We start from the raw sequence: 57,671 nt of genomic DNA, 5'->3' as shown, positions 1-57,671 counted from the left end.
GATGTGCTAAAAAGGTTTCGTTTCCTACATATTGTTATTTATACATTACTAGCATTTGTGATGTACATAGCCATGTTTAGTAATGTTAAACCAGAAAAACTCAATATAGAATTATTTGCTGTAGCTGATACTACAATCCGATCACCTATAACAATTGAAGATAAACTTAGTACTGAGAAGAAGCAGAAAAAGGCTGCTGATGAAGAAGAAGATGTTTATACACTCAAAAAAGAGTACGCTCAAAACCGAGTAGATCTCGTTAGATCGATTTTTGACTCTGTTGAAGAAGTGAATGAAGAACTAGCAGAAGAGTATGATAAAAGAAATAGAGAAATTGAAAATGAAATAGAGTCTGCAAAGGATGAAGGTCAAGCAAACTCAGAAACTCAAAAACAGGCACCGCTTGAACCTTCAATATCAGAAAAGCTATCTAGGTTAAAATCTAAACTTCCATCAGATCTCTCAAAAGAGCTTTCTGACACGGTCTTTACACCATTACTAGAAGCAAGCCCTGATCAATTGGAACGTGCAAAGGATTCCACAGTAACAGCAGTAAATAACGTAATGAACAATTCAATTCCTGCAAGTGAAGTGGAAAAAGCTAAAGGTAAAATAGAAAATGAAATTCGTTACGCGAGTTTGGATAGTTCAGTTAAAAATGCGATAGTAGAACTAGGTAAATATGCTGTAATTCAAAATGTATATTATGACCCAGCTGCAACTGAAGAAAAAAGGCAGCAAGCAATAGATGCTGTTGAACCAGTTAAAATTTTACAAGGCCAAATTATTGTAGAAGAAGGTCAGTTGATAAGTAGAGAGATTTACAAGCAGCTTGAATTTGTTGGTTTACTAGATACTGATAAATCAATTCAGCCGTTTATTGGTTTAGCATTAATGATTGCATTAATTATGGCGATTATCATTTATTATTTTTTAGATGGTATCCCAACCAGTCGTAAACGAAACACATATTTGTTAATCTACGGTATTATTTTCACTATTACTATTTTATTTATGAAAATGGTAAGTTTATTCCAACAAATTGATTATTCAGATATTGGATATATTGTTCCTGTTGCAATGGGACCACTTTTAGTAAAATTACTAATCAATGAACGAATTGCGATAGTCAGTAGTATGATATTTGCTATTTGTGGAAGTATTATTTTTAATGAAGGTGTAACAGGAACCCTAAATTTCACAATTGGATTATATTATTTGTTTGCCGGACTTGCGGGCGTTTTATTTTTGAGCCAACATAACCGAAGAGCAAAAATATTGCAAGCAGGATTGTTTATTTCATTTATAAACTTTGCTTTACTTACATCAATACTTCTACTGAAAAATAGTAACTACTCAAGTATAGAAGTTGGTTCTTATATTGTTATGGCAATTGTATCTGGGATTGTTGCAGCTGTTATGACAATTGGATTGTTACCATTTTTTGAAGCAGGATTTGGTATACTATCTACAATGAGGTTAATAGAATTGTCTAATCCTAATCACCCATTGCTTAGAAAAATTTTAACTGAAACTCCTGGTACATACCATCATAGTGTAATGGTTGCTAATTTAGCGGAAGCTGCTTGTGAAGCAATTGGGGCAAATGGATTGTTGGCAAGGGTTGCGTCTTATTATCATGATATTGGAAAAACAAGGCGTCCGCATTTCTTTATTGAAAATCAGCTGAATATTGAGAACCCACATGATAAGATTGCACCGCAGCTTAGTAAGAGTATTATAATCGCCCATGCATCAGACGGAGCGGAATACCTGAAAAATAACAAAATGCCTAAGGAGTTTGTGGATATTGCCTTGGAACATCATGGGACAACATTATTGAAATATTTTTATCATCAGGCTAAACAGAAGGATGATGATATTGAAGAGGCTGATTTTAGATATCCTGGTCCTAAGGCACAAACGAAAGAATCAGCTATAATAGGTATTGCTGATAGTGTTGAGGCTGCAGTTCGATCACTTACAAATCCAACACCTGAAAAGATTGAATCATTAGCAAAAAGCATCATGTCTGACAGGTTACAGGATGGTCAATTCAATGAATGCGATTTAACCTTAAAAGAACTAGATATTGTTTTACATTCATTTTGTGAAACATTACATGGAATATTCCATTCCCGAATCGAATACCCCGAGCCTAATAGACAGAAGGTGAAGCAAGCATGATATTAGAGATCGATTTTTCAGACGAAACAAATGAAGTCACCGAAGAACAAATAAAGACCTTGCAAGGGCTTTTAGATGTTGCGGCAATCTCTGAGGGTGTACAGAATGGGACAGAACTATCGGTTACCTTTGTTGACAATGAACGAATCCAAGAAATTAACCGAGATTATCGGGATAAAGATAGGTCTACTGATGTTATCTCGTTCGCTTTGGAAGAAATAGGTGAAGGCGAGATCGAAATCCTAGGCGGTGACATGCCAAGAGTATTAGGAGATATTATTATATCCATTCCTAAAACGAAGGAACAAGCTAAAGAGTATGGACATTCATTTACTAGGGAACTTGGATTCCTTACTGTTCATGGATTCTTACACTTAATAGGCTATGACCATGAAGAAGAAGCAGATGAGGTAATTATGTTTTCTAAGCAAAGGGATATTTTAGAGGCCTATGGACTTAAAAGGTAAGCATAAAAACGAGTTAGCGCGATTACTAAAAAGTTTTTCATATGCAGCAAATGGCCTAATGCATGCAATCTATAAGGAACATAATTTACGAATACACCTAGTCCTTTCCGTAATTGTAATTAGTCTAGGTTTTTATTTTAATATCTCTAGAATGGAATGGAGTGTCATTATTATTTTGATTGGTGGAATGCTTAGTTTAGAGCTAATGAACACGGCAGTAGAGCGTGTTGTAGATCTTGTCACTAAGGAATATCATCCGCTTGCCAAAATGGCTAAAGACATATCCGCAGCCGCTGTCTTACTTTTTGCCATTGCGTCAATTATTATAGGAATTATTATATTTTCAGGTTATCTGGACATTCTGTAATAAAGTTTGAATATTCTTACTTTTATGTTACAATTTCGATTTTTTAAGGAAATAATTAATTACATTGTGTAAAATAATATGTATACTTCTCATAAAGTGAATCCTCAATTAGTGGGTGCTTACTTCTTACTAAGGTGGGATAAATTGTGAGAAGGAAAGGAAGAATAGTATGAACATTGAACAACTTATTGAAGAAGCAAAACAAGCTAAGAAAATGGCATATGTTCCTTACTCGAATTTTCAAGTAGGAGCAGCATTGTTAACGGATGACGGGAAGGTTTACCGTGGCTGTAACATTGAAAATGCTGCATATAGCATGACAAATTGTGCAGAGAGAACAGCCTTGTTTAAAGCAATTTCTGAAGGAGACAAAGTTTTTAAAGCAATCGCAGTTGTAGCAGATACCGACCGACCTGTACCGCCATGTGGAGCCTGTCGTCAAGTTATTTCTGAGTTATGTGACCAAGATATGAAGGTATATTTAACGAATTTAAAAGGTGATGTTCAAGAATTAACTGTTAAAGAACTTCTACCAGGAGCTTTTTCACCGGAGGATTTACATGACAAAAAATAGTTTTAAATCAGGATTTGTATCAATCATTGGTAGACCAAATGTTGGGAAATCAACTTTTCTAAACCATGTGATTGGTCAAAAGATTGCAATTATGAGTGATAAGCCACAAACAACAAGAAATAAGATTCAAGGTGTCTACACTGAAAATGAAGCGCAAGTAGTCTTTATTGATACACCTGGTATTCATAAGCCAAAGCATAAATTAGGTGACTTTATGATGAAGGTTGCCCAAAATACGTTAAAAGAAGTGGATATCGTTTTATTTATGATTAATGCTGAAGAAGGTTTTGGACGTGGTGATGAGTTTATCATTGAACGACTTCAGTCAACTTCTACACCTGTTTTTCTTGTGATAAATAAAATCGATCAAATCCATCCCGATCAATTACTTAAACTGATTGACCAATATAAAAACCTTTATGATTTTAAGGAAATTATTCCAATTTCAGCCCTACAAGGTAATAATGTTGATACATTATTAACTCAAATAAAAAAATACTTGCCTGTTGGCCCACAATATTATCCAGCTGATCAAGTCACAGATCACCCGGAAAGATTCATTGTCACAGAGCTTATACGTGAAAAAGTACTCCATCTAACTAGAGAAGAGATACCACACTCAGTTGCTGTTGTGATGGATTCAATGGAAAGACGCAAAAATGGGAACACAGTTTATCTGGGTGCTACGATAATTGTTGAGCGGGACTCGCAAAAAGGGATAATTATCGGCAAACAAGGAAGTATGCTAAAAGAAGTTGGGAAACGGGCAAGAGGTGATATCGAGGCGTTGCTAGGCTCAAAGGTTTTTTTAGAGCTATGGGTAAAAGTACAGAAAGACTGGAGAAATAAAATGACCCAGTTACGTGACTTTGGTTTTAACGAAGATGAATATTAAAAAAAGCGTTTTCACGTTTTAGTAAATTTTGTGTAACATGATTATAGGGAAAAAAGGTCATGATAAAGTTACGGAATTGGATTTATATTGCTAGTGTTTTAAATAACAGAAAGGTGGGGTTTTTATGTTAGATTTTACCTGGAAGGTGTTTAGCAGCACAGGTAACATTGATACGTATCTTCTTTTTAAACAACTAGAACAGGAGAAGGAAGACGGACCCGATTCACAAGAAGAAGAACTAGCAGAGATGGACTTTCCAATTTCATGACACATGCCTTTTAAAGTAAACACAAGTTTTTATGAACTTGTTGGATGGTGACATATTTGTTCCAAAAATGTGAAGGCATTGTCATTCGGACGACTGATTATGGCGAAAACAATAAAATAGTAACGCTTTTTACCCGAGAATGGGGTAAGGTTGGTGTAATGGCAAGAGGAGCAAAAAAGCCGAGTAGCCGGCTTGCTTCTATTACCCAACTGTTTACATATGGTTACTTTCTTGTTCAAAGAAGCACGGGACTAGGTGGTTTACAGCAAGGTGAAACGATAGCAACAATGAGAAGGATTAGAGAGGATATTTTTCTTACAGCCCATGCATCATATATTGTTGAGTTAACTGATAAGTCAACAGATGATAAAAAAACCAACCCATATTTATTCGAATTACTTCAGCAAACATTACATTATATGAACGAAGGTCTTGATTTAGACGTCCTTACCTCGATATATGAAATGAAAATGTTACAGGTGCTTGGTCTTTATCCAATATTAGATCGTTGTTCGGTTTGTGGGAATAGTGACGGCCAATTTGCTTTTTCAATTAGAGAAGGTGGTTTTCTCTGTCACCGTTGTTTATCAAAGGATCCGTATCACTTAAAGATTTCCCAAGCTACTGTAAAGTTACTTCGTCTTTTTTATTATTTTGATTTAAATCGACTAGGAAAGATAGATGTTAAACCGGAAACAAAGAACGAACTGAAGAAAGTCATTAACACATATTATGACGAGTACTCGGGTTTATCATTAAAAACAAAAAAGTTTTTAAATCAAATTGAAAATTTACGTGGTTCACTTTAAATAAAGTTGACAATACCGTGTGAAATCATTTACAATTCAAATTAAAAATACGACATGTTGAAGGAAAGTAGTACTTATTTTAATCTATAATAGCGAACCTAGGATAGTGAAAGCTAGGGGATAGACAAATGAGGAAGGCGTTCCGGAATGTTAACCAATAAAGCGGCTATAGGTTTCTGTAGCAAATAGGGTGGAACCGCGGGTAACTCTCGTCCCTATGTCTAATCTTAGACATAGGGGGCGAGAGTTTTTTATATGTTGAAAAAAGGTATTTAATGTTTTTTTAAAATTATTCCGGAGGTGCGTTATGAATATTCAAGAAATGATCTTAACTCTTCAAAAGCACTGGTCAGATCAAGGTTGTATCCTAATGCAAGCATACGATGTTGAAAAAGGTGCTGGGACTATGAGCCCTTATACATTTTTACGAAGTCTAGGGCCAGAGCCTTGGAATGTAGCTTATGTTGAACCTTCTCGCAGACCAGCAGATGGTCGATATGGTGAAAATCCAAATCGACTATATCAACACCATCAATTCCAAGTCATAATGAAGCCGTCACCTGATAATATTCAGGAGCTTTATTTAGAGTCATTAAAGAAGTTAGGTATTGACCCATTACAGCATGATATTCGTTTTGTTGAAGATAACTGGGAAGCACCAACTCTTGGAGCAGCAGGCCTTGGTTGGGAAGTATGGCTAGATGGTATGGAAGTGACTCAATTCACGTATTTTCAACAAGTAGGTGGGATAGAGTGTAAGCCTGTTTCGGTAGAAATAACTTATGGTGTTGAACGCTTAGCATCGTATATCCAAGATAAGGAGAATGTCTTTGATTTAGAATGGACAAACGGATTTACTGTACGTGATATTTTCCTTCAGCCAGAATATGAACATTCTAAATATACGTTTGAGACGTCAGATACAGAGATGTTGTTCAATTTATTTTCAATATATGAAAAAGAAGCACACCGCCAAATGGATGAAGGGCTTGTCCATCCAGCATATGATTATGTCTTAAAATGCTCACATACCTTTAATCAATTGGATGCAAAAGGAGCTATTTCTGTAACTGAGCGAACAGGGTATATAACAAGAGTAAGGAATCTTGCTCGAAAAGTTGCGAAAACTTTTTATGATGAGCGAGAGAAATTAGGATTTCCAATGTTAAAGGGAAAGGAGGAGAGTATAAATGAGTAAAAGAGACTTGCTTTTAGAAATTGGTTTAGAGGAGATGCCAGCAAGATTTGTTACAGATGCAAGTAACCAACTTTCCGCTAAACTAACAAACTGGCTACTTGAAAAAAATATATCCTTTGAACAAGTGAGTAGCTTCTCAACTCCTCGTAGATTAGCAGTCCTTGTTTCAAAAGTAGCTGAAAAACAAGAAGATATTGACATTGAGGCAAAGGGCCCTGCGAAAAAAATTGCAGTAGACGCTGATGGTAACTGGACTAAAGCGGCTACTGGTTTTGCCAGAGGTCAGGGAGCAACGGTAGAAGATATCTATTTTAAAGACATAAATGGTATTGAATATGTCCATGTAAAAAAATTTATTAAAGGCTTAGATACAAAAGAAACGCTGACTGAAATGGATCAACTAATAACAGGTATGAGTTTTCCTAAGAACATGAGATGGGGTAATGAAGAGTTAAGATTTGTACGTCCTATCAAATGGATAGTTGCTTTATTTGGTGAAGAAGTTATTCCAATAACGATAACAACAGTAACAAGTGAGCGTAAATCCTCGGGACATCGCTTCTTAGGAACAGAGGTTGAAATTTCAACTGCATCAGATTATGAAAAGCTAATGCTGTCTCAATATGTAATTGTCGATGCAACTGAGAGAAAAGAAGCGATTGTAAATCAAATACAAAGCTTAGAGCATGATAATAATTGGAGTGTCCCTATTGACGCTGATTTGCTGGAAGAAGTAACAAACCTAGTAGAATATCCTACGGCCTTATATGGTAAATTTGAAGAAGAATTTCTAGGATTACCAGAGGAAGTACTCATTACATCAATGAAAGAGCATCAACGATATTTTCCTGTAAAAGAAAAGACCGGGAAATTACTACCTTTCTTTATTACGATTCGAAATGGCGACCATAAATATATTGAAACAGTTGCAAAAGGGAATGAAAAAGTATTAAGAGCACGTTTGTCTGACGCTGACTTTTTCTTTAAAGAAGATCAAAAACTGAATATTAATGATTTGGTAAGTAAACTGGATTCAATTGTTTATCATGAGGAACTAGGATCTATTGGTGATAAAGTTCGAAGAGTTGTAAATATTTCTAAAGAACTTACAACCTTAGTAGGTGGAGATGAAGTTCTTTTACAAAAGGTTGAACGTTCAGCAGAAATATGTAAATTCGATCTTGTAACACATATGGTTTACGAGTTCCCTGAGCTGCAGGGCTTTATGGGAGAAAAGTATGCTAAGATAAGTGGGGAAGATGAAGAGGTGGCTCTTGCCGTCAATGAACATTATATGCCGCGCCATGCGGACGATTTGACTCCATCGACACAAACCGGAGCGATTATAAGTATTGCTGATAAGCTAGATACCATAATTGGATGTTTCTCTATAGGAATTATCCCAACTGGCTCACAGGACCCGTATGCGTTAAGAAGACAGGCTGCGGGAATTGTTCAAATACTTCTAACTAGCAACTGGAAGATATCCTTCGAATTGTTGCTCGAAAAAGTGTTAGAGTTATACGCATCAAAACAAACAATGAAGAGAGAAAAGGATGAAGTTTATTCTGATCTACTTCCTTTCTTTAAAATGCGAATTAAAAATGCGCTAACAGAAAAGAAGATTCGCTATGATATTATTGATGCAGTGCTGGGAGCTAAGATTGGCAATATTGATTACTTAGTAAAAAAAGCAGACGTATTGGATAAAGAAAAAGAAAAAGCTGAATTCAAGACCACGGTTGAATCGTTAAATCGTGTACTAAACATCGCTAAAAAGGGTGAAAAAATAGAGATAAACTCTTCACTATTTACTTCTAAAGTGGAATCGGAATTATATGAGAAGTATCAAGTGGTAGCGTCTGAAATGGTTACTATAACTGAAGCTGGCGATGCAAGAGGAGCTTTTGAGATATTAGCTTCTATGAAAGAGGTTATTGATATGTATTTCGATCACACGATGGTCATGGCTGATGATGAAGCGATTAAGAAAAATAGACTTTCGCAAATGGTACACCTTGCCGAAGTTATTTATCTCTTTGCAGATACAAATGCTATTCTTGTAAAGTAAGTGTCTAACTTGTTGTAAAGGTAAATGATGTGTTTTTGATAATCTGTGTATAGGAGCTTGTTTATCAGGCTCCTATTTCTCATATTTAATGATTTCGCTATTGATTTGTCTTGGTGAAAGGAGAAAAAATACTTTGCTAAAGCACAGAGATACGAAAATAGCTCTGTAAAAAGTAGTTAGTAGTGTTTAGTCCTTGGTTGCCCTGCTCTTTTCTAATTCGCTATATTCCAGAATGGTTAATTAGTATATAATATTTATATATAGTATAACCTTTTGACAAATAATTTCTATGGATTACTTATAAGTAGAGACGGTGGTGATTACAATAGAACTGAATAAGAGGCAGGAACGAATATTACAGATTGTTAAGGATGATGGGCCAATAACCGGAGAACATATCGCAGATAGACTGAATTTAACGAGAGCAACGCTAAGGCCAGACTTAGCGATTTTGACTATGTCCGGATATCTGGACGCTAGACCGAGAGTGGGTTATTTTTATACTGGGAAAACAGGCGCTCAATTATTGACGGATAAAATTAAAAAGCTTTTAGTAAAAGATTATAAATCAATTCCTGTTGTAGTAAATGAAAGCGTATCAGTTTATGACGCTATAGTTACTATGTTTTTAGAAGATGTGGGCACATTATTTGTAGTTGATGAAAAATCATTACTAGTTGGTGTATTATCACGAAAAGACTTGTTACGGGCAAGCATAGGTAAACAAGAGTTAACATCTATTCCAGTAAATATTATCATGACAAGAATGCCAAATGTTACAATGTGTGAACAGAATGATTTAATATTAGATGTTGCAGGAAAACTGATCGATAAACAAATAGATGCACTTCCAGTTATAAAAGAAACAGATAAGGGCTTTGAAGTCGTTGGAAGGATAACTAAAACGAATATTACAAAAGCATTTGTAGCTTTAGCGGGTGAAGAGCTACTTTAACTTTTATGTGAAATGGGGGAATGAGATGAACAGCAGAATGATTTATGTCGTATCTGATTCAGTAGGTGAAACAGCCGAACTAGTAGTAAAAGCAGCAATCAGCCAATTTATTAACTCTGCTACAGAAGTGAAACGAGTTCCGTACGTTGAGGACAAGGGAACATTATCAGAGGTTGTATCTTTAGCGAAAATGAATAATGCAATCATCGCTTTTACACTAGTTATTCCAGAGCTTAGGAGTTATCTAATCAATGAAGCTAAAAATGAGAATGTAATTGTGTTCGACATAATTGGCCCACTTATTGATAAAATGCAAGATTTATATGATCTAACCCCTCGTCATGAGCCTGGACTCGTTAGAAAACTTGATGAAGATTATTTTAAGAAGATTGAAGCGATTGAATTTGCAGTAAAATATGATGATGGAAGAGATCCACGGGGAATATTACGCGCTGATATTATATTGGTAGGAGTTTCTAGAACGTCAAAAACACCCTTATCACAATATCTTGCTCATAAACGGTTAAAAGTAGCAAATGTCCCGCTTGTACCTGAAGTAGAGCCTCCTGAAGAGTTATTTAAAGTAGCTGCTTCTAAATGTGTCGGTTTAAAAATTAGTCCAGAAAAATTAAACAACATTCGACGTGAGCGATTAAAATCCTTAGGTCTTGACGACCATGCTATTTACGCAAACATTAACCGAATCAAGGAAGAATTGGATCACTTTGATAAAATTGTTGAAAAAATTGGTTGTGAAGTTATTGACGTAACAAATAAGGCAGTTGAGGAAACGGCAAATATTATCCTGCATAGAATCAGTAAAAAAAGTAATTTTTAATGAATTAGATGAAAGACACATATCAAAAGATGTGTGTTTTTTTAAAGTTAAGAAAGTATAAAAGTTTGTGGGATTGATCTAAAGTTTAAGATTATAGTAAAAAGGGGATATCTCCTTATAAGGAGAAAAAAATTAAAAATATAGTTAAAAAACAATAGCGGAATAGAGAATTATATATTATAATAAAAAATTGTGATTAATTGTATATTTTAGGTTTAGACTTAGCATGTATCGAATAAACTATATATTGTAAGTTGTCAAGTTTAGTTTATAAAAAAATATGACACAACAAAAAGTTTACTTTATCCTGCATTAACAGGCAATAAAACTCCACTTAGGGTATTCGAGGGAATTTAAGTGGGTGAAAACTGCCCGTAAAAGAAGGATAAGGTCAACTAACCCACAGTGGGAGATGACAGAGGCCACGCTGTGGGAAGTTTACGTTATCAGAAAAAAAGCTTTTTTCTCCATTGTTGCTTTTGATGCGACTTATTTTAAAAGATAAGAAAGTATAAAAATTTGTACCAAGTTTTAGTGTCTAGCTCCGGGCGCCATCGACTCGAGGTCATAAGCCAATCCGTCCGGAAGGTAAAGAACAACCTTCCAGCCGGCTTGTCTTATGCTTGTCGCCGATAGGCGGGCGCCCTGCGCTTTTCTTAACATCAATATGCTTCCACCAGCGTCCGTTCTATCGTTTGACCAAATGGGAGATGTTCAATTGATCAAACAATAGGTAAAGGGGTTAAAATTATTTAGGTAAATCTTTTTCCGTGAAAAGAAGGAATCGTTGGAGTGATGTAGAATAGAGAAATATGACGAAAAAAAGCACAAAATTTTTGTCGATGCTGACGCATGTCCAGTAAAAGCAGAAATAATAAATCTTGCAAATACATATAAAGTGGAAGTAATATTTGTCGCTTCTTACGCTCACACACTCTCATACGATATTGGTGGTAAGTGGGTTTATGTAGATGCAACAAAAGAGGCTGTTGACCTATATATTATGAACCATGCAAAACCAAATGACATAGCTGTCACTCAAGATATTGGATTAGCGAGTGTGTTAGTTAATCGTAATATAGTGGTATTATCACCTAGAGGTAAGCAATACTTAGAAAAAGAAATGGATATGGTTCTACATCTTCGTTATCTTTCAGCAAAAGAACGTCGTAGCGGTAATTATTCAAAAGGACCAAGAGCGTTTACTGAAGAAGATAAAAATGATTTTATCATATCATTTGAAAAAAAATTGTCGAAACTTGCAGGAAATCACTAATTTAAATAGAATACTTTTATTTATCACGGAGATGTTGATATGGGAAATCGAATTCCCGAAGAAACAATCGAAAAAATACGTCATTCAGTAGACATCGTTGATGTAGTTAGTGAATATGTTCAATTGAAGAAACAAGGAAGGAATTATTTCGGGCTTTGCCCATTCCATGGTGAAAGTACTCCTTCTTTTTCAGTCTCATCAGACAAACAAATTTACCATTGTTTTGGATGCGGGGCAGGAGGTAACTCTTTATCCTTCTTAATGGACCTTGAAGGTCTATCCTTTACTGAAGCTGCAAAGAATTTAGCTGATCGTGTAAATATAGATCTACCTACCATTAATGTTTCAAGCGATCCACAAAAAATACATGAGTCTACCAAAATGATTGAAGCTCATGAATTATTAAAGAAATTCTACCATCATTTACTTATGAATACAAAAGAAGGGCAGCATGCACTTGATTATTTACTAAATCGTGGATTTTCGAAGGGCGAACTAGAAAAGTTTGAAATTGGTTATTCACTTGATTCTTGGGACTTTGTATCAAAGTACCTATTACAACGAGGATTTAAGCTCGAGCAAATGGAAAAAGCAGGTCTGGTTGTCAAAAAAGAATCGGATGGAAAATTTTTCGATCGATTTCGAAACAGAATTATGTTTCCGATATGGGACCAGCAAGGTAAGACGATTGCATTTTCAGGCAGGATATTGGAAACAAATTCTCGTGAACCTAAATATTTAAATAGCCCTGAAACGATCATTTTTAACAAAAGTAAGACATTATATAACATTCATAATGCAAGGGCTTCAATAAGAAAAAACGAACAAGTAATTCTTTATGAGGGGTTTATGGATGTAATTGCGTCGGACAGATCGGGATTAGCTTATTCAATAGCAACGATGGGAACGTCACTAACTGAAGACCAAGCGAAAATGATTAGAAGGAATACAGAATCCGTAACGATTTGTTATGATTCAGATGCTGCCGGGATTGATGCAGCAATTAGAGCATCAAGTATTTTAGTTAATGCTGGATGCTACGTGAAAATTGCTACTATGCCAGATGGTCTTGATCCTGATGATTACGTCAAAAAGTACGGTGCCGAACATTTTAAGAGTGATGTAATAGGGGCTAGTCATACTCTAATGGCATTTAAAATGTGGTATTTAAGAAAAGGTAAAAGCCTTCAAAATGAAGGAGATAAAATAAAGTATATTGAAGATGTAGTTAGAGAAATAAGTAAATTAGAGAATGCGGTCGAAAAGGACCATTACCTCAGACAGCTGTCTAGCGAGTTTTCTATTTCACTTGATGCCTTAAAAGAACAGCACCAACAGTTTAATAAATCTTTGCAAAATAAAAAGGATAATGAAGACAAGAACAGAAATAATATACCAAGAAAACCATTATTGTCTAAAAAGCTATTACCTGCTTTTCATAATGCAGAAAGATTACTAATTGCTCACATGCTTAAAGACAAAGATATCACATTTAAGGTGCAAGACGCTCTTCAGGGTGATTTTAATATCGAAGAACATCGTGCGATTGTAATGTATATTTATGCTTATTATGAAGAGGGACACGAACCAGATGTTAGTTCATTTTTACAAAGAATAAATGATGAGACGCTCAAATCTATAGTTACAGACCTTGCAATGCTATCAATTAATGATGACGTCTCTGGGCTTGAATTGACAGATTATATAAAACAGGTGTTGAAACAACAAAAGATGTCAATGATAAAAGAAAAAGAAACTGCAAAAATAGAAGCTGAACGTCAAAAGGATTTCATAAAAGCTGCAACAATCGCAAATGAAATTCTACAAATGAGAAAAGCACTTAAATAGTTAAAAATTACAATAACCTCTATGGCATATTAGTTAGTTTGGAAGGAGGGGAACTTATGGCTGAAAAATCAGCGCGTTCGAAAGAAATGGATACAGAATTAACAATTGATCAAGTCAAAGAACAGTTAACAGAGCTGGGAAAAAAACGTGGTGTATTGACATATGAAGAAATTGCAGAAAAGATGTCAGGCTTTGAAGTTGAATCAGATCAACTTGATGAATATTATGAGTTCCTTGGTGAGCAGGGTGTGGAACTTCTTGGTGAAGGTGATGAAGATGGTGATCCGAAAAGTCAAGATCTTGCAAAAGAAGAAGAGTTTGATTTAAATGATTTAAGTGTTCCACCAGGGGTAAAGATTAATGACCCGGTTCGTATGTATTTAAAAGAAATTGGTCGAGTTGATTTGCTGTCAGGTGAAGAAGAAATTGAGCTTGCAAAACGCATCGAACAAGGGAATGAAGAAGCTAAGCGTCGTCTAGCTGAAGCTAATTTACGTCTGGTTGTTAGTATTGCAAAACGTTATGTTGGAAGGGGAATGCTATTCCTTGACCTAATCCAAGAAGGTAATATGGGTCTAATTAAAGCCGTAGAGAAATTTGATTACCGTAAAGGATATAAATTTAGTACGTATGCAACTTGGTGGATTCGCCAAGCAATTACTCGTGCAATCGCTGACCAGGCTAGGACGATACGTATTCCAGTTCATATGGTTGAAACGATTAATAAGTTAATACGTGTGCAAAGACAATTACTTCAAGACCTTGGACGTGAACCATCTCCAGAAGAAATTGCTGAAGATATGGACTTAACTCCTGAAAAGGTAAGGGAAATTCTTAAGATTGCTCAAGAACCTGTATCACTTGAAACACCAATTGGTGAAGAAGATGATTCACATCTTGGTGATTTTATTGAAGATCAGGATGCAACGTCACCTTCTGAGCATGCTGCATATGAATTGCTAAAAGAGCAACTAGAAGACGTACTTGATACTTTAACAGATCGTGAAGAAAATGTCCTTCGCCTCCGTTTCGGTTTGGATGATGGACGTACCCGTACTCTTGAAGAAGTGGGTAAAGTCTTTGGTGTAACAAGAGAACGTATCAGACAGATAGAAGCAAAAGCGCTTCGTAAACTACGCCATCCTAGTCGAAGTAAAAGACTTAAAGATTTCTTAGAGTAAAAAATTAATTTACATTCAATAGTTTACTTCATACAATTGAAGTAAACTTTTTTCTTTGTTAAAAAGGAGATTAAGCAATGGATCATAAACGAAAAGAAACAATTATTAACGAAATTAAGATTTGGAAAAAAAGTAAACTGTTACCAGAACATTATTGTGATTTTTTGTTAACTCTGTACACAGAGGGAGAAGGCCAAGAAACTGAAAGCTCTTCAAAAGGATACAAACAATTTTTTATAACATTACTCTTATTAGTATTTGTTCCAATTACTCTTCTTGTTATTTATTTTACTGAAATAAATTTCGTTTTGCAAATGCCTATTTTCATTATTTTTATAATTATCTGTATTTTCAGTGCTTTTTTCCTAAAAAATAATTTTTTGAAACATGTAGCATTAATTGTCGCAGCTCTTATCTTTTTACTAATTAGCCTTGAATCCAGTGAGTATTTTTTTCCTAATAATCAAAATTTCTTATTAGGAACAGTGTTCTTTAATTGTTTAATTTGGGTGGCAGCCGGAATAAAAATGGGTAAAATATACTTTCTAATTGCTGGTATTCTAGGAATGCTTTCTCTAATTGTATCACTTTTCATATAAGATTGCATATTTAAAATGTTGGGAAAATTAATCAATTACCTTTATAATAGTAAATGTAAACGTATTCAATTTACGAGGGGGATTAAGATGAACTTTGATTTAACTACAGAACAAAAGCTTATTCTACGCACAATTCGTGATTTTGCTGATACAGAGGTAGCTCCTGAAGCGGGGCTGCGTGACAAGGAAAAGGCGTTTCCGAAAGAAATTTTTACTAAACTTGCGGATTTAGGAATGATGGGTTTACCATTCCCTGAAGAATACGGTGGTGCAGGCGCTGATACGATTAGTTTTGCAATTGTTGTAGAGGAATTAAGCCGTGCTTGCGGATCAACAGGGATTACATATTCTGCACATATCTCATTGGGTGGGGCACCACTTAATATGTTTGGTTCAGAGGAACAAAAACAAAAATACTTAACTCCAATTTGCACAGGGGAGTCCTTTGGTGCGTTTGGTCTTACCGAACCAAATGCAGGTTCCGATGCTGGAGGAACCCAAACAGAGGCTGTAACAGACGGTGATGACTTTGTTATAAATGGTAACAAGTGCTTTATTACAAACGCAAGTTTTGCAAAACACCTTGCTCTTACTGCCATCACAAATCGAGATGGGGCCAATAAAGAAATTAGTGCAATTATCGTCCCTACTGACACCGTTGGATTTTCTGTAATCGATAATTATGAAAAGATGGGTCTACATTCATCTAACACAACAGAACTAGTTTTAGAGGATGTAAGAGTGCCACAAGAGAATTTATTAGGTGAACGTGGAGAAGGGTTTAAACAATTTCTAAAGACACTTGATGGTGGTAGAATTGGTATTGGTGCAATGGGTGTAGGTATAGCCCAGGCAGCCTATGATAAGGCATTAGAATATGCTAACGAGAGAAAACAATTTGGTAGATCGATTTCAAGTTTTCAGGCAATACAATTTAAGTTAGCTGATATGGCAATGAAAATAGAGTTGGCACGCACAATGGTATACAAGGCTGCCTGGTTAAAAGATCAGGGACGCCCATTCGCTAAAGAAGCGGCAATGTGTAAATTATATGCTTCTGAGATTTGTATGGAGGTAACAAGCCAAGCAGTCCAAATTCACGGTGGATATGGTTATATGAGAGAGTATCATGTTGAAAGATTTATGCGGGATGCTAAATTATTAGAGATTGGCGAAGGAACATCTGAAGTTCAAAGAATGGTAATCGCTCGTTCAATTGGATGTTAGTTTAAGGTTTAGATAATTGGTCATACTATCATTAATGAATTAAAAGCTTCATCAAATATGATGGAGTTTTTTACTATTACTTCTTAATAAACCATAGTTTTTTATGACAAAATTGTGAACTTTTAATAGCGTATACCTATCTGAATATTTAATTTACTATAACTTGTACATTTAGGTCTTTCACTTCTCATTGTTTTGAAGTAAAATAATTATAGTTTGAATTAAAATTTAAATTAAAAAGTGACAATTATTTACATAAGGGAGGTTTATCAAAATGAATCGTAATCCATTAATTCCGTTTGCATTAATTGGGGCTTTTGGACTTGGACTTATGTTTCTTCTTTCGTTTGTTGGTTTAGGAAACATGGATGAAGTTGCCGAAGACGGTGGAGAGGCACCACAGGAAGATACGGCTTCTGCTACGCCTGAAGAAATATACCAACAAACCTGTATTTCATGTCATGGTGCAGATTTTGGTGGCGGAGTTGGTCCTAAGCTAATTGGTGTAGGAGATAAATATTCAAGCGAAGAGATTCAAGATATCATAAAAAATGGTAAAGGAATCATGCAAGGTGGAATGGTTCCAAATGAAAAGCTTGAAGAAATGGCAACATGGTTAATGGAGTTACAATAGTATAGAATGAAGGTCCTTTGCATTGGTAAAGGGCCTTTTTCTATCATTAGAAAGTTGCAAAACGTTGTGAAATTTGTAATGATAAAAAGTACATAAAGTTTGAGATGTGGTGAAAAAATGAATGAATTGAAATTATCAAGAAGGCTTGAAACGGTAGCGAGCTATATACCAAAAGGTGCAATCTTAGCTGACATCGGTTCAGATCATGCCTACTTACCGTGCTATTCTTTTTTTAATGGATTGATAACAAAAGGTATTGCAGGTGAAATTACTGATGGTCCCCTGCAGTCTGCGATGGAACAAGTTGCTAAATCAGAATTACGAACTAAAATTGATGTTCGCAAGGGAAATGGACTTGAGGTTATTAGTCCAAATGAAGTTACTTGTATTACAATTGCTGGAATGGGTGGTTCATTGATAAGAACAATCCTTGATGAAGGGATCGATAAGCTAGTAGGTGTCAAAAGACTAATCCTGCAGCCTAACATCGGTGCACATAGGGTTAGAGAGTGGCTTATTGATTATGATTGGGAGTTAATAAATGAGACGATCTTAGAAGAAGACGGAAAGATTTATGAAGTGCTAGTTGCAGAAAAGGGAAATCCAAAGAAACCATATCATGATCATGATTTAGAAGCAGGGTTACTAGTAGGTCCATTTTTAATGAAAGAGAGAAATGAAGTATTTGTTAAAAAGTGGACTAACGAAAAAGAACATTGGTATAAGATTTTAGCAAAGCTTGAAAAAGCCGATGTATCAGTAGAAAATAAATTACGTAAAGAAGAACTATTACGAAACATAGAAATTGTTAAGGGGGTGCTTTTATGACAAAAACGCCAAACGGCTATGAAGTTATCCAGTTGTTTGAACAGTATTCTCCAAAGGAGTATGCAGTTGAAGGTGATAAAATCGGCCTGCAGGTTGGCACACTAAATAAACCGATTAGAACTATAATGGTAACTCTAGATGTGCTTGAAAATGTTGTTGAAGAGGCCATTAGCAAAAATGTGGACTTGATAATTGCACATCATCCTCCAATTTTCCGTCCACTTAAGTCGGTTATTACCGACCAACCAACAGGTAGAATTATTGAAAAGTGTATTAAGCATGATATTACTATCTATGCCGCTCATACGAATTTGGACGTTGCTAAGGGTGGTGTGAACGATTTGCTCGCTGATGCTCTTAATCTTCAAAATGTCGAAGTACTTAGTTCAACCTTTGAGGAAAAACTTAAAAAGTTAGTAGTTTACGTACCTAAAGAAGATGCAGATAACGTAAGGAATGCTTTAGGAGAGGCCGGTGCTGGACACATCGGTAATTATAGCCATTGTACTTATAACACGGAAGGTACGGGCACCTTTTTACCTAGAGATAATGCCAATCCAGTTATTGGAAAAGTGGGTAAACGGGAAAATGTTGACGAGATTAAAATCGAAACAATCCTTCCTAGTAAAATCCAACAAAAGGTTGTAACGGCGATGTTGAATGCCCACCCGTATGAAGAGGTGGCATATGATATATATCCTTTAGAAAATAAAGGAGAAGTGCTGGGCCTAGGTAGAGTAGGCACACTTGAACAAGAACAAACACTAGAGCAGTTTGCTTTATTCGTAAAAAAAGCATTAGATGTTGATGGTATTCGAGTTGTGGGTGATTTACAAGATAAAGTGACTAAAGTAGCGGTGCTTGGTGGAGACGGTAATAAATATGTCTCACAAGCTAAATTAAAAGGGGCAGATGTTTATGTTACAGGTGATCTTTACTATCACGTAGCACATGATGCAATTGCGATGGGGTTAAATGTTATTGATGCCGGACATTATATCGAGAGGATTATGAAAAAAGGTGTCACAAAAGAATTAACGACTTTATGCAATGAAAATAAATTTGAAGTCGTGATATTTCCGTCGGAAGAAGATACAAATCCATTTACGTTTATGTAAGAATTTAAAAGGAACATTTACCACTAGGGAAATGTTCCTTTTAAAAAAGAAAAATAAGTATTCATATTTGGTTTCGGTGTCTAGTTCCGGACGCCCTGCGCTTTTGTTGAAAGGTAAGAAAGTATAAAAGTTTGTACCTAGTTTTTAGTGTCTAGCCCCGGGCGCCATCGGCTCGAGGTAATAAGCCAATCCGTCTGGAAGGTCAAAGAACAACCTTCCAGACGGCTCGTCTTATGCTTGTCGCCGAAAGGCGGGCGCCCTGCGCTTTTCTTATTAAGATTTGACTTTAGGTAAAATTTTGTTTATTGGTACATTACGTGTAAGTTTCTCAACAAATTCAACATTTGGATCATATTTTTCTAAAAATGTTATGACCTCTTTTGTGATCGGGGTTGGAGTAGATGCACCGGCTGTAACGGCAACTGTTTTAGCTCCCTTTAGCCATTCTAGCTTCAATTCGCTTAAATCAGCTATTCGATAGGCCTTTGTACCCGCAATTTCTTCAGAGACCTGTGCAAGACGGTTCGAGTTATTACTTTTTGGATCACCTACAACGATTGTGACATCCGCTTCTTTTGCCTGCTCTGCTACTGCTTCTTGACGAACCTGAGTAGCAAGACATATTTCTTGATGTACTTGAGTATGTGGATATTTTTCCTTTACTTTTTCCATTACATGTGCAACGTCCCACTGACTCATTGTAGTCTGGTTAGTAACAACAAGTTTATCACTATTGATCGTAAGCTTTTCAACATCCTCTACTGTTTCTACTAGATGAACAATATCAGGTGCAACTCCAACAGCACCCTCAGGCTCTGGGTGTCCTTTTTTACCGATATAGATGATTTGAAAGCCTTCAGCTTGCTTTTCTTTAATTAAATCGTGTGTCTTTGTTACATCTGGACATGTCGCGTCAAGTGTTACTAACCCTTTTTCTTTTGCTAATTTTTTTACCTCAGGAGATACTCCGTGAGCAGTGAAAATGACAGTACCCTCAGTAACTTGATCTAGTATTTCTAATCGATTTGCACCATCAAGGGTAATGATACCTTCCTCAATAAATGCATCTGTAACGTGTTTATTATGAACGATCATTCCTAAAATATAGATCGGTCTTGGCAAGTTTTTGTCTAAAGCTGCATTTTTTGCAATGACCATTGCATCAACAACACCATAGCAATATCCTCGTGGTGCAATTTTGATGACATCCATTTAGTTTCCTCCTCAGGCTAGTGGTCAGAGAGCAAGTCAATAATAAATGAAATCTCGCAATCTCTTATTAATAAGGATTCAAAAAGGAGGAGTACGAACTGACGGATTTGAACTAACTACCGCCATGTCCTGTGCAAGTTAAATCAACACTATTTTTCCCGGACCTTTTGAACATCCTCTATTAATTATAGCGAAATGAGGAGAATATTACAAAGGATGTTAAACTTTAAACATATAATTTTGGAACGGAATCTTTTGGTTTAGAATTAGGCTTAGCTTTTTCAACCGACTTCTCTTTTTCTTTTGGTAATTCACGTTCTTTCGTTTTAGTAGGCTCAGTGCTTTTTTCAGCTTTGTTTTCATCACTATCATTGTCATCATCACTATTAAGTTCCTTATAAATTTTCCACATCGAGGGAATATTTTTAACTAAAGGGCCGTACTGCTGTACCATAGGACCTACTGATTCTGCCATTTTCAGGGCTTTTTGGACATTGCCCATCATACCACTAAGGTTTGCTGGATTTGCAAGACTCTGTAACGTAGATGGATTTAACATTCCTTGTACACTTGATGAGTTAGCTATCCCTTGTACCTGAGAAGAGCCCGAAAATAATTTTTTTAGTAGTCCACCTGTACCAGGATTCGCCACTTGTTGCTGAAATCCACCAAATGGTTGCTGCATATTAAAGCCCTGTGTGGGCATTTGAGGTAATGATCTTCTAGGGGGAAACATAATTTTCCTCCTCCTTTTCCATCCGCCTTTTGGGGTCATATTTTATTAGTAGTTTTCTGTCATAGGAGTATCTACCTTCATACATTTACAATATGCGAATGCTTACAAAATGTTTAATTAGTTCAAATAATAGGCGTTTCAAACCATTTTATTAAAAGCTCTGGAACGTAAGAGGTAGGAAAAGTAATAATTGATGTATCAATGGCGTTTTTTAAATAAATCATATATAATGTGTTGTTGGGTTTAAAAGAACGTGATGTAGAGAAAATAGTAATATAATAACGAGACAAATGAGGTAATAAAATGGAGACAGGTATTCAATTCAGTCGTTTCAACTTAAAACCATTTTTAATGGATGCAATAAGTGAATTAAAATTTACAAGACCAACTGAAATTCAGGAACGGTTAATTCCTTCAATATTGCGCGGGGAAACTGCTATAGGGCAATCACAAACTGGGACAGGGAAAACACACGCTTATTTACTACCAGTACTTAACAATATAGACGCTTCAAAGCAAGAGGTTCAGGCTATCATAACAGCACCGACTAGAGAATTAGCCACACAAATTTATCAGGAAGTAGTAAAGATTATTAAACACTGTGATTCAGATAATCAAATTATTGCGAAGAATTTTGTGGGCGGGACGGATAAACAGCGAGCAATTGATAAATTGAAAACGCAGCCACATATTGTTGTAGGTACACCTGGTAGAATCAATGACCTTACAAAAGCAAATGCGTTATTAGTCCATACTGCTACTACTATTGTAGTAGATGAAGCAGATTTGATGCTTGATATGGGATTCATCGAGGATGTTGATCAGGTAGCAGGGAGAATGCCAGAAAAGGTCCAAATACTAGTTTTCTCGGCTACAATACCTGAAAAGCTAAAACCATTTTTAAAGAAGTACATGGAAAATCCAAAGTTCACACATGTTGCACCTAAACAAGCTACGGCAGCTAAGGTTGAACATATTCTGGTTCCTTTACGGCATAGAAATAGATTTACCTTATTACATGACATGCTAGTCGCCTACAACCCCTATTTAGCGATTGTTTTTACAAACACAAAGAAAATGGCAGATGAAGTGGCCGATGCCTTACTGGCCAAAGGTTTGAAGGTTGGAAGAATACATGGGGGGTTAACTCCACGTGACCGTAGAAAAGTAATGAAACAAATAGGCGATCTAGAATTTCAATTTGTAGTTGCAACGGATCTTGCATCTAGAGGAATAGATATTGAAGGTATAAGTCATGTTATTAATTTTGAGTTACCTTCTGACTTAGACTTTTATATTCATCGTGTAGGGCGTACCGCAAGAGCAGGTTATTCCGGTGTAGCTGCTACCATATATGAATTATCAGATGAAGATGCACTTGTAAGGCTTGAAAAAATGGGTATTGCTTTTACAGGTATGGAATTAGAAAAAGGTGAATGGGTCAAGCTTGGAGAACGTAATAAACGTAAACAAAGGGTAAAACAAGAAGATGTAATTGACAAACAAGCAAAAAGTTTTGTCAAAAAACCAGGTAAAGTAAAACCAGGTTATAAAAAGAAAATGACGAGAGAGATTGAGCAGTTCACAAAACGTCAAAGACGACTTAAAAAGAAATAGGGTAGTAAGGGATTGGAGTGTTTTTTATGCTAAAAATAGGTTCACATGTTTCAATGAGTGGTAAAAACATGCTACTTGCAGCGAGTGAAGAAGCCGTATCTTACGGTTCAAATACGTTTATGATCTATACTGGAGCACCACAAAATACTAGAAGAAAAAAAATTGAAGACCTTAATATTGAAGCGGGATTTGCCCATATGCAAAAACATGGTATATCAGATATTGTTGTTCATGCCCCATATATTATTAATATTGGCAATACAACTAATCCTTCCACATTTGAATTAGGTGTAACTTTTCTTCGTTCCGAAATAGAGCGAACAGCTGCATTGGGTGCTAGGCAAATCGTATTACACCCTGGTGCTCATGTTGGTGCGGGAGCAGAAAGTGGTATTCAAAAAATAATTGAAGGTCTAAATGAAGTAATTATAAATGAGCAAAATGTTCAAATTGCACTTGAAACAATGGCAGGTAAAGGTTCGGAGTGTGGGAGCTCTTTTGAAGAAATCGCAAAAATTATTGATGGAGTAACACACAACCAAAAGATATCAGTATGTTTCGATACTTGCCATACTCATGATGCTGGTTATGACATTGTCAATGATTTTGATGGCGTATTAAATGAATTTGACAAAGTCGTTGGTCTTGACAGATTAAAGGTATTACATATAAATGATAGTAAAAATGAATGTGGAGCTAGAAAAGACCGTCATGAAAACATCGGCTTTGGTAAAATTGGTTTTTCTGCATTAAGCTATATTGTCCATCATCCACAACTGTCTGATATTCCAAAGATTTTAGAAACACCTTTTGTAGGCGAAGATAAAAATAGTAAAATGCCTCCATACAAATTTGAAATGGAGATGTTAAGAGCTAAAGAGTTTAATCCTGATTTGCTTCAAAGAATTATCAAAGGCTAGTGAGAATAAAAACTGTCAAGGTGTGCTTGACAGTTTTTTAATTTGTGAATTTAGTGAACATAGTATTTAATTCTCGGGCGATAGCGGGACTGGTAATTTTGGCAACTCCTTTAATTAGCTTATGTCTTTCATTATCGTCAAAGATATTAATGTTTTTTCCTCTTATTAATTTTACAATTTGACTAGCTTGTGTCCTAGTTATTTTTATTTGATATTGCTGACTGTAAGATAGTAGCTCCTCAATGGTTATCGAATTGACCTTCTTATTAATTATTTGTTGAAAAATACTCATTTTTCCTCACCTCTTCGGTATTACTGTATGGGAATACCTTTTGGAATGTGCAAAAATAAGTCGTAAAATCAGAATGGAGCAGTACACCATCTACCAATTAGTGGAGAGATTAAGGTATAATAGAAAAGCTTAGCTTGGTAGTTGTCTCATTAAATTAAAAGCGTAAGTTAGGTAAGTAGGAGGAATAAAATGGTCAAAAAACAACATAGAAAAGAAAAAATTACAAATAAGATATTTCGTATCCTTATGATAATAATCGGAGCAGGATTTGCTGCGGTTTCCATTGAATTATTTTTAGTGCCAAATCAAATTATCGATGGAGGCATTATTGGTATATCACTAATTATTGATTATTTAACACCGGCATATATTAGCTTCGCTTTGCTTATTGTCATGTTAAATTTACCATTTATATATTATGGCTATAAGTACATAGGAAAAACCTTTATGTGGTCTTCACTTATGGCAATTATTTCACTTGCGATAATAGAGACTGTCCTTCATCCTATTGATCCTTTTACAAATGAACCGATCCTTGCAACAGTTTTTGGGGGACTCATATTAGGGGTTGGTGTAGGGTTGGTCATTAGATATGGTGGAGCAATGGACGGTACAGAAATACTGGGAATTCTGATTACGAAAAAAATTCCATTCTCTGTTGGTGAGTTTATTATGTTCATCAATATATTTATTTTTATTTGGGCTGCATTTGTATTCGGCCCAGAGCAAGCAATGTACTCTGTTATGACCTATTACATTGCTTTTAAAACAATAGATACAGTGATCCAAGGTTTAGATGAAACCAAGGCAGCTATCATTGTGTCAGAAGAGTATGAAGAGGTGTCAAATGCAATTTTAGACCGCTTAGGGCGTGGAACGACGAAGCTCCGAGGAAAAGGCGGTTTTACCGATGAAGAGAAAGATGTTATATACGCAGTAATCACAAGATTGGAAGTTACAAAATTAAAAGCACTTGTACAGGAAATTGATCCGAATGCGTTTATTACGATAATGGATACACATGAAGTAAAAGGTGGAAAATTTAAGTCTGCCATTCATTAAAATGAACCCAGTTTTAGTAGCTGGGTTTCTTTTTTTGAAAAGATAGTATAAAAGGATTAGCAGAGTATGGGTTGTTGTACTAGTCTCAACCTTTACAAAACATAATCAGTATTGTATACTACAGTTTGACTAAATCGTAATGATTCTTATAACTAAGTATAAAATGTTATGCTTTCATATATAAGTTCTGATCTTATAAAAAGAATAGGTGATTAAATTGAAGAATAACTCAAACATGATTTTAGAGATACATGACTTGTTCTATCGATATGAACAACAAAATGTAATAGAAAATATAGATTTAGCCCTACCAAAGGGTGCATTTTTAGGGTTGGTAGGGCCTAATGGTTCGGGAAAGTCAACGTTATTAAAATGTATACTTGGTCTTTTGAAACCGCAACAAGGTTCCATCCGTCTTTTTGGTGAGGAACTCCATAACTTTAAAGAGTGGTATAAAATCGGTTTTGTATCTCAAAAAGCAAATAGCTTTAACTCTGGTTTTCCTGCGACTGTTTTTGAAGTTGTATCAAGTGGATTAACCTCAAAGCTGGGTCTATATCGCTTTTTTAAGAGTGAGCATTCGAACATGGTTAAGGACGCAATAGCTGCAGTAGAACTGTTGGAATTTATGAATCGAAATATAGGTGAGTTATCCGGTGGGCAGCAACAGCGAGTCTTTATTGCAAGAGCACTTGTAAGTAAACCAGAACTACTAATTTTAGATGAGCCAACTGTTGGAGTGGATGCTAGGACAGTTCAAAATTTTTATAATATGCTTGATAAACTAAACAAAAATTTAGGGATTACCTTAATTTTAGTAACACATGATGTTGGTACAATAACAGATAAGGTAACACATGTTGCATGTTTAAATAAACAATTGCATTTTCACGGAAGTGCGCAAGACTTTGATCAATTAAAGGAACATGACCTATCCCAATTTTATGGACATCATCTTCATGTTTTGAACCATGATCATAGTTACAGCCATGGAGGTCATTAAATGATTTCAGGTTTGTTTCAATATGAATTTTTACAAAATGCCTTTATAGCAGGTATTTTAATTGGCTTTATTGCACCTTTGTTAGGTGTTTTTATTGTGGTTAGGAGATTATCTTTAATAGCGGATGCGCTCAGTCATGTAACATTAGCGGGAATAGCTGCAAGTCTATTGCTTGAGAAAAAGTTAGGCCTTGCTGGGGGAATCAACCCGTTATACATGGGAATGGCCTTTTCAGTAGCGGGTTCTTTGTTTATAGAAAAATTAAGAAAGGTCTACACGCATTACCAGGAGCTTGCAATCCCAATCATCTTATCTGGGGGAATTGGTCTAGGGGTTATATTTATATCCTTGGCAGAGGGTTTTAATACCGATTTGTTTAATTATTTATTTGGGAGTGTAAGTGCAGTAAGCAGAAGTGATATGTGGACAGTATTTGGCATTTCCGTTTTTGTAGTACTTATTATTATTATATTTTATAAAGAGTTATTTCTATTGTCATTTGATGAGGAACATGCAGCGGCATCTGGAATAAATTCAAAATGGATTCATTTTTTATTTATTGTAACAGTTGCACTGGTTATAGCGGCTTCTATGCGAATTGTTGGAATCTTACTAGTCTCCTCCTTAATGACGTTACCTGTTGCTGCAAGTATACGAATAGCAAATGGATTTAAACAAACTATTTTGTTTTCTGTCATATTTGGGGAAATTTCTGTAATTGTTGGTTTAATTTTATCTTACTATTTAGATTTAGCACCTGGAGGCACAATTGTAATGCTTGCGGTCGTGATATTGATTGGTGCAATTAGTTGGAAAAAGTGGTGGAAAGGAAGAACGAAATGAATGTAAGAGAAGCGCTAGAGTTAATGAAGGAAAAAGGTTTTAAACATACTGGTAAAAGGGAAGAAATGTTAGATTTATTCTCTAATTCAAATAAGTATTTAACAGCAAAAGATGTTCTTGATCATATGAAAGACGATTACCCAGGACTAAGCTTCGATACGATTTATCGCAACCTTTCAATATTCGTTGACTTAGGAATACTTGAAGCAACAGAATTATCCGGTGAAAAGCATTTCCGGTTTACTTGTGGTACAAACCATCACCACCATCATTTTATTTGTTTAGAATGTGGAAAAACAAAAGAAATAGAATCATGTCCAATGGAGGGCTTATCTGAAAATTTAAGAGGCTATGAAATAACCGGGCATAAGTTTGAAGTTTACGGTGTGTGTCCGAACTGTTAGCATAACAAAAGCGCAGGGCGCCCTTACACGTTCACAGTAGTTATACTTTCTTAAAAAACAGCCTAACGGATTTCGTAAGGCTGTTTACTTATTACTAATCCAATCTGTGACCCACTTGTTTGCTTCTATCCAATCATTAACCCTAATTACGTTCTTAGGAATGGGCTCTTGATTATAGGGTGTGTTGAATAAAATCACAGGGATATCACACTCTTCACTTATATCGCACGCGTTATCATGTTTGTCTTCAAAAAACAAATCAATTTTATGTTTTCTAACTGCTTGCAGCTTATCATGACTTCCTACTAAATCAATGTGGTTATAGTGCATTTCATTCTCTTTAAACCAATTGTGGGTAATTGGGGAATAATCGTCTCTTCTCGCACTAATATAAATTAATTCGTGACGGTTTTTCCATTCGTCAATTACTGTTTTAGCATGTTTTGCAAGGGGGGCATTTTTGTAGATGGTTGGTTCTACCGTATCCATCCACTTCCAAAACTCTTCTTCAGTAACCTTTAAAAGAGGACGTAAATCATATTCTGTCATATCATCAAGAGTAATATTTAGCTTAAATGATTCATTTATGTATGGGACAAACGTAGTAGGACACGTTATAGTTCCATCAATATCAATTCCAAAACGTTTTCTCATATCTCAATGCAGCTCCTTGTACAAATTCAATTAACATATTTAGTGTATCATATTTTTTAAAAAGTTGGCTAAATAAAGCGTTTTAACATAGTTTTTGTGTCTAGTTCCGGGCACGTCAGCACATCATCTCCCATATACATACCTCGCTTAAGCAGGTCACCCCATATTTTTCTTATTTCCAGAGCAAGAAAACATTGTCAACATATTTTTTGCCTAAAGCACTAATAATAGTAATGCTCCTTAACGATAAGGAAAGCGAGGGATTAAGCTATGGCAGAAGATCTTAATAAACGTGAACGTGAAGTAGCTCATGATTATGATGAGAATCATTATGTCGACCCGAACCTTGGGGCAAATGTCTATTCAGATTATACTGAAGAGACCGCCGCAGAGGTTGCACCTCCATTAAATACGAATTACGGAGCAACTAATACTAATAACGAGAACAATACTGGTGCTGCTACTGGCGGAGCCGGTTTAGGATGGTTAGCATTAGCCCTTTCAATCATTTCGTTATTTGTAATGCCAGTATTAATGGGAGCAGCAGGGATTATTATTGGCTTTATCGCACGCAGAAGAGGAGCACAAGGTTTAGGAGCATGGGCGATAGGTATTGGGGCCGTCTCGATAATTGTCGGAATATTTATCCTCCCATTTTTTTAAATAAAAACGAATGGTAGTTAAAAAGCTCGGCACAATCTGTGCCGAGCTTTTGTGAATTTTTAGCCATTTATTTGTTCTTGTGCTTGCTTTGCAAAGTATTCCTCTGCAATTGCATCAATTTCTTTTTTTAATTCTTCTACCATTGTTGCCTCTGGGACTTTACGGACAATCTTGCCATGTCTAAACAGTAATCCCTCACCGCGTGCACCAGCAATCCCGATATCAGCCTCTCTAGCTTCACCAGGCCCATTTACGGCACATCCTAATACAGCTACTTTAATTGGAGCTTTTATTGTTGAGATATAGTCTTCAACTTCATTTGCAATGCTTATAAGGTCTATTTCGATACGGCCGCAAGTAGGACATGAAATTAATGTTGCGGCATTTGAGGAAAGACCAAATGCTTTTAAAAGTTCGCTCGCAACCTTGACCTCTTCAACTGGATCAGCACTTAATGAAATCCTCACTGTACTTCCAATTCCTTTACTAAGGATTGCGCCTAAACCAGCAGCACTTTTAACAGTTCCTGAAAAAAGTGTTCCCGATTCAGTAATCCCTAAGTGAAGGGGATAATCAAACGCCCTCGAAGCTTTCTCATAGGCTTCAATAGCTAAGTTAACATCAGATGCCTTCATTGAAACGATAATGTTATGGAAGTCAAGGTCCTCTAATATTTTGATATGGTGAAGAGCGCTTTCTACCATTCCGTCCGCAGTAGGATATCCGTATTTTTCAATTATTCTCTTTTCAAGAGATCCTGCATTAACCCCAATACGAATTGGGATTCCCTTTGCTTTAGCAGCATTTACAACTGCTTCGACCTTTTCGCGGCGGCCAATGTTTCCAGGGTTTATTCTAATCTTGTCAGCTCCACCTTCAATTGCTTTTAAAGCTAATTTATAGTCAAAGTGTATATCAACAACAAGTGGAATATTAATTCGCTTTTTTATTTCAGGAATAGCGTTTGCAGCTCTCTCGTCTGGGCATGCAACGCGAACCACTTGGCATCCAGCTTCTTCTAGTCGTTTAATTTCTGCAACAGTCGCCTCTACATCATGTGTTTTAGTAGTTGTCATGCTTTGGATCACAACGTCATTACTGCCACCTATAGTTAAATTTCCTACCTTAATAGGACGTGTATTGGTACGATGGATTATTTCACTCAAGAAAAATCGCTCCTTCGAAATTCATCATTTCAATCATAGTTTATCATGATTACTCTATATCCATAAGATTAATCGTTTTTTCACTAAAATGCTAGTAATAAAAACTTAGGACTGTAACAATTGTACCAGTCAAAATGTAAAATTGACAAGATGGAGTCATTCTCTGTTTGTATATAGTGGAATTTTATATTCTTTACCAATTTTTATTGAATCAGCTGATGAACTTGGATTTAAAATTTCAAAATCTTTTATTATTGTTTGGATTGATACAGGAATTGATCCGTTTGATTGGTCTTCAATTAACGATAAAACTGTGTCTCCAGCTTTTATTTTTACGGTTTGAAATGGAACCGACTGTTTTTTAGGCTCCACTTCTGGAGCTTTTTCTGATGCCTTAACCGCTTGTCCATTTATAGACGGTAAAGTCCCTTGGCTTATATCATGATAAACAATATATAATAAGAACATAATGATAAATGCACCGATTAATTTTTTCATATTGTTAACCTCCTTAAATAGTACGTTAGTTAACAATATGCTTGTCCACTTTAAAAAATGACAAAAAAAGTATTCCTTATAGGTAATACGAAATCTAAGAATAAGAAAGTATTAATGTTCTAACCTAGTTTTGCTGTCTAGCTCCGCACCCTTCGCATTTTTTATTTTTTACGTTTAGGAATTTCTTTAAATGCTAGGTATAAAACAAATACTGAAACAGCCCAGTTTAAAAAGGCAGCATATGGAACCTGAGCTCTAACTGCTTCCATAATTGTAAAGAACACGGTTGAAATGGTCACACTATATGCTGCGATAATCCAAGTATGACGAAAGCGTAAATTCACACCTACTATATTTTTCAATAGTAAACCAATTAGACCAATTAAAGTGACTTCAATAAACTTCAAACCACTTACCATGATATAAAGCATTAGGAGAATCATCGGGATAAGAATTGGCAATGCTGATTGAAAAGTGTTAAAAAAAGAACGTATATCGTTATCGGTAATTACCATATCCTCTACCATCGTATAATCAAAGGTTTGAAGATTTGCATTACTATAAATGATTAACTCGTCCTGTAAAAGTGCAATGGTATAAGGGTAGGATTCTACATCACGAGACGTAATCGTTCCAGTACTATCTAATATGAAGGTAAAGTCATCATTACGAATAGTAAATGGCTCAGTCGATGAAGAAATTAACTTCCCATTTTCAATTTTAAATTCAGGCAAATCCTCTTGAAAAATATCTTCAAGGTATGAAATGCCATTAGTAAGGTCACTAGTAATAAAATATCCTGTTGGTAGCATTGACAGTAAAGATAAAAGGAAAACAAACAGTATAGTTTTGCCTATCCCTTGGAAACGATAAGAAGAAATATCTCTTGGTGAATACACGCTCTTATAAAATTGTTTGAACACAGACATCAAAACACATCCTTTTAGTACATTCATTCATTATTTTAACGAGGTAATCTTAATTTAACAAGGAAAAATAAACAAAAAAATTGCAGTGAAAAAGCTTTACAACACAGCACTGTTAAGTTACCCTTTTTAAGGGTTTGTATTATTTTGTCGAACTATTAAATACATAGGGGTTGAAAAGACTTGGAACTAGATATCCAAAAAATGATTTTTGAGTTTATTGGTGGCCTTGGTATATTCTTATTTGGAATAAAATATATGGGGGATGGCTTACAGAAGTCTGCTGGAGATAAATTAAGAGACATTTTGGACCGATTCACAACAAATCCTTTTATGGGAGTACTCGCTGGTATATTTGTTACGATACTACTACAAACCAGTAGTGGGACTACAGTTATTGTCGTTGGTCTAGTTAGTGCTGGCTTTATGAATTTAAGGCAAGCTATTGGGGTAATCATGGGTGCCAATATTGGAACGACAGTAACGGCATTTATTATTGGGATTAAAATAACCGATTACTCATTACCTATCATTGCTGCTGGTGCAATACTTTTATTCTTCTTTAAAAGTAAAAGAGTGCATAATTTTGGACAAATCGTTTTCGGGTTTGGTGCATTATTCTTAGGACTTGAAATGATGGGTGATGGTATGAAGCCATTACGAGCATTAGAAGCATTTCATGATTTAACGGTAAGCATGAGTTCAAACCCAATTCTAGGGGTTGTTATCGGTACTGTATTTACAGTTATCGTCCAAAGTTCAAGTGCAACTATCGGAATCCTACAAGAACTATTTGGAGAAGGCTTAATTAACCTAGATGCTGCTCTACCAGTCCTATTTGGTGATAACATTGGGACAACCATTACAGCTATTTTAGCCTCAATTGGTGCCTCAATTGCTGCAAGAAGAGCTGCATTAACGCATGTTATTTTCAATTTACTAGGTACAGCAATCTTTTTAATCATTTTACCTTTGTATTCAAGAGTAATCGAAGGACTACAATCGATGCTCGGGCTTAACCCCGAGATGACAATTGCATTTGCTCACGGTACATTTAATATAACGAATGTAATTATTCAGTTCCCATTTATTGCGTTACTAGCAATAATTGTAACTAAAATAATTCCTGGTGAGGATTCGGTTGTTGAATATAAAGCAAAACATTTAGATCCGATCTTTATTGAGCAATCACCTTCCATAGCTATTGGTCAAGCAAAAGAGGAAGTGATCAGAATGGGACAATTTGCTGTCCTGGGGATGGAAGAAACAAATAACTACTTAATTAATAAACAGCAAAAACACGCTGATACTGCTTTACAAATAGAAGATGCAATTAACAATTTGGATAGAAAAATTACAGACTATCTTGTTAAGCTTTCTTCAAGTTCATTGTCTGAATCAGAATCAGAGTTACATTCAACTTTGGTCAACACAGTACGAGATATCGAACGAATTGGGGATCATTTTGAAAATGTCGTCGAACTTGTTGAATATCAAATTTCAAATAAGGTACTCCTAACCGAATCAGCTTTAGCTGATTTGCAAGATATGTTTACTCTAACAACTACGACCATAAAAGCTGCCTTTAAATCTCTAGAGGATGATGATAAAAAAGCAGCAATCGAAGTTGTAAAGATGGAAGAACAAATCGACACTATGGAACGCTCGTTACGTAAAAAACATATTCTTCGATTGAATGAAGGCAAGTGTTCAGGTCAAGCAGGGATTGTGTTTGTTGACATCATCAGTAACCTTGAGCGAATTGGTGATCATGCGGTAAATATCGCGGAAGCAGTACTTGGAGAACGACACTAAGTTCGTAAAGTGGAATAAATTACTATATACTAAATGCAGGGGAGAAATCCTTTGCATTTTTTTACGTTAAAGGAGTTAAGTGACATATGGATATTATTTATTGGATCATAATAATAGCTTGTTTTGTGGTTTCATTTATTGGCTTGATTTATCCTATTATTCCGAGTGTTATTTTTATTGCTGTAGGCTTTATTGTATATGGGTTTGCATTTGGCTTTGACAACCTAACGATTTTGTTTTGGATCATACAATTGATATTTTTTGTTATATTACTTGGAACGGATTACTTTACTAATTTATTTGGAGTAAAAAAATTCGGTGGAAGTAAAGCAGCAATTTGGGGCAGCACAATTGGTTTGTTAATTGGACCCTTTGTTATACCAGTAGCAGGAATTATCATTGGACCATTTGCTGGTGCAATTATTGGAGAAGTAATTGTTCATAAGACTGAATTTAAAAAAGCGATTAAAATCGGGGTTGGTTCTCTGCTTGGTTTCTTAAGTGGGGTTGTTGCTAAAGGAGTAATTCAAGCAGTAATGATAGCATACTTTTTATTTGTGGTAATCTAACTGCGCTTGGTATAAAACATCGCAGGATAGGTAATCTTATACAAGGTGCTTATTAATTGATATTTTATGGTACTTTTGGTAATGTAAAAGTAATCAACTTGGGAAACACTATTATTTGTTTCGCCTAAGTTTTTTAAATTTGTTACATAATACAAGGAGGAATTTAATTATGGCTTTTGAACTACCACAATTACCTTACGCTTACGATGCATTAGAACCACACATTGACAAAGAAACAATGAATATTCACCACACAAAGCACCACAACACTTACATTACTAATGTAAATGCTGCATTATCAGGAAACGAAGAATTATTAAGCAAAAGTGTTGAAGATCTAATTTCTAACTTAGATGCTGTTCCTGAAGCAGTACGTACAGCAGTACGTAATAACGGTGGCGGACATGCTAACCACAGCCTTTTCTGGACACTTCTATCTCCAAATGGTGGCGGAGAGCCAACTGGTGAATTAGCAGATGCTATCAACAGTAAATTCGGTAGCTTCGCTTCATTCAAAGAAGAGTTTGCTAAAGCAGCAGCAACTCGCTTTGGGTCTGGTTGGGCTTGGTTAGTTGTAAACAATGGTGAGTTAGAAGTAACTAGTACACCAAATCAAGATTCACCTTTAATGGAAGGCAAAACTCCAGTTCTGGGTGTAGACGTTTGGGAGCATGCTTACTACCTAAACTATCAAAACCGTCGTCCTGATTATGTAGCAGCATTCTTCAATGTTGTGAACTGGGATGAAGTTGCTAAACTTTATAGTGCAGCAAAATAAAATGGTCAATGAAAGCTACATGAGAAGTAATTCTCTGTAGCTTTTTTCGTACCTTAATTTTGAACAACTTCCCTATTTTCGAATATCTATATCATTTTCGAATATCTATATCGGCTTTTTGGCAAACTACCGAATAGATGAAGAAGGGGAGTCCGCTATGTTTGGTTTCAAAAAAGTAATTGGAGATATAGAAATTAATAAAGATTTAGTGCTACTACTAGTTATAGGAGGATTATATTCCCTAAGTGTCGCCCTATCCAATACCTTTGTTAATGTTTATTTATGGAAACAATCTGGTGAATTTTTTGATCTAGGGATTTATAATCTTTCGATTGTTGTCATGCAACCATTAGCATTTTTATTGGCAGGTAGATGGGCCAAGAAAATCGACCGAGTAATTGTACTTAGATTAGGTGTATCCTGTTTAGCCATTTTCTTTATAACAGTCTTATTAATTGGAGAAAATGCCTCCCATTTTCTACCTGTATTAGGTGGTTCTTTAGGTATTGGATATGGTTTCTATTGGTTAGCATTTAATGTACTAACCTTTGAAATAACAGAGCCTGAAACACGTGACTTCTTTAATGGCTTTTTAGGACTTCTTGGTTCCTTTGCTGGAATGATTGGTCCGATTGTAGCTGGTTATATTATTTCAACAATGGAAAAGTTTACTGGGTATACTGTGATATTTACAATTTCTCTTGTACTTTTTTCAGGAGCAGTCATAATTAGCTTCTTTCTTAAAAGAAGACCAGCAGAAGGAGTTTTTTTATTTAAGAGAATTCTTCAAGAAAGGAAAAATAATCGTAACTGGCGCCTTATAACAAATGCTCATTTTTTTCAAGGAATCCGCGAAGGGACCTTTGTGTTCGTTATTTCCGTATTAGTTTTCATAACCACTAACAGTGAACTAGCTTTGGGGAAATTTGGGTTAGTGAATTCAGCTGTTGCATTTGTATCATATTACCTTGTAACACGATTAATAAAAAAGAAACACCGTAAAATGGCAATACTGTTAGGAGGTATACTTTTATACGGCTCTATTTATATAATATTGTTTGATATTACCTATACGAAGCTACTTATTTATGCGGTAGTTATTGCGGTTGCATACCCCATTATATTGGTTCCATATGTATCATTGACCTATGATGTAATCGGAAAAGGCTGGAATGCAGCGAAAATGCGAATTGAATATATTGTTGTTAGGGAATTATTTTTGAATTCAGGTAGGATTATTTCTATTTTATTATTTCTTATTGCAGTTTATTTTTTTGATGAAAAAAAGAGTATTCCTATTTTATTAGCTATAATTGGAGCAGGACATACCTTTATATATTTCTTTATACGTAAAGTTGAAGTACTAGACCCAGGGGAGTCTAACAAAAAAACTAGGATAAAGTCTCCTGCTAACCGTGATTTAGCTGAAGGCGAAGGTGGGGCGACAAGTTAATGTTTGCAAAAGTCCCTATAATTAATTATGGTAAATACAAAGAGTATCTTATAAAATAGATATATAAGGCACCGTCCTGGTGTCTTTTTCTACTAATCAAAATTTATGTACATTAATTCTGAATGGATAAGAGCAACTAGGGCAATCGCCAAAAAGGCTTTCTTTAAAAGAAAATTAATTTGTACCTAGTACCTCCGGGCGCGCCCTGCGCTTTTGTTAAAAGATAAGAAAGTATAAAAATTTGTACCAAGTTTTAGTGTCTAGCTCCGGGCGCCATCGACTCTATGGTATAAGCCAATCCGTCCGGAAGGTAAAGAACAACCTTCCAGCCGGCTTGTCTTATGCTTGTCGCCGATAGGCGGGCGCCCTGCGTTTTTCTTATTAAAAAACAAAGGTTGTTGGTCCCTATGAAAAAAAAGAAAAAGTCACATGTTCCGTTTCGTTTAAATATGTTGTTTTTTATGGTATTCCTGTTATTTTCAGCATTAGTACTTAGGCTTGGTGTTGTCCAGATTGTTCAAGGCGAAAACTATCAGAAAGAAGTTGATCGCACAGAGAACAGTATAGTAAGTACTCCTGTTCCTAGAGGCAAAATCTATGATCGGTTTGGGCGTGTAATCGTTGATAATGAACCATTACATGCAATTACCTATACACGTGCTCAAGGAACAAAACCGACCGATATGGTAGAAGTTGCCAAAAACCTCTCAACATTTATTGAGAAAGAAACAACAAAGTTAACTGAGCGAGATATTAAAGATTATTGGTTAATCACTCGTGACGAAAAAGCGAAGTCGCTAATAACAAAAGAAGAATTGAAAATGCTTGATGATAAGGAAATAACAAATAACGAGTTATATCAATTGCAATTAGATAGGATTACTGAAGCTGATCTTGCTGAAATCTCTGAAGCTGAACTGGAGGTTGCTGCTATTTTTCGAGAATTGAACAAAGGCTACTCCCTCACTCCTCAAATAGTAAAAAATAATAATGTGACAAATAAGGAATATGCTGTTGTAAGTGAACATCTAGAGGAACTACCAGGAATTGATACGACAACTGATTGGGCAAGAAAATATTCATACGGTTCAATGATTCGTTCAATATTAGGTAATACTACTACTTCAGAGGAAGGACTTCCAAGGGAAAAATTAGACTACTATTTAGCAAGAGGCTATAACCGTAACGACCGCGTTGGAAAGAGCTACCTTGAAGAGCAGTATGAAGAAGTTTTACATGGACAAAAGGGTAAGATTGAAAACATTACGCAAGGTAACAACTTACTAGATACAAAAGTAATATCTGAAGGTGAACGAGGAAAAGATTTAGTATTAACAATCGATATGGACCTCCAACAAGAAGTTGAAAAAATCATAGAGGAAGAACTGCTAAATGCTAAAAAGCAACCTGGTACACGCTTTTTAGACAGTGTGTTTGTAGTCATGATGGATCCAAAAACAGGCGAACTTTTATCAATGGCTGGTAAGAAATATGTGATAAGAGATGGAAAACCAGATTTAGATGATTATGCTCTTGGTACAATGAATTCAGCCTACACAATGGGTTCTGCTGTGAAGGGTGCAACTGTCTTAACAGGTTACCAAACGGGAGTGCTACAAATTGGTTCGAGAATGCGAGATGAAACACTTTATATACAGGGGAGTCCGCCCAAGAAATCTGTTTCTACATTAGGGATAATTGATGATCTAACAGCATTACGAAGATCATCGAACGTGTATATGTTTAAGACAGGTATCGCAATAGCAAATGCAACATACCGTCCGTATAAGGCTCTCCCATTTGATCAAGAAGTATTCCCAACTATTCGAAATTATTTTAGTCAGTTTGGCCTTGGGGTGAAGACTGGAATTGATTTACCTGGTGAATTTGCTGGGATTACTGGGAAGGATACGAGTCTTCCTGGTTTCTTATTAGACTTAACAATTGGACAATATGATACGTATACTCCTTTACAAATGGCTCAATATGTTTCAACAATTGCCAACGGTGGATTTCGAATGCAGCCTAAAATTGTTCGTGAAATCCGTCAGCCGACTATGGAGCAAGAGCAACTTGGACCAGTTGTAAAGCCATTCGAACCAACCATATTAAATAAAGTGGATATGAGTATGGAGTATATTGAAAGAGTTCAGGAAGGCTTTAGGCAAGTTATGCAAGAAAATGGTGGAACTGCTTTAGGGTTCTTCGGAACTGCACCTTACAAGCCAGCTGGAAAGACGGGAACAGCAGAATCATTTTATTATGATGGCGAAGGGAAATTTGGCGAAAAGAAAAAATTATACAATGCTTACAATGTAACATTAGTAGGTTATGCCCCGAATGATAACCCAGAGGTTGCGTTCTCGGTCGTTGTTCCATTTGCATATGATAATTATGGTGATAGACACCCCATTAATAATATAATTGGTCGACGTGTTTTAGATAAGTATTTTGAGTTGAAGGGGAAAGAGAGATCAACGGCACCTGTTTTAGTGGATGAGACTGAGGAAACCCAGACAGAAGGTCAAATGGATAATAGTGATGAATAAATACTAATAGCAACTTAGCTTTTTAAGCTGACTTGCTATTTTTTTGTTTTTGAATTTACTAGGATAGTGACTATCAACATCCTAATCTTCGACAAAAATATACATTGTTTTTCTCAAGTTTACAAAATCTTTACAATGCCTTAAAACGGAATTAATAGTTTTCCTTTATATTAATTCTTGTAGAATAAAAACAATCAATCACAACACTTTAGGGGGAAAAGAAATGAAAAACTTTAAAAGCCTACTTCTTATGTTAATTATGACTGTATTAGTAGTTTTTGCTGCTGGATGTGGCAATGCTGAAAATACAGAAAATAATGAGGAACAAACAGGAAATGAAACTGCTGAAGGTGCAGTTGAATTAGAAGGTAGCGTTGTAGTTGATGGCTCTGGTACTGTATATCCGTTTATGGCTAAGATGGCAGAAAATTATATGATAAATGAACAAGAAAACGTATCGGTTGAAGTAAGTCGTTCTGGAACAAGTGCTGGATTTAAAAAGTTTCTAGTAGAAGAAGGTACTGACTTTAATGATGCTTCTCGTAAAGTTAAAGATGAAGAACTAGAAAAAGCTCAGGAGCTTGGAATTGAAGTGAAAGAGCTTAAAGTTGCACTAGATGGTTTAACAATTGTAATTAACCCAGAAAATGACTGGGCTACTGAACTTACACAACAAGAGGTTATTGATATCTTCCTTGCAAGCTCAGGTAAAAAGAACTGGTCTGATGTTCGTGAAGGATTCCCGAACGAACCAATTCAAGCCTACGGACCAAATGAAAATCATGGTACGTATGAATTCTTCTGGGAAGTTATCCTCGATGAACAAGATTTAGTTGAAGGAACAAATCTACAACAAGAATATTCCACGTTAGTTGATTTAGTATCAAAAGACAAAAATGCAATTGGATTCTTTGGATATGGTTACTATGTAAACAATAAAGATAAATTAACAGCTGTAAAGGTTGACTTTGGAAATGGTCCTGTTGAACCATCTTTAGATACTATAAAAGAAGATGGAGATTATGCTCCATTTACCCGTCCAGTATTCACCTATTTAAATGTTAATATGGCTAAAGAAAAGTCACAAGTGTTAGATTACGCTATCTATACTATGAAGAATGCACCAACTGTTGCAAAGGAAACTGGTTTTGCTCCATTAACTGAAGCCGAAATTGAGCAAGTAGTAGGAGAATTAGAAGAGTTAAAGTAAGTATGTGAAAGAAGATGGGAAGCTTTATTAGCTAAGGCCTCTCATCTTCTTAGATATTTTTGCAAATTAGTTTGCACCTGTCCTTACCTACAAAATGTATAAGGATGAAAGGGGTATTTCAAGAATATGATTAAATCCTTGGATAAAGAAAAGAATGTTAGAGAGTTGATTGCCCAAAATAAGAAAAAAACGAATATAACCAGTGTCTTTGAAAAAATAATACCTAATTTACTTCTATCAATTGCCATTGTTTCAATTCTTACTACAATTGGTATCCTATTTACCTTAATAACAGAAACACTTGCTTTTTTTAAAGCAGTACCTATTCTTGACTTTTTTACGGGGACTGAGTTAAAGCCACTCGGAGAGAACGCTAAATTTGGTGTTTTACCACTGTTAACTGGAACTCTTATTTCATCGCTAATTGCCATGTTCGTGGCTATTCCAATTGGTATGATGTCTGCTATCTACCTGAGTGAATATGCAAGTGAGAAGGTTAGAAGAACACTAAAGCCAATTTTAGAAATTCTAGCTGGTATTCCCACTATTGTATATGGTTTCTTTGCATTTACATTTGTTACTCCTCTATTAAGATCATTTATTCCAGGTCTTGAACCAACTAACATCCTCAGCCCAGGAATTGTAATGGGGATTATGATCATTCCAATGGTAGCATCATTATCAGAGGATGCGATGAGCTCTGTACCTAATGCAATGAGAGAAGGTGCATTGGCACTTGGTGCTACCAAACTGGAAGTAACCTGGAAGGTTGTTATACCTGCTGCCATTTCTGGGATCATTGCTTCATTTGTTCTAGGAATTTCACGCGCAATAGGGGAAACAATGATTGTGACGATTGCAAGTGGGAGCTCAAAAAACTTTACGTTTGACATTACACAATCCATGCAAACAATGACAGCATATATTGTTGAAGTAACAGGTGGAGAAGCAGTTGCTGGTTCTACTTTATACTACAGCTTATATGCCGTAGCAATGACTTTATTTGTCTTTACTCTACTAATGAATCTAGTTGCACAGTATATCTCTCGCAGGTTTAGGGAGGAATATTAATTATGAAATATGTCGATGCTACTCAAGTTCAAAAACGTATGGGCTCTCGCTTATTAACGAATAGGCTTGCAAAAATATTGTTTTTATTATCAACTTTATTTGGTTTGTTAGTTCTTATTATATTATTTTACCGTGTTATTGCACAAAGTTTAGGTTGGATTGACTTTCAATTTATTACGAATAAACTCTCTACCGATCCAGAAAGAGCTGGAATTATGGGCGCTATATTTGGGACATTGTGGTTAATGGTTGTAGTAGCACCAGTTACTTTATTTTTGGGTGTAGGTACAGCTATTTATATGGAGGAATACGCAAAAAAGGGACGACTCCAATCATTTATTCAAACGAATATATCAAACTTAGCTGGTGTTCCTTCTATCGTGTTTGGTTTATTAGGTCTAACAATATTTGTCAGAGCATCGGACTTAGGAAACATCGTTTTAGCAGGTGGATTAACAATGTCGCTTCTAGTGCTACCTGTAGTGGTAGTAGCAAGTCAAGAAGCAATTCGCGCAGTACCAGGCTTTTTAAGAGAAGCTTCATACGGAATGGGTGCAACAAAATGGCAAACAATTAGAACGGTAGTCTTACCTGCGTCAATACCTGGAATTTTAACAGGTGTTATTCTAGCTATTTCTAGAGCTATAGGTGAAACTGCTCCACTAGTAGTAATCGGAATACCTGCATTATTAATTCCTTTACCAGATGGAATCTTTGACAAGTTCACTGTTTTACCAATGCAAATTTATTACTGGACAATTGACTCTGCACTTGTAGATGAATATGCAAACTTAGCAGCAGCTACAATTTTAATCTTATTACTTGTTTTATTAATAATGAATTCAATAGCTGTCATTATTCGTAACAAATTTCAAAGAAGATTTTAATGGGGGGATAATTAGCTATGGTATTGTTAGCAGATCAAGAAAAAAAGAATATGCAAACTAAAATCAATACAACAAAATCTAAAAAGTCGAAACCTGATAAAAAGATTGTTTATGACACAAGAGATCTAAATCTATGGTATGGGGAAGATCAGGCTTTAAAAAACATTAACCTTCCAATCAATGAAAACGAAGTGACGGCAATTATAGGACCATCTGGCTGTGGAAAATCTACCTATATTAAAACCTTAAACAGAATGGTTGAGTTAATTCCCGTTGTACGAATCTCAGGAGAAATATTGTACCGCGAAAAGAATATTTTTGATAAATCGTATAAGGTTGAAGATTTAAGAACGAATGTTGGAATGGTGTTTCAAAAACCGAATCCATTTCCAAAATCGATATACGACAATATTGCATACGGACCTAGAATTCATGGGATTAGAAGTAAAAAAATTCTTGATGAAATTGTTGAAAAGAGCTTACGAGGTGCAGCTATTTGGGATGAAGTTAAAGACCGCTTAAATGAAAATGCCTATGGACTCTCAGGTGGACAACAGCAACGTCTTTGTATAGCTAGATGCTTGGCAATTGAGCCAGAGGTAATTTTGATGGATGAACCTACATCTGCTCTAGATCCTATTTCAACATTAAAAGTAGAAGAGCTTGTACAAGAATTAAAACAAAACTATAGTATTATTATCGTTACCCATAATATGCAACAGGCAGCACGTATTTCTGACAAAACAGCATTTTTCTTAAGTGGAGAAGTTGTCGAGTTTGATGATACGGAAAAAATCTTTTCAAATCCGTCAGATAAACGCACCGAAGATTATATAACTGGACGCTTTGGATAAGAGCTAATTCGTCAAAAAGTACGTTCGACAAGTACCTGGTACCTGTCGAATTTTAGAAACAGAATAAATAACCATTACAAATGAGGTGTTAAATTATGGCAATTAGAAGCTCGTTTGACAAGGATTTGAAAAGGTTAAAAGATGATTTACTGGAAATGGTAACATTAGCAAAAAATTCAGTAGAGGATTCGGTAAAGGCTCTTGCAGATCTGGATTTTGAGAAGGCGAAACAAATTATCGAGGACGATGAAAAAATAAATCGATATGATGAAAAAATTAATAATCTTGTTGTCCAACTAATAGCGCAACAGCAGCCAGTTGCTACTGACTTGAGAAGGATCATTGCTGCATTAAAAATCTCTAATGATGTTGAAAGAATTGGAGATCTTGCTGTTAATATTTCAAAATCAATTCTGCATATTGGAAATGGGCCACTTATCAAACCCATAGTAGAAATTCCAAAAATGGCAAACATGGCACTTGAAATGTTAACAAGTGTAATTGAAGCTTATATTAATGAGGATCCTGTTTTAGCAAAAGAAACTGCTGCATCTGATGATCAGGTGGATGCATTATATGGGAAACTCACGCAAGAATTATTAGAATTAATGGCTAAAAACCCTCAGTACATTCATCAAGTAACACAATTAGCTTTTGTATGTAGATATATTGAAAGAATTGCAGACCATACTACAAATATGTCAGAGCATATAATATTTATGGTAAAAGCAAAGACATACGAACTAAATACGTAATAAAGAAAAATCTCCGAGTGGTGAAGACAGAAAGATAGTTGCGCTAATGATATAGATTCTTATTTAGCGTAAAAACTCTCAAGTAAGTGTGCTTGAGAGTTTTTAATTTGTTAACACATCGGCAATTGATTGAAAGCTCATATCACTATTTAATACAAATGAGCCAATCTGAATGGATGTATTCAAATTTTGGTCTGTTAAATACGCATCAAATTCGTTAGCATTTTCAATAATATTTTCTTTTTCTAGCAAATCAGCTATATCCATACTATTCATTCCGGCTTGTATCGTTAATGTGTAAGTGTAAATATTAATTTCATCCTGTTTTTTGTTCGGCTCTTTTGGGGGTGTCTCACTTTGTTCTTCGATTTTATCATTCTTGCTTTTAAGCTCTTCGTATTCTTGTTTTGATAAAACCACTAGATCCTCGCTCTTTATATAGTCTTGTATAACGTTTTTTATTACTTCTACTTCTTTTTGGTCAGCAGTAAAAAAATAGACTAACGAAAGTATAGCAGTAGAAAAAATAACACCAAGGGAAAATGCTCTTACACTATTAGTGGTCATAATTTTTATTCTGCCTTTTTGCGCGCTCTACTAGGAGCCTAACTTCCTCAGTAGGTAATGTTGAACCCTTCGCTATCTGTTCATATGACAACCCCTTATCGTACTGAGCAAGGAGCATATCCTGGTCTGTTTGAGCAATAGGGGCAGGAGGAATAGGGTCTAGACGTTTACCTAAATCTTGGTCGTTAATTAATAACTCCTCTTCAAGAACTTTAATCTTCTTCTTTAATTGATAGGATTCTTGCATCAATGTTAAAGATAGTTGGTCAACTTGTTCTTCAATCTCTTTGACTTTATCCTTTTTAAAGAATGATACTATTAAAAGGATAATTGAAAGGGATAGAAGACCAATTATTGTATACTCCATTTTTTTCACCTCAAGAAATAAATCTCTATGTTCTTTATACCATAATCAGCAATTTTCGACAATTTGCGTTTGTTGAGCGATAGTGAATGAAATGATACTATTAGAATAATTAATAGAGTCTAAAAAAATTGGGGTTACACGCAAAGAGGGTTGATCGATAACATGATTAAACATGGTAAACAAGGTAGTTTCATTGGAAGGGAAACTAGTAAAAAGATATGCAGCAGTCGTGATCTTCTTATGCTAATGGTACAAAATGAGTCAAGCCTTTATACTCATTGGGAAATTTCAATCGATAAGCAGTTGATGGTTCAATTACAGTTTAATAAAACATGGCGTGAGTTACAAAAAGTTATAAGGGTAGCAGATATAACTAAGGTAATTTACAATGGCGATAATGCTCATCGCTATGCGGAGTTTCCAATACCTGAACAAATGACAGATCTTTTTATTAAAAACGTTGAAAGCAACCGTACGTATATTGTTGAACTAGGTATACATACAGAAGAGGGTGTATTTTTTACATTATTACGTTCTAATTCAATTGCTACACCAAGTAATGATCTTAGACACAAAGTAAGGGAGATCCTAGACTGGAAAAGTGGGAGTGATTCTAAACCTATTTGGCATGAGAACTTCAGTACGTATTCTTATTATGAAAATACGAAATGATTAGGAGTGAAAAAATGACAGCTGTGTACACCACTCTCGTTTTACACGCACACCTCCCTTATATAAGACAACTTGGTGAAAATAAATTAGAAGAAAGATGGTTATATGAAGCAATGTCTGAAACATATATTCCTCTTTTATGGCATTTAGAAAAGAAAGAGCATCTTCAAAAATGGACGATCTCGTTTTCACCGCCTTTATTAGAAATGCTAGCAGATCCCCTTCTGCAAGCAAGATATCTATCATTTCTTGACAAGACACAATCCCTAATTAAAAAGGAAATCGCAAGAGCTACAGATAATCGGGAACTTCAGCTTGCCCACTTTTATGATAAACGTTATGAGAGGATTAAAGAACTATTTTTAAGATGGAACCAAAACCTTATATTCGGATTTAGACATTTTTTTAAGCTTGGAAAAATAGAATGTATAACAACATCCGCTTCACATGCTATTTTACCTTATCTTGCAACAACTCAGGGTGTTAAGGCACAGATTTTTGAAGGAATAAACACCTTTGAACGACATTTTGACACAAGACCAAGAGGGTTTTGGCTACCCGAGTGTGCGTACACACATGGACTAGATAAGATTTTATACAAAGAAGGCATTACTTATGCATTTGTTGACGAAGCAGCGATTTCACATGTAAGATCCAAATCCTCTAAAAATGTAGATTCACCAATTTATACGCCACACGGAGTTGTTTTATTCCCTAGAAATAATGATCTGACAAACACTGTGTGGAGCTCCCAAATAGGCTATCCAGGGGATCCTGATTACCGTGAGTTTTATCGGGATATAGGGTATGACAGGGAATGGGATTATATTAAACCCTATGTTCTAAAGGGAATTAGGGTAGATACAGGTTTGAAATATCACCGTGTAACTGGTAATGAACAAAAACAATTATATAATCGTGAAAAGGCAGAAATTAAAATTCGGCAACATCGTGACGATTTTTTTAAAAAGGTAGAGAGAGTTTTAGAATGGACAGGAAATCAATCCGATTTATTTTTGGTAGCTGTGCTCTCTTTTGATGCAGAACTGTTTGGACATTGGTGGTTTGAAGGTACAGATTGGCTGCATTCGATTCTTAGTGCTAAACAACAAAAAATTGAATTTATTACATGTACAGAGTTCTTGAAACGTCATAGTGAAGATTTGGAGACGTCATCTGTCTCTTTTTCAACATGGGGACGAAATGGTTTTGGAGATGTTTGGTTAAATGAGAAAAATGCTTGGATGTATCCTCATATACACAAAACAGAAATAGAGTTAGTAAATATTATCTCCGCATCTAGCGAAATAACGGACCTTGAAGAAAGAGCACTAAAGCAGCTTGTTCGAGAGTGGTTCTTACTAACAAGCAGTGACTGGTCGTTTATGATTGATGGTGGTCATTGTGTACAGTATGCGACAGAAAGATTCTTTCAACATTTAGCTAGGTTTAGGCAATTACACGAAAAATTATATGAAAACACCATCACAGATGAATTTATCACCAACTTGGAAAATGAGTATCCATTTTTAAAAAATGTGGAAATTGTGAGTTTTTTGTCACAAAATGAAGTGTACCTTGATTCAAGCACACAGAAAAAAGGGCTCCACATTGTAATTCTTTCATGGGAGTTTCCTCCATTAATAGTTGGCGGGCTAGCCAGGCATGTTTATGATTTATCAAGGGCCTTAGCGAAAATCGGACATACAGTCTATGTCGTTACAGCACATGTTGATGGTGCACCAAGCTATGAGGTAATAGAAGACGTGTATATATATAGAGTAGGAGCACTCCAACCATCTGCTGGGGATTTTCTACACTGGGTTGGAAGTTTAAATATGAGTCTAATAGATCAAGTGATTAAGCTATCACAAAGATATGAATTTGATATTATTCATAGTCATGATTGGTTAGTTGGGGTTGCTGGTATTTCGTTACAAAGAATCCTTGATAAACCATTAATTGCAACAATTCATGCAACAGAATATGGGAGGAATAACGGTCTTTATTCAAAAATAAACCACGATATTCATAAAAAGGAAAAGCAATTAGTTAGTGAAGCTAATTCTGTAATCGTATGTAGTAACTATATGAAGAAAGAGGTCAGAAGTTTATTTTCTGTTGAAAAAGAGAAAATAGTGGTTTTACCTAATGGTATAGATGAAAAGATGCTAGAAGCAGAACGCGACCCCTGTTTACTTGAAGAAAAGCTTGGTGCACCTTTTAGTCAGATGATTTTTTCAGTTGGAAGAATTGTAAGGGAAAAAGGCTTTGAAACGATCATTGATGCGGCACCATTAGTAATCAACAGATTTCCGAATATCTTGTTCGTGATTGCCGGCAAGGGGCCGATGCTCGAGCACTATCTTACATTAGTACAAGAGCGGGGCTTAGATAACAACATCAAGTTGATCGGTTTTATTAATGATAGTGAGAGAAATCTATTGTTTCAGCAATGTAACATAGCTGTTTTTCCAAGTCTATATGAGCCCTTTGGAATCGTTGCCTTGGAAGCAATGATTCATGGTAAACCAACAATCGTCTCTAATACGGGCGGGCTTAGCGAAATTATTGACGAAGGGATAACAGGACTTAAGATATATCCAGGTGATGCCCATAGTTTGGCTACAAACATCATATTACTGTTAGAAAATGAACAGCTTGCACGCACAATTGGAATAGCAGGCAAAGATAAAGTTAAAACGACTTATAAATGGGATCAAATTGCTAAAGATACGAGTGAGCTATATAAGGAGAAGGCTTTTAATCATCAATGAGTTAGGGGTTGAGATTATGAAAGGTGTCATTTTGGCTGGAGGACGTGGTAAAAGGTTAAGGCCCTTAACATGTAATTTACCAAAGCCTATGGTGCCCCTGCTCCATAAACCAGTTATGGAATATAGTATTGAATTATTAAAAAAACATGGAATAACGGAAATTGCGATTACTACACATTATTTAAGCAAAAGCATCCAAAATTATTTCGGTGATGGTAGCGAGTATGGAGTAACTTTACATTATTTTGATGAAGATAAGCCACTTGGAACAGCAGGATGCCTAAAAAGTGCACAGAACTTTTTAGATGAAACCTTTCTTGTAATAAGTGGTGATGCCCTTACTGATCTTAATTTAACAGAGGGAATTAAGTTCCATAAAGAAAAAGAATCGCTTCTTACAATCTTTTTAAAAAAAGTTGAGAATCCACTTGAATACGGTATAGTTATGACTGATTGCACTGGCAGAGTCCAAAGATTCATTGAAAAGCCAAAGTGGAGTGAAGTTTATACGCATACTGTAAATACTGGTATTTATGTCGTCAATCCAGCTATCTTTTCGTATTGGAAAAGCGGAACTTTTCAGGACTTTAGCTATGATTTGTTTCCAAAGCTGTTACATCATAACGAGAGATTATATGGGTTTGAAGGTGAAGGGTACTGGTCTGACGTTGGAAAAATTGATCGTTACATCCAAACTCAATTTGATATGCTAGATAACAAGGTAGATATTAAAATCCAGGGAGAAGAAAAATATCCTAGGGTCTGGGTAGGTACAAATGTTTCCATTGAAGAAGGTGCTCTGCTCGTTGGTCCTTTATTTATTGGTGCTAATACAGTTATTCGTACAGGAGCTAAGATAGATCCATATAGCATCATTGGTCAAGATAATCTTATCGAAGCAAATGCAAGTATCGAAAGAAGTATATGTTGGAACGATGTATACATTGGATCTTCCAGTAAATTGCAAGGTGTAACAATTGCAAATGATACACAAATTTCAAGTGAAGCCGTTCTGTGTGAACACTGTATAATTGGAGATCATTCTAAAATAGGTTATAAATCGTGGATCAAGCCTGGGGTAAAGGTTTGGTCAAACAAAGTAATCTTTGAAGAAGCAGTTATATCAACATCTCTAGTGCGGAGTAACAACAGAGGAAATAGAAACATCCGAATTAAGATAATGCCTAATAAATGGATAAATAGTAGTTCTAGATTAAAAAGAAACAAAAGGAACCTCTAAATGTATTGTTAGGAATGTAAACGAAAATAGTATTATGAAAAAAATAGACTGGTATTCCATATAGAAAAATGGTATGATGATTAAGTCTGATTGAGGCTTATTCTTATCCAGGCTCTTTTACAGTGTCCATCTTAGGATAGGAGCTCGTTAATAGCATGGATTGAATGGTTCAAACTCAAAATAAAAATCATCAGCAGATTCGCAATAATCTACCGATGAAGTTTCACTTTATATGTTTGGAGGGAAATAAAGATGCGTGTAAAAATCACTTTAGCTTGCACTGAAACTGGTGATCGTAACTATATTACAACAAAAAATAAGCGTAATAACCCAGATCGTCTTGAGGTTAAGAAATATAGCCCAAGATTAAAAAAGGTAACTCTTCACCGCGAAACAAAGTAAGCAGTAGGAATTTATTCCTGCTGTTTTTTTTGCCTAAAATAAAGATTGAGTTCTTTTAATTTGGTAATATTAAGGTAGGATATTTACAGGGGGGCAAGGCTCGTGATTACAAAAAAACAACTTCGTTCAGAGATGAAAAAGAAACTGTCTCTACTAAATGAACAAGCTTATACAATGCTATCGAAGAAAATTGCTGAAAATGTGTATAGATTAGATGAATGGAACCATGCTCAAGTGATTGGTCTAACTATATCAGGAAAGACTGAAGTTGATACATATAACCTTATTAATCGAGCATGGGAGGAAAACAAGCGTGTTGTTGTTCCGAAGTGTTATTCTGCCGATAAAACAATGACATTTCGAGAGATTACGTCATTTGAACAACTAGAAATTGTTTATTATGGACTTCGTGAGCCGATAGTTAATGAAACAACAGAAGTAAAGCAGCATGAGATTGATTTACTGTTTGTACCAGGTGTCTGTTTTACAAAAGCAGGGTTTAGATTAGGGCATGGTGGTGGTTATTATGATAGGTACTTAGCTACTTTTAAGGGAGAAACAATCTCTCTGGTATTTCCAATTCAACTAATTGAGGATATACCGATCGAACCCTTTGACATACCTGTTCAAAAAATTATTACAAGTGAACACGTGATTAACTGCAATGGCTGAGCTAGCTATTCCATTCATTCTCTCAGTTGTAGTGGCATATATAGGATTTAAGCTGCGCTCGTTAACAACTTCTGGAGCTGTCGCCACAGTTGGTGTAGGTATTGCCGTATCAGTTGGCTTTGGCTATTTGGGTTTAGGACTTTTAGGTGCATTTTTTGCAAGCTCAAGTCTTTGGAGTAAATTTAAAAGTGAAAGTAAATCCAATTTATTAAATAAAGTAGAAAAAGGTGAACAACGAGATCATGTGCAAGTTTTGGCAAACGGAAGTGTTCCCGCCTTTACGAGCATTTTGTATGTACTATTCCCATCTGATATTTGGTTTTATGCCTTTATCGCCTCGATTGCAGCAGCCAATTCGGATACATGGGCTTCTGAGCTAGGATCGTTAAGTCGATCAAAACCATTTTTGATATCGAATTTTAAGAGAGTTGACCCTGGTACATCTGGTGCTGTATCACTTTTAGGTACATTTGCAGGCTTGGCAGGATCGTTGTTTATATGTGTGTTAGCGGTATTATTTTGGTTTGATATTCCTATCCTACTAATTGTTCTGTTAATCGTCGTTGGGTTTCTAGGCAATGTGATAGATACTGTACTTGGCGTGTCAATACAAGTGAGTTATACATGTTCAGTATGTAAATTGGAAACTGAAAAACTGAATCACTGTCAACTCAGAACCAACTACTATAAAGGTATCCGATTTTTTAATAACGATTTAGTTAATCTCTTATCCATTTTATTTGCAGCAATCCTTGGAGGGGTATTACCTCTCTTAATACAGTAACTGTTATCTTATACCTGAATCTTGTTTATATCGTTTAGTCCTCGTTACCAATTTTAATTTTGGATAAAAAAATGCAAAGTATCAAAAAGTAATGGTAGGAGGGATGATTTGTAATGTTGAATGGACTAACACGCTTATTAGTTATGCTTGGTGGCTTTTATGCTATTTACCGTTACCGTTACAAGATTATGAATGGTATACTTGGCAATTCGATGATGAGAAAAACAGTCGTTTCACTTGCAATGAATATACCTTTTATCCGTGATAAGTTCATGAAGCAAGCCTTTCGTTACTAAATATGGATAAAGAGAATGGCTTTCGAATAGATGGTATTAGGGCAATAATCCTTAAGCTACTATCTGTTCGAGAGCCTTATTTATAGAAAACACTGTTCATATTTCTTTTTTCACTACATAAAACTGATATAATTTAAATGAGGTAAAAGGATGAATTGGGATGTCATTTGCTTTGACCTAGACAATACGTTATATAATTACGAAATGACTTTTGAAAAAACGATTGAATTTTGTTTTGAAATCCTATCTGATCAGTATGGTTATCCAGCGGACCTATCATTTGACCATTGGTTTCCGGTATTTAAATATTATTGTGATTTGTATTGGCCAATGTATACAACAAGAGTCATGACAAGGGATCAATATCGGCAAAAGAGATATCTTGATTCGTTAAAGGAATTTCATGTTAAAGCAGACAACGAACATGCACAACGTCTGCAAGCCCTCTTTAATAAAAATGTTCATCATTTCGTGGTTCATTTTGATGGCATGAAATCTTTTTTAGAAGAACTTAAATACGGTCACCAAAAAATTGGCGTAATAACAAATGGTAAAACTGAAATACAATATAACAAGCTAAAAAAATTAGGATTTCTACCTTTTTTTCAAGAAAATGACATCATTATTTCAGATTCTGTGAATGCCTCAAAGCCTGGCACTACTATTTTTAAAATAGCAGAGCAACGGATTGGAAATGAAAACGATCGATTTCTTTATATAGGTGATTCATGGGAGTTGGATATTGAAGGTGCTAGAAACGCAAAGTGGGATGCGATCTATTTTAATTCAAGACATGAGAAAATGAATTATAAAGATAAGATGATTAAAGAAGTAACCTCTATCGAGGGACTTATAAAAGCAGTAACAAATTAATGGTGTGGGCAGGGGGAAGCCTGATGGTAATAAGACAAGATTATACATTTTGGCGGATAATACACAATTTAGTCTTGGATAAAGAATACCGAGTTTTGCAGATTTCACCCAATCAACAAGAAGTGTGGCTAGAATCGTCTGAAAAACATTTGCCAAATATTATCCGTATTCTTAGACATGACCTGGATTGGGGTAACTGGATGCAACATGACATGGAAAGAACCTTGAACAATGTGGAAAATGTAGGTCGAAAGCTTGGTAGAAAAAATATCGACGCTGTTAACATTTACGTATCTACTTATCCACCCGTCGATAATTGGCGGTTTCGATTGGAAAAACCTCTTAGTAAAAAAGGACATCGTACTAAAACGGTTCTCCAAACATTTCTTCTACACGCAGATACGCCAGATGCCCAAGATATAGATAAACTGACAGAAATGTTAAAAATAAAGGATATTCTAGATATAGATACACCTTTGTTTGATAGTAGTAAACTTGAACTACTAAAACAAGAAGTACTGGTAGCTACCCAAAAAAGAATAAAATTGGAGCAAAGGATATTTCAAAATGGGAAGCCTTTTTTTACTTATTTCTTTATAACGCTTCAGCTACTTATGTTTTTTCTTTTAGAGATTAGCGGAGGTAGTACTAATGTTTCAACCTTAATTAAGTTTGGAGCTAAGGAAAACAGTCTAATAATTGCTGGGGAATGGTGGCGATTCTTCACACCAATTATTTTACATATAGGATTTTTCCATTTAGTTATGAACACACTTGCGCTCTATTTTTTAGGAAGTGCCGTTGAACGTATCTTTGGCCGAACACGCTTTTTAGTTGTCTATTTGCTTGCTGGCTTCTCAGGCAGTCTAGCGAGTTTTATCTTTAGTCCTGTTATTTCTGCTGGTGCATCTGGAGCGATATTTGGTTGTTTTGGAGCCTTACTATACTTTGGTTTTGTTCACCCAAAATTATTTTTTAGAACGATGGGTTCGAATGTCATTGCGATCATATTACTCAATCTGGCATTTGGTTTTATTGTTCCTGGTATTGACAATGCTGGTCATATCGGGGGACTTATAGGAGGTTTCTTAGCATCCAGCATAATCGCCCTACCAAATAATAAAGCAGTGCTTTCAAGAATTCTTGGATTGGTTGTGACTATCATACTTATAGTAGCGCTCTTAAATATGGGCTATAACATGCAACCTAATCCCTAATGTATTGAATCAACTGAATGGGTTCACCATCACTCGTTTCTGTTAATACAAAAAGATGTGAATAATTCTTATGTAGTAGAACTAATGGTATGATACTACCGATTGGTTCGACAACAGAGCCATCACTTTTTTTAATACCTAGGAAATAATTTTTGTAAAGTCCCTCCCAAAGTAAACCAATTGTCTTCTGGGACTTTTCAATACCCATAGTAAACAATGGTTTATCGTTGTAGCTAACTAATTCAACGAGCGGGATACTGTAGTAGTCATTACTATCAATATTAAAATGTTTTTTTAAGTTTTCCCAGCTATACTCTAATTGCTGATTCACCGTATTGTCTAAAACTTGTTTCCACTCCTTCTGATTTTCTGTTTCGGGAACCCGAAAAGATGAAAGTGTGCTAAAGGAAGAGTCAATTACATAAAGTTCATCTCCACTCATTCTCTGTGAACTTTTAATTTCATCCTCCTGATGTATTTCTCCATAATGATATGAAGTAGCGATTAAATGGCTACTATCTTCACCACTAACCTTCGTATACTGGGCAATTTTTTCACTGTTATCTTCCCATTCAGAAAGTTTAGCTTTTAGACGACCATTTGAAAATAGTAAGGATAAATCTTGCCTTAAATAAGCTTCTTTGTTTAAGACTGATTCTACTTCCCATTGCACTTCATACTCATCATTATCTTTATTACCTTGCAAGGATAATGTTGTAATTGCTTCATTAAAGGTCGCTTGTGGGTCGAGTGGGAAAAAGATAATGCTTTCTTTTGTTGGGTCCTCCGTCGCTATATACAGGCCTATAGCGACAACACTTGAAAAAATTAAAATCGAAACGAATAAACTAATCTTCCTCACATATACCCCTCCATAATGGACAGCCTTTCTATCAAATTATGAAAGAGTTAAAGAAAATATGAAATTTAAAATTGTTTATCTAGCAACTACACCAAATTTAAAGTTACCAAACCAATCAAACAACGCTATGAAGTTTAGCATTATAGGTATGTTTTTCCAACATTAAGTCAAAGATGGATTTGTAGGAAATGAGTATATAACAGAAAAGCGCAGAGTGCCCGTTCAGCGACGTATGGACTGGACTGAGCTGACTGAGATAAAGGAAACACGGAGAGCGATAGCGATCCGATGTTGACTTATCGTAGGGAGGCGAGGGAAGTCCACTAGTCGCTGGCGCTCGGAGCTAGACACAAGGTTCGAATTTTATACTTTCGTTGCTTTAAAAAATAAGTATACTCTGTATGAATTGTACCCTTCTTTCTTTGCAAAAGGCGATTGGAGTGAAATATTATGGGAACTGAGCAGCAGCCGAAACATCCTGTTTCTGTAAAGCTTGAGACTAATACAAGCTATCTAAAGGAAAGACTGGGTGTTGATAAGAGTTTTGATGTAATCCAGATTGATTTGAAATATGCGGGCAGAAATATGTCGATGTTCTTAATCGATGGCTTTGTAAAGGACGACATTCTTCATCTATTAATGAAATTTTTGGCTGAACTAAAGGAAGATAGCTTAAAAGATAAACCCTTAGAAAAGATGCTAAAAACATATATTCCATATGTAGAGGTTGATAAAACAGATGATCTGGATAAAGTCGTAGATGCTGTACTTGCAGGTCCAACTGCATTAGTTATTGATGGAATAGATCAGGTTATCTTAATTGATGCTCGTACATACCCAGTTAGAGGACCACAGGAACCAGATACAGAAAGAGTAGTTAGAGGTTCAAGAGACGGATATGTTGAAACAATTGTTTTTAATACGGCTTTAACGAGAAGACGAATACGAGATCGTTCTCTAAGAATGGAGTATATGCAAGTTGGTAGACGTTCTAAGACCGATATAGTTATTTGTTATATTGAGGACATTGCGGACCCAGACCACGTAAGAGAAGTGAAAAAATCGATTGATAAAATAGATACAGATGGGTTGCCGATGGCAGAGAAAACCATTGAAGAATTTATATCAGGGCGCCACTGGAATCCATATCCAGTTGTCCGCTATACGGAAAGACCTGATACTGCAGCATCACATCTCTATGAAGGTCATGTAATAATTATGGTGGATGGTTCTCCAAGTGTATTAATTACACCGACCACATTTTGGCATCATTTGCAGCATGCAGAAGAGTATAGAAACAAGCCTGTAATAGGCGCTTATTTACGTTTAGTTCGCTTTATTGCTGTATGGGCGTCATTATTCATGTTACCAATTTGGTATTTATTTTCGACACACCCCGAGCTATTACCAGAACGAATGAGTTTTATTGGACCAAATGAAACGGGTCAAATACCATTATTTCTTCAGTTTATGTTTATTGAAATAGGGCTAGATATGTTAAGGATGGCCGCCATACATACCCCGTCATCCCTTGCCACGGCATTAGGATTAGTTGCCGCTTTATTAATCGGGCAAGTTGCTGTAGAAGTTGGCCTATTTACAAATGAAGTCGTCCTTTATTTTGCTGTGGTTGCGATTGGGACCTTTGCTACACCGAGCTATGAATTAGGTTTAGCAAATCGAATATTTAGGATTATTTTCCTAATTGCAGCTGCATCCTTTGGAGTAGCGGGCTTTGTTATTGCGGTTACCCTATGGATTGTGATGATATCTAGAATGAAATCCTTTAACGTTCCATATTTTTGGCCGTTTATGCCGTTTTCATATCGAGCCTTCCGTTCTGTTTTATTTCGATCCCCAATTCCGTTGAAAAATAGAAGGCCAAGTGTATTACATCCTGAAGATCCAGATCGCTAAGAGTGTCAGCTTTTGACGCTCTTTTTTATAATTCCTTATACTTGCATAAGTCCACTTTTTCTTATACTCTTATTGAGTAGAATTCTAATAGGATGATCGTTTTTTACGTACACATGCTTTTTAACAATAGAAGAAACATGTCATAAAAGGGTGAGGCTATGAAAAGTATATACGATATTCGAGAACTTCTAAAAAAATATGGAACCTTTATTTACATTGGCGACCGTTTAGCCGACCTTGAATTAATGGAAGAGGAGCTAAGAGAACTATATAAATCCCAGTTCATAGAAACGAAAGATTTCCAAATGGGACTTTTGTTGCTTCGTCATGAAATCGAAAAGGAAAAAGAAAGATAAAGGAAAATTCCCCTCAGTGGGGATCTAGTCTTACTGCCTGTTAATGTGGGATTAAAAAAATCACAATGATTGATAGTTCAAAAGTCTTATTTTGAACATCTTTTAAAAGGAATGAACAAAGATGAATGAGAAATGGCTAGTTGGCGTAGATCTTGGTGGGACAACCATCAAAATGGCATTTATTAATCCGTATGGCGAAATTATTACAAAATGGGAAATTGTTACGAATAAATTACAAATTACGACAGATATTGCAAAAGCAATTGATGCTAAATTGGACGAAATGAGCCAACCTAAAAGTAAAATAGTCGGAATCGGTATGGGTGCCCCAGGACCAGTCAATATGGAAACAGGTCTTATCTATGAGGCAGTTAATTTAGGGTGGAAAGACTTCCCATTAAAGGATCTTCTAGAGGTAGAAACAGGGCTTCCTGTTGTTGTCGATAATGATGCAAATATTGCAGCTATCGGGGAAATGTGGAAGGGTGCGGGAGAAGGTTCAAAGGATTTAATTTGTGTGACATTAGGAACGGGTGTTGGTGGTGGTATTATTGCAAATGGAGAAATTGTTCATGGTGTAAATGGAGCAGGTGGAGAAATTGGTCATATAACATCTATTCCCGAAGGTGGAATACAATGTAATTGTGGAAAAACTGGTTGCTTAGAAACAATAGCTTCCGCAACAGGGATTGTTAGATTAGCGGTTGAACTTCTCCAAACCAGTTCAAAAGAAAGCGTATTACGTCAGGAGTTTGACCAGAAGGGCTCCCTCACATCTAAAGCTGTTTTTGATGCAGTAAAGCAAAATGACGAACTTGCTTTAAAGGTTTTAAAAACGATAAGCATTCACCTTGGTCTTGCACTAGCAAATCTTGCCAATGGGCTTAACCCTGAAAAAATCGTTCTAGGTGGCGGTGTTTCTAAGGCTGGAGACATTTTAGTGGAGTCAGTAACTGAACAATTTAGACGATTTACTTTCCCACGTGTGGGCGAAAGTGCTTCCATCTCAATTGCTACTCTCGGTAATGATGCTGGTGTAATCGGCGGGGCATGGTTAGCAAAGACAAGACTATTAAAGGGTTAATTATGTATCAAAGGAGACTTCAGAAAGGGTAATTTGACCTAATGAAGTCTCTTTGTTATAGAAATAGCCCGTAAAACCACGCGGGCTTGCCCCGTGGATGTAAGGGCTTCGCTCAAGGGTAGTCTTCGGACTGCCCTATTTGAGCGACTTTCTTTCAAAATATGTATTGAGAACATACATTCCTGTGTGGTAAAATTCACATATAGAGTTTTGATTTTAAGATTTTAAGGTGAAAAATGAGCGAATACAATAGATTAAATCATTGTAAATTCCTTATCCAATACCATATTATATGGTGTCCAAAGTTT

The 57,671-nt window shown here is 35.7% G+C and carries 58 protein-coding genes (1 of these 58 running past the window's edge); 48 read left to right on the top strand and 10 right to left on the bottom strand.

Features of this window, described 5'->3' with window-relative positions; genetic code table 11:
* The 19 genes from PY093_RS10865 to PY093_RS10775 all read left to right on the top strand — a co-directional run.
* Positions 1 to 2,187, top strand: the 3' portion of a protein-coding gene (locus PY093_RS10865) for an HD family phosphohydrolase (RefSeq protein ID WP_275645938.1). Its footprint begins 6 nt before the window's first position; 2,187 of the gene's 2,193 nt are visible here — the last part of the coding sequence; its start codon lies beyond the left edge, outside the window; it ends in the stop codon at positions 2,185 to 2,187.
* Positions 2,184 to 2,654, top strand: coding sequence for an rRNA maturation RNase YbeY (ybeY, locus tag PY093_RS10860; protein WP_275645916.1), 471 nt, complete (start codon positions 2,184 to 2,186; stop codon positions 2,652 to 2,654). Before PY093_RS10865 ends, ybeY begins: the two co-directional genes overlap by 4 nt.
* Positions 2,638 to 3,021: a diacylglycerol kinase family protein gene (locus PY093_RS10855; RefSeq protein WP_275645915.1), complete on the top strand. Its 384-nt coding sequence runs from the start codon at positions 2,638 to 2,640 to the stop codon at positions 3,019 to 3,021. Before ybeY ends, PY093_RS10855 begins: the two co-directional genes overlap by 17 nt.
* A gap of 169 nt (positions 3,022 to 3,190) precedes the next feature.
* Positions 3,191 to 3,595, top strand: a complete 405-nt coding sequence (locus PY093_RS10850; RefSeq protein ID WP_275645914.1) for a cytidine deaminase — start codon at positions 3,191 to 3,193, stop codon at positions 3,593 to 3,595.
* Entirely contained in the window at positions 3,582 to 4,490 is a 909-nt protein-coding gene (gene era / locus PY093_RS10845; protein ID WP_275645913.1) for a GTPase Era, read from the top strand. The genes PY093_RS10850 and era overlap by 14 nt, the downstream gene beginning before the upstream one ends.
* Before the next feature lie 124 nt (positions 4,491 to 4,614).
* Positions 4,615 to 4,758, top strand: a complete 144-nt coding sequence (locus tag PY093_RS10840; protein WP_275645912.1) for a YqzL family protein — start codon at positions 4,615 to 4,617, stop codon at positions 4,756 to 4,758.
* Between the two features lie 56 nt (positions 4,759 to 4,814).
* Positions 4,815 to 5,567, top strand: coding sequence for a DNA repair protein RecO (recO, locus tag PY093_RS10835; protein ID WP_275645911.1), 753 nt, complete (start codon positions 4,815 to 4,817; stop codon positions 5,565 to 5,567).
* Between the two features lie 307 nt (positions 5,568 to 5,874).
* Positions 5,875 to 6,765: a glycine--tRNA ligase subunit alpha gene (gene glyQ, locus PY093_RS10830; RefSeq protein ID WP_275645910.1), complete on the top strand. Its 891-nt coding sequence runs from the start codon at positions 5,875 to 5,877 to the stop codon at positions 6,763 to 6,765.
* Positions 6,758 to 8,836: a glycine--tRNA ligase subunit beta gene (gene glyS, locus PY093_RS10825; protein WP_275645909.1), complete on the top strand. Its 2,079-nt coding sequence runs from the start codon at positions 6,758 to 6,760 to the stop codon at positions 8,834 to 8,836. Before glyQ ends, glyS begins: the two co-directional genes overlap by 8 nt.
* Positions 8,837 to 9,149: 313 nt before the next feature.
* Positions 9,150 to 9,791 carry a transcriptional regulator CcpN gene (ccpN, locus tag PY093_RS10820; protein ID WP_275645908.1) on the top strand — a complete coding sequence of 214 codons (642 nt, stop codon included), beginning with the start codon at positions 9,150 to 9,152 and terminating at the stop codon, positions 9,789 to 9,791.
* Positions 9,792 to 9,816: 25 nt separating this feature from the next.
* Positions 9,817 to 10,629, top strand: a complete 813-nt coding sequence (locus PY093_RS10815; RefSeq protein WP_275645907.1) for a pyruvate, water dikinase regulatory protein — start codon at positions 9,817 to 9,819, stop codon at positions 10,627 to 10,629.
* 802 nt (positions 10,630 to 11,431) lie between these two features.
* Positions 11,432 to 11,905 carry a YaiI/YqxD family protein gene (locus tag PY093_RS10810; RefSeq protein WP_275645937.1) on the top strand — a complete coding sequence of 158 codons (474 nt, stop codon included), beginning with the start codon at positions 11,432 to 11,434 and terminating at the stop codon, positions 11,903 to 11,905.
* 39 nt (positions 11,906 to 11,944) lie between these two features.
* Positions 11,945 to 13,753: a DNA primase gene (gene dnaG / locus PY093_RS10805; RefSeq protein WP_275645906.1), complete on the top strand. Its 1,809-nt coding sequence runs from the start codon at positions 11,945 to 11,947 to the stop codon at positions 13,751 to 13,753.
* 56 nt (positions 13,754 to 13,809) lie between these two features.
* On the top strand, positions 13,810 to 14,934 hold the full coding sequence (rpoD, locus tag PY093_RS10800; RefSeq protein ID WP_275645905.1) for an RNA polymerase sigma factor RpoD: 1,125 nt from the start codon (positions 13,810 to 13,812) through the stop codon (positions 14,932 to 14,934).
* A gap of 77 nt (positions 14,935 to 15,011) precedes the next feature.
* Positions 15,012 to 15,533 carry a hypothetical protein gene (locus tag PY093_RS10795; protein WP_275645904.1) on the top strand — a complete coding sequence of 174 codons (522 nt, stop codon included), beginning with the start codon at positions 15,012 to 15,014 and terminating at the stop codon, positions 15,531 to 15,533.
* A gap of 87 nt (positions 15,534 to 15,620) precedes the next feature.
* The gene (locus PY093_RS10790) at positions 15,621 to 16,760 is read left to right on the top strand and encodes an acyl-CoA dehydrogenase (RefSeq protein WP_275645903.1); all 1,140 of its coding nucleotides are present in this window, start codon (positions 15,621 to 15,623) and stop codon (positions 16,758 to 16,760) included.
* A 274-nt stretch (positions 16,761 to 17,034) separates the two neighbouring features.
* Positions 17,035 to 17,394, top strand: a complete 360-nt coding sequence (cccA, locus tag PY093_RS10785) for a cytochrome c550 (protein ID WP_275645902.1) — start codon at positions 17,035 to 17,037, stop codon at positions 17,392 to 17,394.
* A gap of 117 nt (positions 17,395 to 17,511) precedes the next feature.
* Complete coding sequence (locus PY093_RS10780) at positions 17,512 to 18,222, top strand: tRNA (adenine(22)-N(1))-methyltransferase (protein WP_275645901.1); 711 nt, start codon at positions 17,512 to 17,514, stop codon at positions 18,220 to 18,222.
* Positions 18,219 to 19,340, top strand: coding sequence for a Nif3-like dinuclear metal center hexameric protein (locus PY093_RS10775; RefSeq protein ID WP_275645900.1), 1,122 nt, complete (start codon positions 18,219 to 18,221; stop codon positions 19,338 to 19,340). Before PY093_RS10780 ends, PY093_RS10775 begins: the two co-directional genes overlap by 4 nt.
* A gap of 273 nt (positions 19,341 to 19,613) precedes the next feature.
* On the opposite strand, the gene PY093_RS10770 is transcribed toward PY093_RS10775, so the two are convergent.
* Together PY093_RS10770 and vrrA are read right to left on the bottom strand one after the other, a co-directional pair.
* Complete coding sequence (locus PY093_RS10770) at positions 19,614 to 20,552, bottom strand: 4-hydroxy-3-methylbut-2-enyl diphosphate reductase (RefSeq protein WP_275645899.1); 939 nt, start codon at positions 20,550 to 20,552, stop codon at positions 19,614 to 19,616.
* Between the two features lie 226 nt (positions 20,553 to 20,778).
* On the bottom strand, positions 20,779 to 21,288 hold the full coding sequence (vrrA, locus tag PY093_RS10765) for a VrrA/YqfQ family protein (RefSeq protein WP_275645898.1): 510 nt from the start codon (positions 21,286 to 21,288) through the stop codon (positions 20,779 to 20,781).
* 303 nt (positions 21,289 to 21,591) lie between these two features.
* Here vrrA and PY093_RS10760 point away from each other — a divergent pair, with 303 nt between their 5' ends.
* Together PY093_RS10760 and PY093_RS10755 are read left to right on the top strand one after the other, a co-directional pair.
* Positions 21,592 to 22,905 (top strand): DEAD/DEAH box helicase, encoded by a 1,314-nt coding sequence (locus PY093_RS10760; protein WP_275645897.1) that lies wholly within the window; start codon positions 21,592 to 21,594, stop codon positions 22,903 to 22,905.
* A 26-nt stretch (positions 22,906 to 22,931) separates the two neighbouring features.
* Positions 22,932 to 23,825: a deoxyribonuclease IV gene (locus tag PY093_RS10755; RefSeq protein ID WP_275645896.1), complete on the top strand. Its 894-nt coding sequence runs from the start codon at positions 22,932 to 22,934 to the stop codon at positions 23,823 to 23,825.
* 37 nt (positions 23,826 to 23,862) lie between these two features.
* Here the strand turns inward: PY093_RS10755 and PY093_RS10750 are convergent, their stop codons facing one another.
* The gene (locus PY093_RS10750; RefSeq protein ID WP_275645895.1) at positions 23,863 to 24,117 is read right to left on the bottom strand and encodes a DUF2624 domain-containing protein; all 255 of its coding nucleotides are present in this window, start codon (positions 24,115 to 24,117) and stop codon (positions 23,863 to 23,865) included.
* A 189-nt stretch (positions 24,118 to 24,306) separates the two neighbouring features.
* On the opposite strand from PY093_RS10750, the gene PY093_RS10745 reads away from it, so the two are divergent.
* From PY093_RS10745 to PY093_RS10730, 4 genes are all read left to right on the top strand, one after another.
* Complete coding sequence (locus PY093_RS10745; protein WP_275645894.1) at positions 24,307 to 25,179, top strand: YitT family protein; 873 nt, start codon at positions 24,307 to 24,309, stop codon at positions 25,177 to 25,179.
* A gap of 235 nt (positions 25,180 to 25,414) precedes the next feature.
* Positions 25,415 to 26,182, top strand: coding sequence for a metal ABC transporter ATP-binding protein (locus PY093_RS10740; RefSeq protein WP_275645936.1), 768 nt, complete (start codon positions 25,415 to 25,417; stop codon positions 26,180 to 26,182).
* Positions 26,183 to 27,025 carry a metal ABC transporter permease gene (locus PY093_RS10735; RefSeq protein WP_275645893.1) on the top strand — a complete coding sequence of 281 codons (843 nt, stop codon included), beginning with the start codon at positions 26,183 to 26,185 and terminating at the stop codon, positions 27,023 to 27,025.
* Positions 27,022 to 27,429 carry a Fur family transcriptional regulator gene (locus PY093_RS10730; protein ID WP_275645892.1) on the top strand — a complete coding sequence of 136 codons (408 nt, stop codon included), beginning with the start codon at positions 27,022 to 27,024 and terminating at the stop codon, positions 27,427 to 27,429. The genes PY093_RS10735 and PY093_RS10730 overlap by 4 nt, the downstream gene beginning before the upstream one ends.
* A gap of 84 nt (positions 27,430 to 27,513) precedes the next feature.
* On the opposite strand, the gene PY093_RS10725 is transcribed toward PY093_RS10730, so the two are convergent.
* Positions 27,514 to 28,083, bottom strand: coding sequence for a hypothetical protein (locus PY093_RS10725; protein ID WP_275645891.1), 570 nt, complete (start codon positions 28,081 to 28,083; stop codon positions 27,514 to 27,516).
* A gap of 270 nt (positions 28,084 to 28,353) precedes the next feature.
* Here PY093_RS10725 and PY093_RS10720 point away from each other — a divergent pair, with 270 nt between their 5' ends.
* The gene (locus PY093_RS10720; RefSeq protein WP_275645890.1) at positions 28,354 to 28,746 is read left to right on the top strand and encodes a DUF4190 domain-containing protein; all 393 of its coding nucleotides are present in this window, start codon (positions 28,354 to 28,356) and stop codon (positions 28,744 to 28,746) included.
* Positions 28,747 to 28,805: 59 nt separating this feature from the next.
* Here the strand turns inward: PY093_RS10720 and ispG are convergent, their stop codons facing one another.
* From ispG to PY093_RS10705, 3 genes are all read right to left on the bottom strand, one after another.
* Positions 28,806 to 29,903, bottom strand: a complete 1,098-nt coding sequence (gene ispG, locus PY093_RS10715) for a flavodoxin-dependent (E)-4-hydroxy-3-methylbut-2-enyl-diphosphate synthase (protein ID WP_275645935.1) — start codon at positions 29,901 to 29,903, stop codon at positions 28,806 to 28,808.
* Positions 29,904 to 30,068: 165 nt separating this feature from the next.
* Positions 30,069 to 30,410, bottom strand: coding sequence for a hypothetical protein (locus PY093_RS10710; RefSeq protein ID WP_275645889.1), 342 nt, complete (start codon positions 30,408 to 30,410; stop codon positions 30,069 to 30,071).
* Positions 30,411 to 30,571: 161 nt separating this feature from the next.
* The gene (locus PY093_RS10705; protein WP_275645888.1) at positions 30,572 to 31,339 is read right to left on the bottom strand and encodes a DUF1189 domain-containing protein; all 768 of its coding nucleotides are present in this window, start codon (positions 31,337 to 31,339) and stop codon (positions 30,572 to 30,574) included.
* 180 nt (positions 31,340 to 31,519) lie between these two features.
* Here PY093_RS10705 and PY093_RS10700 point away from each other — a divergent pair, with 180 nt between their 5' ends.
* The 10 genes from PY093_RS10700 (at position 31,520) to phoU (ending at position 43,277) form a co-directional block, all read left to right on the top strand.
* Positions 31,520 to 33,151 carry a Na/Pi cotransporter family protein gene (locus tag PY093_RS10700; RefSeq protein ID WP_275645887.1) on the top strand — a complete coding sequence of 544 codons (1,632 nt, stop codon included), beginning with the start codon at positions 31,520 to 31,522 and terminating at the stop codon, positions 33,149 to 33,151.
* A gap of 86 nt (positions 33,152 to 33,237) precedes the next feature.
* The gene (locus PY093_RS10695; RefSeq protein WP_275645886.1) at positions 33,238 to 33,720 is read left to right on the top strand and encodes a DUF456 domain-containing protein; all 483 of its coding nucleotides are present in this window, start codon (positions 33,238 to 33,240) and stop codon (positions 33,718 to 33,720) included.
* A gap of 169 nt (positions 33,721 to 33,889) precedes the next feature.
* Entirely contained in the window at positions 33,890 to 34,498 is a 609-nt protein-coding gene (gene sodA / locus PY093_RS10690) for a superoxide dismutase SodA (protein ID WP_275645885.1), read from the top strand.
* Between the two features lie 157 nt (positions 34,499 to 34,655).
* On the top strand, positions 34,656 to 35,951 hold the full coding sequence (locus tag PY093_RS10685) for an MFS transporter (protein WP_275645884.1): 1,296 nt from the start codon (positions 34,656 to 34,658) through the stop codon (positions 35,949 to 35,951).
* 407 nt (positions 35,952 to 36,358) lie between these two features.
* A complete protein-coding gene (locus tag PY093_RS10680; RefSeq protein WP_275645883.1) occupies positions 36,359 to 38,500 on the top strand; it encodes a peptidoglycan D,D-transpeptidase FtsI family protein in 2,142 nt (713 codons plus the stop codon).
* A gap of 223 nt (positions 38,501 to 38,723) precedes the next feature.
* Entirely contained in the window at positions 38,724 to 39,710 is a 987-nt protein-coding gene (locus PY093_RS10675; RefSeq protein ID WP_275645882.1) for a PstS family phosphate ABC transporter substrate-binding protein, read from the top strand.
* Between the two features lie 126 nt (positions 39,711 to 39,836).
* Positions 39,837 to 40,781, top strand: a complete 945-nt coding sequence (gene pstC / locus PY093_RS10670; protein ID WP_275645881.1) for a phosphate ABC transporter permease subunit PstC — start codon at positions 39,837 to 39,839, stop codon at positions 40,779 to 40,781.
* Positions 40,782 to 40,783: 2 nt separating this feature from the next.
* Positions 40,784 to 41,668 (top strand): phosphate ABC transporter permease PstA, encoded by an 885-nt coding sequence (pstA, locus tag PY093_RS10665; protein WP_275645880.1) that lies wholly within the window; start codon positions 40,784 to 40,786, stop codon positions 41,666 to 41,668.
* A 17-nt stretch (positions 41,669 to 41,685) separates the two neighbouring features.
* Positions 41,686 to 42,522 carry a phosphate ABC transporter ATP-binding protein PstB gene (pstB, locus tag PY093_RS10660; RefSeq protein ID WP_275645879.1) on the top strand — a complete coding sequence of 279 codons (837 nt, stop codon included), beginning with the start codon at positions 41,686 to 41,688 and terminating at the stop codon, positions 42,520 to 42,522.
* Positions 42,523 to 42,617: 95 nt separating this feature from the next.
* The gene (phoU, locus tag PY093_RS10655; RefSeq protein ID WP_275645878.1) at positions 42,618 to 43,277 is read left to right on the top strand and encodes a phosphate signaling complex protein PhoU; all 660 of its coding nucleotides are present in this window, start codon (positions 42,618 to 42,620) and stop codon (positions 43,275 to 43,277) included.
* 102 nt (positions 43,278 to 43,379) lie between these two features.
* Here the strand turns inward: phoU and PY093_RS10650 are convergent, their stop codons facing one another.
* Together PY093_RS10650 and PY093_RS10645 are read right to left on the bottom strand one after the other, a co-directional pair.
* Positions 43,380 to 43,844: a hypothetical protein gene (locus tag PY093_RS10650; protein ID WP_275645877.1), complete on the bottom strand. Its 465-nt coding sequence runs from the start codon at positions 43,842 to 43,844 to the stop codon at positions 43,380 to 43,382.
* Positions 43,834 to 44,211: a hypothetical protein gene (locus PY093_RS10645; protein ID WP_275645876.1), complete on the bottom strand. Its 378-nt coding sequence runs from the start codon at positions 44,209 to 44,211 to the stop codon at positions 43,834 to 43,836. The genes PY093_RS10650 and PY093_RS10645 overlap by 11 nt, the downstream gene beginning before the upstream one ends.
* Before the next feature lie 162 nt (positions 44,212 to 44,373).
* Here PY093_RS10645 and PY093_RS10640 point away from each other — a divergent pair, with 162 nt between their 5' ends.
* The 9 genes from PY093_RS10640 to PY093_RS10600 all read left to right on the top strand — a co-directional run bounded on the left by PY093_RS10640 (position 44,374) and on the right by PY093_RS10600 (position 53,144).
* Positions 44,374 to 44,883, top strand: a complete 510-nt coding sequence (locus PY093_RS10640) for a DUF4912 domain-containing protein (RefSeq protein ID WP_275645875.1) — start codon at positions 44,374 to 44,376, stop codon at positions 44,881 to 44,883.
* 14 nt (positions 44,884 to 44,897) lie between these two features.
* Positions 44,898 to 47,660, top strand: coding sequence for a 1,4-alpha-glucan branching protein domain-containing protein (locus PY093_RS10635; RefSeq protein ID WP_275645874.1), 2,763 nt, complete (start codon positions 44,898 to 44,900; stop codon positions 47,658 to 47,660).
* 16 nt (positions 47,661 to 47,676) lie between these two features.
* Complete coding sequence (locus PY093_RS10630) at positions 47,677 to 48,900, top strand: nucleotidyltransferase family protein (protein WP_275645873.1); 1,224 nt, start codon at positions 47,677 to 47,679, stop codon at positions 48,898 to 48,900.
* Positions 48,901 to 49,152: 252 nt separating this feature from the next.
* On the top strand, positions 49,153 to 49,302 hold the full coding sequence (gene rpmG, locus PY093_RS10625) for a 50S ribosomal protein L33 (protein WP_057998762.1): 150 nt from the start codon (positions 49,153 to 49,155) through the stop codon (positions 49,300 to 49,302).
* 102 nt (positions 49,303 to 49,404) lie between these two features.
* A complete protein-coding gene (locus tag PY093_RS10620; RefSeq protein ID WP_275645872.1) occupies positions 49,405 to 49,974 on the top strand; it encodes a 5-formyltetrahydrofolate cyclo-ligase in 570 nt (189 codons plus the stop codon).
* Positions 49,967 to 50,758, top strand: a complete 792-nt coding sequence (locus PY093_RS10615) for a DUF92 domain-containing protein (protein ID WP_275645871.1) — start codon at positions 49,967 to 49,969, stop codon at positions 50,756 to 50,758. Before PY093_RS10620 ends, PY093_RS10615 begins: the two co-directional genes overlap by 8 nt.
* A gap of 113 nt (positions 50,759 to 50,871) precedes the next feature.
* Positions 50,872 to 51,054 (top strand): hypothetical protein, encoded by a 183-nt coding sequence (locus tag PY093_RS10610; RefSeq protein ID WP_275645870.1) that lies wholly within the window; start codon positions 50,872 to 50,874, stop codon positions 51,052 to 51,054.
* 150 nt (positions 51,055 to 51,204) lie between these two features.
* Positions 51,205 to 51,927 carry an HAD family hydrolase gene (locus tag PY093_RS10605; protein ID WP_275645869.1) on the top strand — a complete coding sequence of 241 codons (723 nt, stop codon included), beginning with the start codon at positions 51,205 to 51,207 and terminating at the stop codon, positions 51,925 to 51,927.
* Between the two features lie 23 nt (positions 51,928 to 51,950).
* Positions 51,951 to 53,144, top strand: coding sequence for a rhomboid family intramembrane serine protease (locus PY093_RS10600; RefSeq protein WP_275645868.1), 1,194 nt, complete (start codon positions 51,951 to 51,953; stop codon positions 53,142 to 53,144).
* On the opposite strand, the gene PY093_RS10595 is transcribed toward PY093_RS10600, so the two are convergent.
* Entirely contained in the window at positions 53,134 to 54,006 is an 873-nt protein-coding gene (locus PY093_RS10595) for a hypothetical protein (RefSeq protein WP_275645867.1), read from the bottom strand. The two genes, PY093_RS10600 and PY093_RS10595, sit on opposite strands and share 11 nt — an antisense overlap.
* Before the next feature lie 450 nt (positions 54,007 to 54,456).
* Here PY093_RS10595 and PY093_RS10590 point away from each other — a divergent pair, with 450 nt between their 5' ends.
* From PY093_RS10590 to PY093_RS10580, 3 genes are all read left to right on the top strand, one after another.
* Positions 54,457 to 55,923, top strand: a complete 1,467-nt coding sequence (locus PY093_RS10590; protein WP_275645866.1) for a spore germination protein — start codon at positions 54,457 to 54,459, stop codon at positions 55,921 to 55,923.
* A gap of 158 nt (positions 55,924 to 56,081) precedes the next feature.
* The gene (locus PY093_RS10585) at positions 56,082 to 56,279 is read left to right on the top strand and encodes a YqgQ family protein (RefSeq protein WP_275645865.1); all 198 of its coding nucleotides are present in this window, start codon (positions 56,082 to 56,084) and stop codon (positions 56,277 to 56,279) included.
* 121 nt (positions 56,280 to 56,400) lie between these two features.
* Positions 56,401 to 57,363, top strand: a complete 963-nt coding sequence (locus tag PY093_RS10580; RefSeq protein WP_275645864.1) for an ROK family glucokinase — start codon at positions 56,401 to 56,403, stop codon at positions 57,361 to 57,363.
* The last annotated feature ends 308 nt before the right edge of the window (positions 57,364 to 57,671 follow it).

It is taken from the genome of Cytobacillus sp. S13-E01 (genome assembly GCF_029193815.1).
GTDB lineage: Bacteria > Bacillota > Bacilli > Bacillales > Bacillaceae_L > Bacillus_BV.
This window is presented reverse-complemented; position numbering and strand designations above follow the sequence as displayed.

Excerpts from the sequence above, each read along its gene's own strand:
- cccA (WP_275645902.1), top strand. The coding sequence starts at position 17,035 with ATGAATCGTAATCCATTAATTCCGTTTGCATTAATTGGGGCTTTTGGA.
- PY093_RS10750 (WP_275645895.1), bottom strand. The coding sequence starts at position 24,117 with ATGAGTATTTTTCAACAAATAATTAATAAGAAGGTCAATTCGATAACC.
- ybeY (WP_275645916.1), top strand. The coding sequence starts at position 2,184 with ATGATATTAGAGATCGATTTTTCAGACGAAACAAATGAAGTCACCGAA.
- PY093_RS10650 (WP_275645877.1), bottom strand. The coding sequence starts at position 43,844 with ATGACCACTAATAGTGTAAGAGCATTTTCCCTTGGTGTTATTTTTTCT.
- pstB (WP_275645879.1), top strand. The coding sequence starts at position 41,686 with ATGGTATTGTTAGCAGATCAAGAAAAAAAGAATATGCAAACTAAAATC.
- PY093_RS10635 (WP_275645874.1), top strand. The coding sequence starts at position 44,898 with ATGACAGCTGTGTACACCACTCTCGTTTTACACGCACACCTCCCTTAT.
- PY093_RS10640 (WP_275645875.1), top strand. The coding sequence starts at position 44,374 with ATGATTAAACATGGTAAACAAGGTAGTTTCATTGGAAGGGAAACTAGT.
- rpmG (WP_057998762.1), top strand. The coding sequence starts at position 49,153 with ATGCGTGTAAAAATCACTTTAGCTTGCACTGAAACTGGTGATCGTAAC.
- PY093_RS10615 (WP_275645871.1), top strand. The coding sequence starts at position 49,967 with ATGGCTGAGCTAGCTATTCCATTCATTCTCTCAGTTGTAGTGGCATAT.
- PY093_RS10720 (WP_275645890.1), top strand. The coding sequence starts at position 28,354 with ATGGCAGAAGATCTTAATAAACGTGAACGTGAAGTAGCTCATGATTAT.
- PY093_RS10780 (WP_275645901.1), top strand. The coding sequence starts at position 17,512 with ATGAATGAATTGAAATTATCAAGAAGGCTTGAAACGGTAGCGAGCTAT.
- PY093_RS10840 (WP_275645912.1), top strand. The coding sequence starts at position 4,615 with ATGTTAGATTTTACCTGGAAGGTGTTTAGCAGCACAGGTAACATTGAT.
- PY093_RS10680 (WP_275645883.1), top strand. The coding sequence starts at position 36,359 with ATGAAAAAAAAGAAAAAGTCACATGTTCCGTTTCGTTTAAATATGTTG.
- PY093_RS10855 (WP_275645915.1), top strand. The coding sequence starts at position 2,638 with ATGGACTTAAAAGGTAAGCATAAAAACGAGTTAGCGCGATTACTAAAA.
- PY093_RS10630 (WP_275645873.1), top strand. The coding sequence starts at position 47,677 with ATGAAAGGTGTCATTTTGGCTGGAGGACGTGGTAAAAGGTTAAGGCCC.
- PY093_RS10605 (WP_275645869.1), top strand. The coding sequence starts at position 51,205 with ATGAATTGGGATGTCATTTGCTTTGACCTAGACAATACGTTATATAAT.
- PY093_RS10735 (WP_275645893.1), top strand. The coding sequence starts at position 26,183 with ATGATTTCAGGTTTGTTTCAATATGAATTTTTACAAAATGCCTTTATA.
- PY093_RS10645 (WP_275645876.1), bottom strand. The coding sequence starts at position 44,211 with ATGGAGTATACAATAATTGGTCTTCTATCCCTTTCAATTATCCTTTTA.
- PY093_RS10590 (WP_275645866.1), top strand. The coding sequence starts at position 54,457 with ATGGGAACTGAGCAGCAGCCGAAACATCCTGTTTCTGTAAAGCTTGAG.
- PY093_RS10790 (WP_275645903.1), top strand. The coding sequence starts at position 15,621 with ATGAACTTTGATTTAACTACAGAACAAAAGCTTATTCTACGCACAATT.
- PY093_RS10770 (WP_275645899.1), bottom strand. The coding sequence starts at position 20,552 with ATGGATGTCATCAAAATTGCACCACGAGGATATTGCTATGGTGTTGTT.
- PY093_RS10710 (WP_275645889.1), bottom strand. The coding sequence starts at position 30,410 with ATGAAAAAATTAATCGGTGCATTTATCATTATGTTCTTATTATATATT.
- PY093_RS10760 (WP_275645897.1), top strand. The coding sequence starts at position 21,592 with ATGGAGACAGGTATTCAATTCAGTCGTTTCAACTTAAAACCATTTTTA.
- sodA (WP_275645885.1), top strand. The coding sequence starts at position 33,890 with ATGGCTTTTGAACTACCACAATTACCTTACGCTTACGATGCATTAGAA.
- PY093_RS10745 (WP_275645894.1), top strand. The coding sequence starts at position 24,307 with ATGGTCAAAAAACAACATAGAAAAGAAAAAATTACAAATAAGATATTT.
- PY093_RS10585 (WP_275645865.1), top strand. The coding sequence starts at position 56,082 with ATGAAAAGTATATACGATATTCGAGAACTTCTAAAAAAATATGGAACC.
- dnaG (WP_275645906.1), top strand. The coding sequence starts at position 11,945 with ATGGGAAATCGAATTCCCGAAGAAACAATCGAAAAAATACGTCATTCA.
- PY093_RS10580 (WP_275645864.1), top strand. The coding sequence starts at position 56,401 with ATGAATGAGAAATGGCTAGTTGGCGTAGATCTTGGTGGGACAACCATC.
- PY093_RS10610 (WP_275645870.1), top strand. The coding sequence starts at position 50,872 with ATGTTGAATGGACTAACACGCTTATTAGTTATGCTTGGTGGCTTTTAT.
- vrrA (WP_275645898.1), bottom strand. The coding sequence starts at position 21,288 with ATGTTTCCCCCTAGAAGATCATTACCTCAAATGCCCACACAGGGCTTT.
- glyQ (WP_275645910.1), top strand. The coding sequence starts at position 5,875 with ATGAATATTCAAGAAATGATCTTAACTCTTCAAAAGCACTGGTCAGAT.
- phoU (WP_275645878.1), top strand. The coding sequence starts at position 42,618 with ATGGCAATTAGAAGCTCGTTTGACAAGGATTTGAAAAGGTTAAAAGAT.
- PY093_RS10725 (WP_275645891.1), bottom strand. The coding sequence starts at position 28,083 with ATGAGAAAACGTTTTGGAATTGATATTGATGGAACTATAACGTGTCCT.
- PY093_RS10695 (WP_275645886.1), top strand. The coding sequence starts at position 33,238 with ATGGATATTATTTATTGGATCATAATAATAGCTTGTTTTGTGGTTTCA.
- PY093_RS10675 (WP_275645882.1), top strand. The coding sequence starts at position 38,724 with ATGAAAAACTTTAAAAGCCTACTTCTTATGTTAATTATGACTGTATTA.
- PY093_RS10775 (WP_275645900.1), top strand. The coding sequence starts at position 18,219 with ATGACAAAAACGCCAAACGGCTATGAAGTTATCCAGTTGTTTGAACAG.
- PY093_RS10730 (WP_275645892.1), top strand. The coding sequence starts at position 27,022 with ATGAATGTAAGAGAAGCGCTAGAGTTAATGAAGGAAAAAGGTTTTAAA.
- pstC (WP_275645881.1), top strand. The coding sequence starts at position 39,837 with ATGATTAAATCCTTGGATAAAGAAAAGAATGTTAGAGAGTTGATTGCC.
- PY093_RS10815 (WP_275645907.1), top strand. The coding sequence starts at position 9,817 with ATGAACAGCAGAATGATTTATGTCGTATCTGATTCAGTAGGTGAAACA.
- glyS (WP_275645909.1), top strand. The coding sequence starts at position 6,758 with ATGAGTAAAAGAGACTTGCTTTTAGAAATTGGTTTAGAGGAGATGCCA.
- pstA (WP_275645880.1), top strand. The coding sequence starts at position 40,784 with ATGAAATATGTCGATGCTACTCAAGTTCAAAAACGTATGGGCTCTCGC.
- PY093_RS10600 (WP_275645868.1), top strand. The coding sequence starts at position 51,951 with ATGGTAATAAGACAAGATTATACATTTTGGCGGATAATACACAATTTA.
- PY093_RS10850 (WP_275645914.1), top strand. The coding sequence starts at position 3,191 with ATGAACATTGAACAACTTATTGAAGAAGCAAAACAAGCTAAGAAAATG.
- rpoD (WP_275645905.1), top strand. The coding sequence starts at position 13,810 with ATGGCTGAAAAATCAGCGCGTTCGAAAGAAATGGATACAGAATTAACA.
- PY093_RS10755 (WP_275645896.1), top strand. The coding sequence starts at position 22,932 with ATGCTAAAAATAGGTTCACATGTTTCAATGAGTGGTAAAAACATGCTA.
- PY093_RS10795 (WP_275645904.1), top strand. The coding sequence starts at position 15,012 with ATGGATCATAAACGAAAAGAAACAATTATTAACGAAATTAAGATTTGG.
- era (WP_275645913.1), top strand. The coding sequence starts at position 3,582 with ATGACAAAAAATAGTTTTAAATCAGGATTTGTATCAATCATTGGTAGA.
- PY093_RS10685 (WP_275645884.1), top strand. The coding sequence starts at position 34,656 with ATGTTTGGTTTCAAAAAAGTAATTGGAGATATAGAAATTAATAAAGAT.
- PY093_RS10740 (WP_275645936.1), top strand. The coding sequence starts at position 25,415 with ATGATTTTAGAGATACATGACTTGTTCTATCGATATGAACAACAAAAT.
- PY093_RS10705 (WP_275645888.1), bottom strand. The coding sequence starts at position 31,339 with ATGTCTGTGTTCAAACAATTTTATAAGAGCGTGTATTCACCAAGAGAT.